Source organism: Leptolyngbya sp. Heron Island J, assembly GCF_000482245.1.
Taxonomy (GTDB): domain Bacteria; phylum Cyanobacteriota; class Cyanobacteriia; order Phormidesmidales; family Phormidesmidaceae; genus Leptothoe.
In genome coordinates, this window is sequence record NZ_AWNH01000025.1 from 1 (window position 1) to 47813 (window position 47813).

A 47813-nucleotide genomic window follows, 5' to 3' on the forward strand; every position below is an offset into this window, starting at 1 on the left:
TGGCTATTACTAGCATCCCTGATGCGCTACCCAACATACAAGGGACCCCACGCAACCGGTTTTACTCCACTCCGATCCCCTGAAATTGCAAATACTCCCAAACCTTATCAATCAAACCCACATCATTCGAATCAAACCACTTAATCGCCTTTTCCTTCCGAAACCAAGTCCGCTGCCGCTTAGCAAACTGTTGCGTATGCCGAATAATCAAAACAGCAGCCTCCGCTAAACTCACATCACCAGCTAAATACCGCTTAATCTCTGCATATCCCAGCGTGTCCAATAACGGTAAATCTGCACCGTAACGATTGATCAACGTTTGAACTTCGTCCACAAGTCCGGCATCTATCATATGATGAGTACGTTGAGAAATACGCTGACGCAGGGCCTCACCACAGTCTAGTCCTATATGTATCAGTGGATAGTCTGGTGGATTCTCGCCTTGCTGAGCTGAAATTGCTCGCCCGGTAGCATAATAGACCTCTAACGCACGCAGGGTGCGGACAGCATCATTGGGGTGAATTCGTTGAGCCGCTGCAGGATCAACTTGCTGCAGAAATATATAACATTGGGGTTGGCCAAGGCTTTCTAGCTGATGGCGCAGGTTAGGTTGAGGCGCAACGCGGGGAATGATTAGTCCTTTTGCGATCGCATTCACATACAACCCTGTCCCACCTACTAATAATGGCACCCGTTTGTTTTCTAGGTGGATCTGCTGAATTAAGATTTGAGCCTTGGCTTGATAATCAGCAACTGTTAAAGTTTCAGTCGGCTCACATATATCAATAAGATAGTGAGGTGCCTGCTGCCGCTCTTCCCAAGGCGGTTTGGCGGTGCCAATATCAAACTCACGATATATCTGCCGCGAATCGGCCCCCAAAATCAACCCGTTGAGCCGTTCAGCCAGCTGTAATGCCAGCCCAGACTTACCCGACGCCGTTGGCCCAACGACTATAATGAGAGATGGTACATAAGAACTAAATTGAGAGCTGATTGTAGTCAACGAAAATTGCCCGTTTATTTTACGTGTAAATTTTTTTGATCCATCCCCGATAAATACGCTTTCTAAAATCCATTCAGAATCGCTTTTAACACCGTTGTGCTAGAATTCGGGGGCACAATTTCATTTCTAACGCTACTGCGGCTTTACGACCGTCTTAGGAGATAGGAACGCATGACAACCGACTATGGTGCTGATCAGATTCAGGTGCTCGAAGGCCTGGAGCCTGTGCGCAAGCGACCGGGTATGTACATTGGTAGTACCGGGCCACGGGGTTTGCATCACCTAGTTTACGAGGTTGTAGACAACTCCGTAGACGAAGCCCTGGCAGGTCATTGTACAACCATTGCCATCGACCTCAATGCCGATGGCTCTGTTACCGTGACTGATGATGGACGTGGTATTCCCACCGATGTCCATGCTCGCACTGGTAAGTCCGCCCTAGAGACAGTGATGACGGTGCTCCACGCAGGGGGCAAGTTTGGTGGCGGCGGTTATAAAGTGTCCGGTGGTCTACACGGGGTGGGTGTTTCAGTCGTCAATGCTCTATCCGAATGGGTAGAAGTCACAGTCTGGCGGAATAAGAAGGAACATATCCAGCGCTACGAACGAGGTGTGGCCCAAGGTGAGCTAGCGGTTAAAAACGGTGCAGGGACCAAAACTGGGACTTCAGTAACCTTTAAACCCGATCATCAGATCTTTAGCGATGGTATTGAGTTTGATTACAGTACCTTGGCTGGACGCTTGCGTGAACTCGCCTATCTCAATGCGGGTGTTGAGATTATCTTTACGGATAACCGCTTAGAGCTGCTTAAGGCTGATGAACCCAAAGTTAACCGCTATTTCTATGAAGGTGGCATTCGTGAGTACGTTGAATACATTAATAAAGAGAAGCAGCCCATTCATCCTGACATTATCTATGTGACCGGTGAGAAAAACGGTGTGCAGGTAGAAGCGGCGCTGCAATGGTCCGTAGATGCCTATTCAGATAATCTGATGGGCTTTGCCAACAACATTCGCACCGTTGATGGCGGCACCCATTTAGAGGGGCTAAAAGCGGTCTTGACTCGGACCATGAATAACTTTGCCCGCAAACGCAACAAGCGTAAGGATAATGAATCCAACCTGGCAGGCGAGAATATTCGTGAAGGGCTAACGGCGGTTATCTCTGTCAAAGTGCCAGAGCCCGAATTTGAAGGCCAGACTAAAACCAAGCTGGGTAATACTGAGGTTCGTGGCATTGTCGACTCGCTCATTGGCGAAACCCTAAGCGAGTATTTAGACTTCAACCCCAATGTGGTGGATTCTATTTTAGAAAAAGCCATTCAATCCTTTAACGCGGCTGAAGCCGCTCGTCGTGCCCGTGACCTGGTACGACGCAAGTCAGTACTAGAATCTTCCACCCTACCTGGTAAGCTAGCCGACTGCAGCTCCCGTGACCCAGCTGAGTCTGAAATCTTCATTGTTGAGGGAGACTCTGCGGGCGGTAGTGCTAAGCAGGGGCGTGACCGTCGCTTTCAGGCAATTTTGCCGTTGCGAGGCAAGATTCTCAACATTGAGAAAACAGATGATGCAAAGATCTACAAAAATAACGAAGTCCAGTCATTGATTACGGCTCTAGGTTTGGGGATTAAAGGAGAAGAATTTGATCCGTCCCAGCTCCGCTACCATCGTATTTGTCTGATGACGGATGCAGATGTGGATGGAGCCCACATTCGAACTCTGTTGCTTACCTTCTTCTATCGCTATCAGCGAGCGTTGATTGATCAGGGGTTTGTGTACATTGCCTGTCCGCCTCTTTATAAGCTGGAGCGGGGTCGTCGCCACACCTACTGCTACAGCGAACAGGAACTTCAGCAAGGTATTAATGCATTGCCTGACAATGCAAAATACAACGTGCAGCGCTTTAAGGGTTTGGGTGAAATGATGCCTGCCCAGCTGTGGGATACCACCATGAACCCTGAAAGCCGTACCCTCAAGAAGGTTGAAATTGAAGATGCTGCCGAGGCAGAACGCATTTTTACAGTGCTAATGGGCGATCGCGTGGCACCGCGCCGTGAGTTTATCGAGACCTACGGTCCTAAGCTCAACATGGCGGATCTAGATATCTAAAGTCTGACAACTGTCGGAGGGCTCAGTCGGTGATTGCGAAAATACAATACGGCTAAAGTCATTAGCCATTCCATCAATAGATAATAGAGCTGATTAGAAGCATAGTTGATTCCTTGCTTCTAATCAGCTTTTAGATTTTTAGCTGATGAGTATTTTGATGGTAGAGGTAGTCTGAGTGAGAAAAGACTATAACAAGCTTGTACGGGATAAGGTGCCGGACCTCATTGAGGCGGCAGGTAAAAAGTTTTTGACACTGCGACTTTCTGAAGATAAGTATAAAAGAGCTTTGAAACAGAAACTTGTGGAAGAAACTAGGGAAGTTCAGGGAGCTGAGTCTATAGCTGAGTTGACAGAAGAACTTGCTGATGTGGCGGAAGTGATGGATACATTGATTGTTGTTTTGGGTATTAGTTGGCAAGAGGTGCGAGAGGCCCAAAAACAGAAGAGGCTGGAACGTGGTGGATTTGAGGAACGGTTGAAATTGATGTGGGTTGAAGAAAAGAATTAGGAATTGAGCACTGAGAAGTAAAAAAATGCTTCATCACCACAGTGATTGCACGCTGGAAAATCTTGGCCTTTCTCAAGGGAAATAGGGATTTGTGTTAAGTGCCAAATATCAACAGATATATTTTTAACTGCATAAAAAGAAGATGTGAATCATACTTATATGATATGCAAGGTGTATCTGGAGACCTTCACAGCTTTCTGCATTAAGAGACCACGGATGTGACGTTACAAGATGTAGCTATTCATGAGGATTATCGGAGCGATCGCAACGATCTAATCTGTGATTTTTATGTTCCTTGCCTGAGTCAGTCGGTGCGGTATGACCGAGCGGTGGGCTTTTTTTCGAGTACGTCGATGGCGGCGGTAGCATGTGGGCTGGCGACGTTTATTCGGGCTGAGGGGAAAATGCGGTTGATTGCATCGCCCTATCTGTTGTCGGCAAAGGATGTGGAGTATTCAAAATGTACATATGATGTTTTGGGGATAGCATGACCTGCAGAACCTTGAAAGCGTTATGAGTAATACCCTCGAAACATTAGAACTACTAGATTTTTATGGCAAAAAGTTTCAGAAAATCCGGGTAGACCGTGCCCATGGTGTTGCTCCCCATAAGCCAATTTTATTATTGTCTGTAATTGAGCATATTCAAAAACAACTGATTCAAGAGAACAAAATATTCTTACAGCCTCAACTGATTCAAACTTTTCTAAAATACTGGGTATATCTGGGGTCAGACACTCATAATCCTGATATTTCAAAGCCTTTTTTCTTTATGAAAAGTGGTAAGTTCTGGCACCTATGGCCTAATCCTAAATATAAAACTGTATTGTCTTCCAAGGTGAAGTTGAAAACCTTTGCTGAAGTAAAACGAGCAATCAAGTTCGCATATTTGGATGAAGACTTATTTGACTTACTGCAACAGCGAGTTACTAGAGACAATCTATCACGAGTCTTAGTAAGCAAATGGTTTCCTGGAAAATGGTCACGGGTAGAAGAAATAATGAGAATCAATCAGATTGATGGAGAACTAAGTTTATTAGTTCAAAAACATAGTCTTTTTTATCCTCAGAAAGAAGTTTGGTAAACAATGCTTAATTTTAAGTTAATGGGAGGGCAGGTTCTCTAAAGACCCCTCCCTCATTGCGGTTGCGATGCCAGCGCATGTATCGTCGAGAAATTTTAGGTTGACCGGGTAAGGGAGAGCGAATTGTTTGGCCATGCAGTGCTCTTAGTCTATCAATAGCTGAATCACTGCCTGTAAAATGCTCTGAGACTAAAACTTGGTGTTCATCTGAGAGAGTCCAAGCACCAGCATCAAACAGCTTGTGCATTGTAGGCTCTAGACAGAGACCATTATCTACATTGTCAGGTCCACCATATGCATGCCATTGAACGTGAGCAGCCTCACAGCCAAAATATGCACCACTCAGTGCTGCACGAAAACCTGTCAAGGCACATTGATATTCATAAGCTCGAAGAATTCTTTCTCTGAATTTAGGATCCCGTTTCTTTGTGTTGAGATATGTACCCGATTGTTCCTGAGCTTTGTTGATCGTTGGGAAAGTTATCCCAACAGCAGATAGAATATCCTCATGAAGAGATTCTGGAAAATGCTGATTCAGAATGATAGTGACCACTTGTTTCGCAAAATTTTTATCTTCCTGAAAACATTGAAGAACCCTACTTGGAAAGCGCCCTGATGATTTCCTAAGACCTGATTTCTTTGGGAAACCTCCAAGTTGCCGAGGTAAGGTTTCGGCATCACTTACTTCCCATAATTTGTCAGATTGTAAATACCAGTATGGTAATTCGGGTTGATGGCTTCCTGACACTGGTGGAGCATATGCATTAAGAAGTGGCTTTAATGCTTGTTCTATTTCTTCATACGAAAGATTAATCTGTCCTTGTTGGAACTTTGAGATCGCAATCAATATGAGAAGAGGTTTGTGAGGAGCCCTACGATTCCCTCTTCGATAAATGTTTAAATTAGAAAAATATTTCAGAATTTCTTCTTGGTTCATCGGCAGTTCCTATAATTACTGCTTATTTCTCACTGATTGCTTGATTTTCGGAATAATTTAGAGATCTTTGAAGTATAACGTTTTGAATTCGGCAGCTGCTTCTGGTTGAATCTGTTTTAGAGCCTTAATTAAGCTAATTACTGTTTCAGAACTGGGATCACGCACTTCATTAGCCCAGCGATAAACATTGGATGCACCGATACCCATCACGGCAGCCAATCGACCCTGGCTAATACCGTGAGTCTCCATCACTGTTTTAAGTACTTTGCCTGCTCTGCCCATGCCTTTGATCCTTACAAAGGCCATGACGTTTCGTATACAGTCCAATTGGACTGTGATATTCTAATTGAGTCCAATTGGACTGTGCCTGTTTTGAGAAATAGGTGTGGTTTTTATTACTGAATTCTCTTTTATGAAAACTAAAGCCTTTGTGACACTTTCTGCGCCGTTAGTGGCTCCTGAATCAGCTCTACAGCTCTACTCAGTTCCTAAGCCCGACCACGAGCCCGTCAAAATTCTCATCATCGGTTCCCAGGCAGCCATCAACACCATCATCCATAGCCTGCACCATCACCACTTCGCTGAACCGTTTGAATGGACACCATTCCTGCCAACCGATCGACCGATTCAGATTCAGGCGGGGGAGTCGATGCGATCGTTGGTGAAGTATTTGCCGCGAGGGGGAGTGGAGTGATGAAGAATGAAGAGATGGAGAGTGGCAGTAGGGGCATTGCATGCAATGCCTGGAGCCGTGGTAGGGAGTGGGGATGAAGGGTAGTGGATGAAGTATCGCTAGTGAAATACCTGCCCCGTTAGTAAACTATTGAAAGCTTTTCGCTAACTCCCTTATGGCTCGCTGGTTTAACACAACAGGCCCTTGTGTCCAAACAAAGCATTACACACTGACCACAGCTCGCTGGTCAATGCCTGGATTAAAGCGCCTAATAGACCAGGAAAACTACTTTGTCCTCCACGCCCCCCGCCAACTTGGCAAAACCACAGCCATGCTGGCTCTGGCCAAAACCCTGACCGACTCAGGACAATATGCCGCACTGGTCGTCTCCGCAGAGCTAGGGGCTCCCTTTTCAGACGATCCAGGAGCGATGGAACTGGCACTACTAGAAAGCTGGCGAATTGATGCCGAAACCTATCTGCCAGACGATTGCCTGCCGCCCCCCTGGCCAAAAACATCAGCTGGACAGCAAATTGAAGCCGCTCTAAGTGCTTGGAGTGAAGCCGCTTCACGTTTATTAGTCCTCTTTATCGACGAAATCGATACCCTGCAAGATGCTGCATTGATCTCAGTGTTGCGCCAGTTGAGGAATGGGTTTCGCCGTCGGCCTCATGGATTTCCCCAGTCCGTAGCACTAATTGGCTTACGGGATGTGCGGGACTATAAAGTTGCTTCCGGTGGTAGTCCTCGGCTAACCATATCCAGCCCGTTCAACATCAAAGCCGAATCCATCACGATGCGAAATTTTACAGCGGCTGAAGTAGCAGAGCTGTATCAACAGCATACGGATGAAACAGGTCAGGTATTTTCAACCGCTGCCACAAATTTAGTGTTTGAGCTAACCGATGGCCAACCCTGGTTAGTCAACGCCCTGGCCCGTCAGCTAGTAGAAGTGTTAGCACCAGACTCCACCATTACCATTACGCCAGACCTGGTGCAGCAAGCCAAAGAGATTCTCATCAAGCGTCAGGACACCCACCTGGATAGCCTGGCCGAGCGCTTACAAGAAAAACGGATCAAGGCCATCATCGAACCCATGCTAGCGGGTTTACCGCTACCGGTCACGTCCAATGATGATCGTCAATATTTGGTGGATCTGGGTTTGCTCAAGCGTTCTCAAGCCGGTGGATTAGTGGTCACAAACCCAATTTATCGGGAAGTACTGGTGCGCTTTTTAGTGCAAGGCTCCCAGGACAGTTTGCCCATGATCGCACCCACCTGGTTAACGGCTACGGGCGAGCTGGATACTAAAGCGCTGTTGGATGCATTTTTAGCCTTCTGGCGACAGCATGGTGAGCCATTGCTCAATAGTGCGGCCTATCACGAAATTGCTCCCCATTTAGTGCTGATGGCATTTTTGCATCGAGTGGTGAATGGGGGTGGCACGTTGGAACGAGAATATGCCATTGGTAGCGATCGCATGGATCTTTGCCTACGCTATGGCAATGTCACCTTGGGCATTGAGCTAAAAATATGGCGAGACAAAAGGGCAGATCCGCTGGAGGCAGGTCTAGAACAGTTAGACAGCTATCTAGACCGATTAGATCAGAACCATGGCTGGCTAGTTATTTTTGATCGCCGAACCCAGGCCCTTCCTATGGCAGAACGCCTAGCCACGAAGACCATACAGTCAAACGGACAGAGATTAATTACCGTCATTCGAGCATAGTTTTGTTCGTTCTCAATCGACTAGCTGGCCAATACCATGAACATTACCGTTATTTATGTTGAGGCAGATGTCCCAAACCTGATTACCCCATAAAGGTTTATGACTAAACGCTGCTATGCCGATACAGTGCCCCTATGTCATTTAGTCCACACACCACAGTTTACAAATTTGAGGTACTGTCAGCTTCATGAATCAGAACAACATGGCAGAAAACGTTAGCCCTTTGCCCTCGCAAGTTGAGGACGTGATACAGCAATGCAAAAAAGTCCTTGAGCAGCATTATCAGCAGCGTCTTACCGATGTGTTTCTGTATGGTTCATCAGCAAGGCAAGAATTAACCCCAAATAGCGATCTTGATTTACTAGTTGTATTGCCTGCTCCGTTTGACTATGGCCAAGAGCTCAGAACCATTGTGGACCTACTTTATCCCTTGCAGCTAGAGGCTAGTCACTGGATTTCAGCCAAACCTGCAGAAGCCCAGAAATTTCGTGCCGGTGCTAACCAGCTTTACCGCAATATCCATAAAGAAGGGAGACGCCTATGACCTATCCCGATGATCATGTCACCCAGGTGTCAGCTGAACAAGCAGTTGCGATCGCAACTAAATTTGTTGCCCAGGTCAAACTTTTGTTGCAAGAAGACGCGTGATATTTCAAGACCTTATCCTACAAAACTTTGGTCCCTACAAAGGCCGCCATTGCATTAACCTTTTGCCCGATGCCGATCGGCCTATTGTGCTATTTGGTGGCCTCAACGGTGGTGGCAAAACCACCCTGATGGATGCCCTGCGCCTGGTGCTCTACGGGCAGCGTGCCCAGTGCTCCACCCGCAACAACCTGGCCTATGCCGACTTTCTCAACCAGTGTCGCAACCGCCACGCCAACGGCACCCCCACCCAGCTAGAACTCAGCTTTTTACTTACCCTCAACAATGCCGCCCAACCCACAGAATTTCGCATACGCCGCACCTGGGATACCCTGGGCAAAAAGGAGCGAGATACCCTGGAAGTATTTGAAGATACTGAGCTAAAGCCAGACCTGGTCAACGGCTGGGATGGTGAGATCGAAACTCTCCTACCCCTGGGCATTTCCAACCTGTTTCTGTTTGATGGCGAACAGGTCAAAGAACTGGCTGAGCGAGATAACCTGTCCCCTTCCTGCGGACAGTAACGTAGAAATGACATGGCAAGTATTTGGTGGTCCTATTGCTGATTTGTTACTAATTGCCCTTAAGCAGCGTTGTCACGATGACGGTATAGATACCGATGATGAAACCCTTGCTCAGCAACTAAGGTTACACCTACATCGAGGAATCGGCTATCTTGCCGGTGATCCCAACATCAAAAAACTTGAAGATTTTATCGAGCTAACAACGTTGTAGAGATTGAATGAAACGCTATAGTCTTTCAGAAACCTTCTTCTGCTCATCAGTCGATGACTTTTTATCATAGAAAATAAGCCCGACTCGATTAATGTGATCAATCACATCTGGATCTTCAATATGGCTAAAAATCGACAGGTCAAACAGATACGGCAACAATAAATCATCTAACTGATGTTCAATGGATAACAACTGCTCGTGAGAAATTTGCTTACCTACGAGAGTTAAATCAATATCTGAACCGGCTCGATAGGTACCTTTAGCTCGTGAACCGTACAAAATAACCCGTTCAATTTCAGTATATTGCTGAAAAATACTTGAAATATCCTCAATAGTCCTCGATTCAAGGCCAAATTTTAGGTTTTTACTCTCCATTCTGTAGTTCCTCAGTCTGTAGAGCCTGCATCTTGACTTGCAGTTTTACAAACAAATCAAAGAATCGACCTTTTATATTGGCTGCGATCGCTTGAGCCGTTGTCTGATTGTAAGTATGGCTAGTACGATTTCGCTCTTTAATCATATCCATCCAGCTACCACCATCTTCAATTAGACCCACATTAAAGGCAAGGCGGGTGGCATCGCGAGAACCATAGATGTTTTGATTTCCTTGATACTGCAGATAATCTTTCAAGACATTCCAGGCTAGTTCATGGGTATATTCAAACGCCTGGATTAACCCTTGCTCTTCCAGTTCATTCAATTCACCCTTATCAATAAACTTCGTAAGCTGAGCCAAGGCTCGTTCGTAGTTTGCAAATCGCTGCTTCCATCGAATATCTGGATCCGTCATAGAAATGAGCCTAACTTACCTCCTGTTTTAGCTCATATCGCTTATCAGGAAGTTTAGTAAACCATGCAGATGATACCGTCCGCTTTTTCCCTTCACTATCACACCACCGCTCAATTGCCGAGCGTACAATTTGCCTCGGGCTTTTAGCATTAGATGTATAGAGATTTTTCGCTTGGATAATTTGAGTGATCTCGGCTGCGGTCATCGGAGACTCCGCCTCTTTGAGAATCTCAATTCCAATCTGGGCAATAGTTTTCTTTTTTTCCATAGCTTTAGCGATGAAAGAGCATCAAAATAATAATGGCTGAATACTGCCATCTGGCAGTATTTCTGGCAACCACATATCCCCACGATGCTCAGTGCCATCCCATTTTTCAGGCCAGGTTTCAGCATCAATTAACTCATGAATCCGTGCCAGTTCTTCATCGTTAATCAGCATGACCCCAGGTTGACCAACAGCTCGAGCTCTCTGATTCACCTCATCCTGGATTGCTAAAATTTCTGCCAATATTTCCCGCCGAGCATCTAGATGCAATGGTCCTAAACGCCCTTGTTTTTTCGCTAGGGTGCCATCTTTACGCAGTTCACCATGTTTTCTTAGCCGATACTGGGGCTGCTTAATTCGCCAATACAAAGGTCTTAGCTGCTGTAACGGAGCCAAATATGCCCACTTAGGATTTGCTACCACACGGTCTAAAGCAGAGTCCTTCTGTACCAGCGGGCATCCAATACATCCCGTTCGAGCATTCATCGGCTCCGTCTCACCTAGCTCATCTTGAGGATCGTGGCCGTATACTTCCGCGATCGCAAACGTCGGATAACCCAGATCCACATCCGCCTGCACCAGCCAGTCCCAAATATGACACACACGCCAGTGCAGCAAAGGAGCCAGTGTATCGGCCACCGCATTGGCCGATGAATGCTGAAACCACCCCTGACCGCACTCACCGCCATCCTTCGTGCAGCTCATGGCAATCCGCTGGTCTCGTGCCGCGCTCTCCCCAATGCGCACACCCGTCAGCATCAAAAACTTTTCGCCCCGTTCCTGCCGCAGCGCCTCCAGTTCCCGCTCCATGCTCATCACCTTGAGCTTAGGCGTACACCAACGGAACGTATTACTAGGTGGCGGTACACCACGCCCGAGCATGTAAACAAAGTAGCGATGGTCCAGCTCAGGCAGCACTACACGAGTATCGAACCCTTGAGAACGCAGCTTATCCAGCAGGTTCATTGCCGCATTGTGCAAAGGGGGCAACTCTTGACGAGTATCAGCGTACAAAATCGTGACGCTCTCGGGCTGTGGAATTCTACCGGTTTTTAACAAATGAGCAACTAACGTTACAGTCGCTGAAGAATCTTTGCCGCCGCTGAATGCAATGGCCCAATGCTTGTATAAAGCTCCATAGGCGGTCAGGGAGTCGGTGGTCAGCTCAATGCTGCGCTCCAATGACAGTCGTTCAGTTTCAAATAGACTGAGATTTCGCATCAGGCTCCTAGGACTAGCGCTAGTTTATCTATTAAACGCTATATCTAGAGTGCATTAAAGAATTAGTTCACACAGTAATGTTTAGTTTATCTCAGTTTTAGAACATATGTATTGAGTTTTGTAGGACCATGGCATCTTTCCCAGCGATGACGTCTGAGCAGTTGGTTTCTGCGCCACCTAATCTGGTGCAGCAATGCCAGCACAGTACTTTAGGGAAATGCTTGCCAGGGGCCTTTTATGTACACATTTCCACCTTACGTCATCTAGATAAAGCATTACAGCAATACGAGGCTAAGGCTCGCCCCTATCTGCGAGACGATATTCCCCTGACCCTAGTTAAATTTCATTTCGAGCAGCCTAAGCTGTCTTACCTTTACTACCCTGACTTTGATCAGGTAGCCCATCCTGCCCTCCATGCCAGTATTCAAGTTAGTCTTGTCACTGGGCAGTTGCACTATCGTGACTATAGTCAAACGCCCAATCCCCCTGTCCTACATCGTAAAGAAACCTTTGTTGCTCCTGATTATCCGCGCTATCAAGACTTTGTAGAACTGACGCGCCAACAGGAAGCATTTGGTCTCCTGGATAACTCGCGGGTTATTGGCACACAGCAGGGATGGCAGGCTCGGCTACAGCAGCACAAACTGATTATCCATGACCATGCCTTAGCGTGTCCGCTTACGCCTAAACAAGCGATCGCAAAACCCAAAATTGAACGCCATAAAGCCGCTATCGTCCGTAAGGCACTTTCTAAGCCGGTTCGCTTAGCCTTGGAAGCCGGTTTATTTACCTCACAGATGAGTTTCTTTGATTACGGCTGTGGCCATGGGGGAGATGTCAGTCGCATCGGTCAAAAAGGGTTTCAGGCTATGGGCTGGGACCCTTTTTATCAGCCAAATAGTCCGCAGCAACTAGCCGATATCGTTAATCTAGGCTATGTTATCAATGTGATCGAAGATTTGGCTGAACGTCGTGAAGCCTTGCTCCAAGCCTGGCAGCTTACCCAGCGGGTAATGATCGTGGCTGCTCAGGTGCTAGTAGCCGACAGCCGCCGAGGTCTGGTGGCTTACGAAGACGGGATTATTACCCGTCGCAATACGTTTCAAAAGTATTACGAACAGGAAGAGTTAAAAGCCTACATTGATCAAGTTTTGGGCGTGGACGCGATTCCTGCTGCTTTAGGTATCTACTTTGTCTTTCGTGATCCATCCCAGGCCGAGGCATTTCGAGCCTCGCGATTTCGTTCTCGGGCAACAATGCCTAGGGTTCGTCTCAGCGTTAAACGCTTTGAGGAATGCAAGGCACTGCTACAGCCGCTGATGGATTTTGTAACTGAGCGAGGCCGAGTGCCAACTGCTGATGAGCTGTTACCCGAACAGCTAGAACCGCTGACTCGCGAATTTGGTTCGGTGAAGCGGGCATTTAATGTGGTAGTCAAGGTGACGGATACGGGGGAGTGGGATGCGATCGCAACCAAACGCCGTCAGGATCTCCTGGTATACCTGGCCCTCAGTCACTTTGGTAAACGACCCAAACTACGAGATTTGAGCCCTGTCGTACAAAACGATATCAAAGCGCTCTTTAGCAGTTATCGCCAAGCTTGTACTGCTGCCGACTTAATGTTGCTAAGTCTAGGTAACTTGGAACTACTAGCCAACCACTGCCAACAAAGCACAGTTGGCAAACAGATGCCCGATTCTCTCTGGGTTCATCTGTCAGCATTGGAGAAGCTTGATCCACTGCTGAGACTATATGAAGGTTGTGTATCAAGAACTCTAGGCCGTCCGATAGAAGCCACAGTCGTCAAACTTAACTACACCAAACCTCAAATCACCTATCTGTTTTTTCCAGATTTTGATAATGTGCCACATCCCATACTGCACACCAGCATGAAAGTTGGCTTACAAGATTTACAAGTACGCTACCGAGACTTTGATCCACAGGATGATCCCCCTATCCTGCTCCAAAAGGAACTACTGTTATCACCCGACTATCCCAACTACGACAAATTTGCCAAACTCAGTCGCCAAGAACAAGATTGGGGAGTATTAGACGGCTCTAGTTACATCACCCTCAATGATTGGAATCAACGTCTTGATGAACAGTGTACTCAGCTGCAAGGATATCGCTTAGCATGGCGTAAAGATGCTGATCCCTATACCCTTAAACTGCGCAAGTCTCAGGTTCGTGCCCGGCAGAGAGTAAAGAGTGAAGAGTAGAGAGGAAAGAGTCACTCTTCATCCCCCTTCGACAAGCTCAGGGCAAGCTTCACTCTTCATCCCTGCACCTGCCTTTGCCAATGCTGTACACCCTTCTTAGTCGGTGTTCCATGCTCGGTAAACGCCCAAATCTGCCGCTTATGCTGTGGTCCATAGCTAATATGGATAGGGCGATTCGTTCCATAGTAATAAAGCGAATCAAAGGGTAAGGCCTGGCCTAAGATCCACTCCACCAGGGCATTACTGTCTAGGTCCACAATTCTAAAATCACAGGCAGCCCCTAAGCGATCGCAATAGTAACGACCATTACGATTCTTCTCATGGGCCATATGTTGATCTACGCTAGGAGTGGACTTACCATTCTTTAGGCCCGTCACTGGATCTCTTTTTGCTAAAAAACGCTTTAAGTCCAACGAGCAAAAGCCATAGGTTAGCTCAAACCGTGCCCGCCCATATTGGGCTATGACTGGGTCAATAATGTAGTGACACAGTGCCTGTAAAGCCGGAATGGTTTCTTCTAGATTGTTAGGAAATGGTTCGATGGAATCAGCCCATCGACTATATGTCTGTGTACATGTACAAAGTTCTGCTAGGGCCAGGTATTGCCCCAAACGAATTGACTTTTGAGCTTTCACAGCAATACATTGCTAGACTAGCATTACTTCAATACTAACTATCTCTTGCTTCCGTGTCTTGAGCAATGACTAAGCATTCAGGATCAACCTTTTTCAGCATATCTTGAAAAGCAGGGGTGTACTGGCCATTTTCATCGACAATACGGCGTAGAACATATTCACCTACCCTAGGTAAGCCCCCAAACCAAACATTTTTGCGGTCCCAAAGATCGCCATTGTTAGTGTTCTCATGCTGACACATTGTGGCATCAAGTATCCAACGTGGCACAGGGATACCAAAGGTGATGGGGGTAATTTGAGCCTGTTGCAAACTATCATCCTCAAATTCAATTTTGTACCGAAAGTGAGAAATTTTTGCTGCTAACAACAGAAACCATCCTAAAAGGTTGCTGTGAAAGGTCCATTGGGTGGGGCCTGTGACGGGCAAGGTGAGGCAGTTTGTCTGTTCATCCCAGTCCAGGTTATACATGGTGATGCAATCATCGGGGAGTGGATTTCCATCCATGAAAAAGACGCCTTTTAACACATCAGGTAGTTTGGTGGGGCGAGTGGAGGTCATCCAAGAGGCAATGTTTTCAAACTTTTGAGCGACTACGGAGTCTGTCATAGTTACTAGTCCTTAAAGTGAATATTTAATCAACAGATTCTTGAGCTTGGTGTTTGATTAGGCTTTAGCTATAAATCCCTGTAGCTCTAGTTCATTCGGGGTGACAGCTGTAACTTTTTCAAGGTCCCATTTCACTTCTGTAAACTGTTGCCACTGGTGCTGCTTCAACAGATACATGCAAAACACTTTAATTAACTCGATGGATAGAGACTTCCCCGGACAGACTCGCTCATGGGCATCACCATTCCATGACAGCAGATCAGAAAAATCTCTTGTGACTGAAAACTTATCTGGATTTTGATATCTGTTGGCATCACGGTTAGCCGTAAAGATGGAACCGAGTAAGCGTGTTCCCTTATGGAAAGGACATTTCTGACCGCTTACTTCTAACTCTCCTGCTTCTGTAGCGAGCTGACTGACAAAACGGACAGGAGGATATAGGCGAGCGGTTTCTAAAATAACATTGTTAAGGAGGGTTGCTTGTTGAAGACAACTGCCAGTCAATGCGTCTGTGCCTGGCCAGAGGTTTTCGATTTCTTGCCTTACGTCTGCTTGGAGAGAGTCATTTAAGCATAAGACACCGATGACAGACCCCATAAGAGCGCTAGTTCCTGCTGTGCCAGCAATATGAATCATATCAAACAGACCATTGGCAATCTGCTCGGGGGTAAGCTCATACTGTTTGCCGATGTCCACATAGGTCGCCCATTTGGGAGAGGTTTGATAGCGTTGGGCTAGCTGTTTGCGATGCTTTAGAATAGGACCTGTTTTAAAGGCCAGCAGTCCACGACTGACAAAATTGGGCAAAGAGGCCAGGGGTAAGCCTTTGATGTAGGCGCGTGAGGCAGTGACTTCCTCCTCAGTCAGGGAGATTTCGAAGACTAGATGGTGTAAGATCTTCACCATAAAGCGGGGTAGATCGTCCCCAATGTGTAATTTCCCCTGTTTTGTCGCATCGCCTAGAAAACGATCGATATAACGTCCTAAGTCATCTGGCTGTTCCAATGGGTTGGGCAGAGCCTGCTTAAAGATGGCTCGCATGCCGGTGTGCTCTTGGCCATTCATACCCAGGCTTAAGGGATGATTGAGCATATATCCCGGATCGATGATTCTAATAATACCCAGGTCGTTACTGCGGACTTGGGGCTCAACCTGCATCAGCTTTTTGACTTGGGCATGATCGGCATGCATGATGGCATGGTCAACGGCAAAAAAGGTGTCGCCGATATGTTCTTTTCGAATATAGAGAAAGTCTCGCCAGGCTTTGAGGATGGTAAATCCTTCTTTGTAATAGGACTTGAGGCGCAAGAGTTTCCCAATGGTGCTGTTGTAGCCTACTTTTGCCAGTCTCTGAGAGAGTTGAATTTGGCGGTCGTGATCCTTGAGTACTTTTTGCGTCAGTGTGGTGATGTCCATGATGGTTTTCAATGGTGTGTGCGTGTTCTAGATATTGATGCTTTGGGGAATATTTTTGGGTAGTAAATACTCGTAGGGAGACCGATCGCGATTACGCTCATGGATAATATCTGTAATCTCTTCGAGACGGTTTTGAAACTGTTCTAGCGGGATTTTGATATTGGCATCCTGGAAATGATTTTTCTCGTACTGTCCTAACTGTGTGAAGTGGACAGAGCCTAGCAGATGCAATAACTTAAGTTGCTCCTGCGCTTGGTCGATGGGGGGTAATAAGCTCAGGTAGTTTGCTTGAGTGGTGTGCTCTCCGAGATTTTCTAATGCGGCATAGCCAGCGGTTGGCATGGCTGGGGCGTAGCTCATGATTTCCTTTTGGGGGAAATTGACTGCTGCATGTTGGGCGCTAGCGGTGAATATAATCAGCGTGATGGCGTCAATCAGATATGCAAGGGTTTGGAGCTGCCCTTCGGCTTCGCCGAATTCTTGGACGCGACCGCCATTGTGGGCGCTTAGTTCCTGTGCCCATGCCTGTAGAGCGTTATCCTGCTGAACGGCCGCATCATTGGCATAGTAGAGGCTGAGATAGTTTTCGGCCCAGTCATGAATGGCGTCCCAAATTAAGATGCTGTCGTCACGGTAGGGGTAAATGGGGAGGCTATCTGTATCGTCTACTCCGCGCTGCTGAAGTTGTTTGGGTAACATGGCGGAGTTAAAGCCGTAGGTCTGGACGCCGATGACAGCAAATACTCGCGAGGTATCGATGGTGGCTGAGAGAATCTTGTTGACGCCACCGCCAGGGGCGATCAGCTTGGCTTGGGCTTCGTTATTGATGGCTAGCATGCCCTGGAAGTGGGGGCGGAGCAGGAGGCTGAGGGGATGGTCGTCGGATAGTTGGCGGTGGGTTGCGATCGCAAATGGTCCAATCAACAAATGAGTACGTGCCAGATGGGTGACTGCCTCATGGAAATTAGCATCAGCAATCTGCACCATGGTCTTTGCACAGAGCCAGGCATAGGGATTTGATTGCGGGGTATAAAGAGGAAACTCCTCGGGATTTTGCCCACATTGAATTGCTACTGGCCGCAAACGGCGATCGCCCGTTTTTGCTACAGCAAATAACGCAAGTGGCGCGTAGAGATATTTCTGCGCCTCAGGAAATGAACCGTTGATGGCTCCATCCAGAATGCCATAATCAGCTAGGTATAAACGTCCTTCAGCATAGGCATCGGCCAGGGAATCCGTTTCTCCCATGCCCCCTTTGTACAGAGTCTCTGTGATGGGCAGACGAGCATCCGGTGTTGACAGCCGCTTGATCATGACTGGATTTGGCCCGGCTACCTGCATTGATGCAAACACCTCATCGGTTTCGTAGGTGTAGGCGATGTCTGGTAAGTCAATCGTTTGAAACAGAGCCTGAAAATCTTTAATGTCCTGGCCGCGCCCTACAGGCGCATCGAGTTTTAACTTCTGTTGCACATTGGCGGCAAAATCTCGTAGAAAATCGCCATTGACACTCTGAATAATCTCTTTGATCAGGTTTTCTAGCTCTTCTGCCTTTAAGGATAACCGCGTAAATAGAATCCTGGGTATAAACTTTGCTCCCTGCCAGAGGATTTTCAGCCGAGACCTCACTGAATAGTCTGCTAAAGTCTCCTGAAAAGTCTCTATGAGAAAGGCTTTAACATCGTCTGCGGCTCCTGATTTACCTTGATCACCTCGATTGACAATAATCGTATTAACCAGTATTTCAAAACCAACTTTAGCCACCATCAAACGCCATCGCGAAGAAAATTGCTCTTCCTCTGATAGCTTATCCACCATAGCTATGGGCGGAATATGGGTATAGTTGTATTGATATTCTAAACGTTTTTTATGTTGGTCTGGGTTGGAGTAGCTTGCAGTCATGGGCGGTCCCCCCTGAACTGTTGTGATCGCAATTATTGAAAAATGAAGTAGGTCATCCTAATCAGTTATTAGATATCGATTGCCCCTTCAGTCTCCTCAGCTTGAGGAAACTTGAACTTAAAGCCTCCAGGATTGAGGGTTTGGGGCAAAAGCCAAGCCGTTTAACAGCTTGGCTTTATCTTAAAAAAGATTAAGTTCGCTTACTTGGTACAGGGATTAGACAGCTCTCTCCATAAAAGAACTGCCTGATTGTTAGATACAGGAGACCCAACCCAAATTCCGCATCATCATATTTCGGAAGAACGTACTTATGAAACAAGATGAGTCAGTATTGAGATCCGTGCTGAGATCTAACACGACATCAATGCTGTGCTCTGGTGTGTTTCATGGCTCGCGGCTGGTGGGGTGTACGTAATGGAGTGGCCCGAGCAGCGGTAATCTTTTGTCCTAGTAAAACGCTGGAAAAGATAATTGCCATCCCGCAGACTTGAATGGTCGTTAAGGTTTGGTGGAGCCAGAGGAATCCCAGTAAGGTGGCCATGACTGGACTGAGCAAGCCTAGATAAGAAGCGGCTGTAGCAGAAAGCTGCCCAATCCCTCGAAACCAGAGTAAATACGCTAACCCTGTGCCTACAGTGCCTAGATATATCAAGCCTTGCAGGTGCGTTGGCGTTAATTCGGTAAAGGGACCTTCTATGATTAGGGCAACTGGGAGCAGTAATGCTCCGCCCATTGTGAGTTGCCAGGCTGTGAATGCCAGCAGGGAAACGGGAGGTTGCCAGCGTTTAACTAAGACGGTGCCGAGTCCCATAGTAGCGGCTCCAGCTAGAGCGGCGAGAATACCCCAGGGATCTAACTGAGCAGACGGGCCGAGCACGAGCATCGCGATTCCTATAAAACCGGCGATCGCAATGGCAATAGTTCCTTTAGCGGGCTTTTCTTGCAAAATTAGCCAGGAGAATAGGACTACTAGTAAGGGCTGAATCGCGCCAGCGGTGGCGGCAACGCCACCGGGTAGGCGATAGGCGGCTACAAACAACAACGCCTGAAAAATACCGATGTTGAGTGCGCCCAGCACCAGAATTCTCCACCACCAAATGCCGTGGGGTAATTTCCGGAGGGCAATGGTTAGTAAGAGACCAATGGGGAGCGATCGCAATGCTGCAACGAGCAGCGGATGCCCAGAGGGCAAGAACTCTGTTGCGACAATGTAAGTTGTTCCCCAAGCCAGGGGGGCCAGCGCTGTCAGCGCAATATCTCGCAGTTGAATAGTTGAGTGTTTCATCATTGGATATGCAGAGAATTAACGAAGGTAGTGGACACTGAAGGGATTGCCCCCATCTATAGCCTCAACCTGAGGCTGTAGATGGGGGAGGAGTGATGGGGGAATGGAGGGATTATTTAAGTGCGGGGGCCTCAGGTAGCGGCAGTTGGGTGAATTCGAGGACATTTAGGTCTGGATCACGGATAAAAATCGATGTTTTTCCATCGCCAAATGTGACGGGTCCTTCGGTGATTTGGATGTTGCAGGACTCTAGAAAGGCTTGCGCTTTCTCAATTGAAGCGACTGCGATCGCATAGTGGGTATAGCCGGGATATCGTTTGTCCACATCCATCAGAATGTTTTGTCGGCCATTGTTGTGATCTCCAGTTGCAATCAGATTAATCTCAACTCCACTGGGATGTTTAACAACAAAAACCTGTTCTTTCTTATCTTGCCGAATGACATCAAATCCAAGGGTTTGATAAAACCCCATAGATCGATCTGCGTCCATGACCCGAAGACCGATATGGTCAAGCTTTTGAATTTGCATAACGTCCTCCGTAACACTAGGACAGTGCTGCGCGTCCTTTGTCTTGATATAAAGATACTCGATTTAAAGGTAGATATCAAGTATCTTTATATAGAGATATAATCAAGCCATGACTTACGATCAAATCGACAAAATTTTGACCCAGTGGCGGGATGAAACGCCCGACCTGGATCTTTCATCCCTGGCGGTGATTGGCCGTATCTTGCAGCTTGCTCGCCTGCTGGAAAAGCACCGAGAAACGGTGCTAGCTGATTTTGATCTAAATCTTTGGTCCTTTGATATGCTGGCAACGCTGCGGCGACAAGGACCGCCTTACCAGCTCAAGCCGACCGAGCTTTATGGTTTGCTGATGCTGTCTTCAGGGGCAATGACCAACCGCATCGATCGCCTTGAAAAAGCGGGATGGGTGACGCGGTTGCGCGACCCCGACGATCGGCGCAGCGTCATTGTGCAACTGACAAATCAAGGGATGGAATACGTTGATACAGTTATGCCTGTATTGTTTGAGCGGGAAAATCGGCTGTTAGATGATTTGAGTCAAGCTGAAACCGCAACGCTGATCACTTTGTTGCGCAAATTTCTGGATACAATGAGCCGCTAGCTTAATGCCATCATATTTACACTACGGTGTCCTACCGGCGATCCCTTGGATGGTAAGGGGTTTCGTTTAGTAAATGGCTGACGAGTAACTTCAGAAAAAACAAGGGTAAGAACCATTCCAGGCCTGGTGTGGGTGTGAAGAGATAGCGATCGCACAGCAGCGCTAGACTATACAATCCCAAGGCAACTGGGCGTTGCAGGTATAGCGGACTGGCTAAAATCAGGCCAGCTGCTAGTAACAAATAACTCGACACTCCAGCAAAAAAGAGCCCGTCTGCTCCTCGAAACAGCCAGGCTACCAGGCCAATATGCAACAAATGCACCCCAACAAAGGTCAAATGCTGTCGCCATCCTTGCCCCGGACGGTGATACCAGCGCTTGGCGGCGGCGGTGGCATTGGTCAACACGCCTCCAACTAAGTCAAACCCTAAAATTGCTATCAGGCTCAGTTGCAGAGGGCTGAGGCCCAGCGACAGGGTCAAGGCATAAAGGGGAGCTGCGATCGCAGTGGCCACCGACGGCACTAGCTGCAGCACCAACTCCGCCCGAGTTGCCCCCGGTCCAATCAATCGATCTAGCTGCCCTTGCCACCCCGAACGAGGCACGGGCTGGAGATAAGACACATCAGACTGCATGAATGCTGGCTCCATAAATGCTACCTCATAACAGTTGTTATGCAATAAGATAACAACTGTTATGATATGCTGTCAACACGGTTCCATAACTAAAGTTGTCAATGCCTATGGCTCAAAATGACCGGCGGCTTGAAGTTTCAGCGGCGGCCTGGCGAGTGATTGTTCGAGAAGGGCTTGACCGCGCCAGTATGCGAGCGATTGCCCAGGAGATGAATTGCACAACGGGGGTAGTGACCCATTACTTTCGCAATAAACAAGAATTGATCTTATTTGCTCTGCATCAGGTGACGGAGCGGCTGCGGGGCAGGATGGAAAGTGCGATCGCTAGCTGTTCTGGAGCTGATCGTCTAGTGGCGATGCTGTCCGCATTTCTGCCTGTTGATCCAGAACAGCTAGATATTTTGAAGGTATGGGTGGCGTTTCTGGGCTATGCGGTTGGGCGCGAGCAGCTGATGGCAGAGCATCAACAAAGTGCTGGGCAATTGCGACAAGTCGTGGTTCAAGAATTGGTGATGCTTCAACAACAGCAGGAAATTCGGGCTGACATCAACCCAGAAATTGAGGCGAATGTGCTGTTGGCATTGGTGAATGGTATCAGTCTGGACACTTTGATTCAATCACAGCGGCTAAGCCCAGAGCGGCAAGCGGCCATCTTACACAGCTATGTGGAGGGGCTACGCTCCAGTCCCGACTTGCGATCGCCCGTTCCTTTTTAGACACTAGCGGTTGTATTCAGCGGATGCAGACTGCCTAACGATAAGGGCGAGTCAGTTTCGCTGTAACACGGTTGTTATGGGGCGATTGCCCATCTCTACAACAGCTTAAATCGACGCACGAAGAAACGATCGGGAACTTCGGTTTCTTGTCCTGGTCTCAGACGATGGCGGATCTGGGACTCAGTAACCCAAATCTCTTGTCCAACTAGCGTCAGATTAACGGGTGACTTAAGATCAGAGGCTAATGTCTCAATTGGCGTTGGGTTCGTTCCAGGTGCAAAACTATTGATGCGTAAAAGATGACCATTACCGCTTGTAGCTGCGCCTTCGGTTAGAATCAATGAACCATCAGGGGCAAATTGCATACCATCTGGATTCTCCAGCAATCTTTCCAAAGGAATCTCTTCAACTGTTGGAGATCCACCAAGTTGAGGCATCACTTTGAATAGAGTACCGTTAGAGTAATTCCCTACAATGATGACCCCATCCACTCTCCGTGCAATTCCAGCCAGTCCAATGCGCTCGGCTCGAAACCGCTCATCAATTACCCAAGTCTGCAACTGGCTTGTTCCCGGAGCCAAGTAGTGAATCCGAGCCAGAGTGCTGTCGGTGACGTAAACACCACCATCTGGATCAATGGCCAGATCATTGCCGAAACCACCCTCCGGCATAAAAATTATCTGCAGCACATTACCAGAACGAACATCGATGGCAAAGATACGCGGTGGGCGATGAACAGTCTCCCCATTGGCGCTACGAGTTCCCAGGAAATCAGGCGAACTGCCCCAGAGAATACCGCGTGGTTGATCAAGTCGTAATGCGGTGGCGGCAAATACCTCATTATTACCAGGGAAAAATATCTCGGTCTTGCCGTCAGGCGTGATGCGCAAAATCTGTCCACTGGTAATGGAGCCAATATAGAGTGTGCCGTCACTGCCATGGGAAATACCATTGGGATACTGAAAACCAGCAGGTAGTTCGATCGGCTCTAGTTCCCTTGCAGAGGCGGCAATTGGTTGATTGGAGGACAGCACGATCGTACCCGCACATCCTAAAACTAAAAGAAATTCTCGTCGTTTCATTGCATTACTCCCTTTTAAGCGACGCGATGTCCGGGAATGGCATATCCGCCATCCACAGAGATGGTTTGTCCAGTGATGTATGAGGCGGCATCAGAGCAGAGCCACAGTACGGTTTTTGCCACTTCTTCGGAACTACCTAACCGTTTGATTGGAATGTGGTGAGTGAAGGCTTGCACAACGGCATCCTTTGGGTCGTCGGGATTGCCAAAGCGACGAAACATCTCCGTATCAATGATGCCGGGATTGATATTATTGATGCGAATGTTGCGACTTGCGTAGGCCAAGGCGGCAGGTCTGACCATGCCATCCAATCCACCTTTACTGGCTGAATAGATTGTAGAACCGGCTAACCCACCTTTTGCTAGCCAAGACGATGTATTGACAATCGCGCCTCCGCTTTCTTGTTTGAGCATTTGTTCAATTTCATACTTCATGCAGAGCCAAACTGCTTTCAGGTTGATCGTGATTGTGTGTTCCCAGTCGCGTTCTGTTAGCTCGGTGATGGGGGCAAATTTACCTTCTGTTCCGGCGTTGTTGAAGGCGAAATCCAGGCGACCGTGATAGTCGACTACTCTTTCGATCAGTGATTGAATCTCATCAGAATTTGCTACGTCTGTTTTCATAAAGTGAGCCTTCCACCCCAAATCATGGATTTGAGCAATCACATCTTGGCTTTGCTCTTCACGTCGCGCTGCAATGACTACTGTTGCCCCCTGTTTGGCAAATGCGATCGCAGCCGCTCGACCCATGCCAGAACTACCCCCAGTGATGAGGGCTACTTTGCCTTGAAACTTCATTGCTGAGTCTCCTAATCTAAATGAAGGTGAAAATTATTTGTGCAATTTGCTGTCTAGAGACTTCTCAAGATGATGTTTCCAGAAAATACAGCTGTGATCATTTTCACCAGTTGCTTCCAGTTGTTTGTAGTGTTCAATTTTCAAGTCAATCACTTGCAAATGATGAGTCAGTTCCTCTAAGTGTTGTTTGACTTGATTGCGGTGCTCCTCAAGTAACCCCCGTCGTCCACTAACTTCATTGGGCTGCTGACGAACTAAATCTGCAAAGGCAATCACTTTTTTGATTGGCATTCCGGTTTCCCGCAAACGCACCAAAAACTCTAGCCAAGCAATATCTTCGGCGGAGTACCGTCGATGTCCATTAGATGCTCGGTAAATCGGAGCTAAAAGCCCAACTTTCTCGTAATAACGCAAAGTATGGATACTTAGCCCTGTTGCCTCAGAAACTTGTCGGATGGTGAATTCAGTCGTCATGCCAACATCATAAAAGCTAGAGTACGCTCTAGGTCAATAGCCGGTTCGCATAAATTTCTACTGTGTGCTTAAAGTTTTGTGAGCGCCCCGCCATCAATCTCAAAAAGCAATCTCAAGTTAACTGAACCCTAGACCATTAATGGAAGAAATTCGGTTGCTATATCTCCACCCAGGACTTGTTCTATAACGTTAGCGAGGGATCGTCGGGTAAACGCCATACGTTTCTCACTGAGAGCCATCAACTTCCCATTTGTTGGGTACTTGGCCCCTTTCATAACAACTCTTTAAATAGGTTAAAAAGTCAGAGGTAATCCCTGCTTTGTCTGCACGATGTAACAACTCAAGATCGTCAGCGACATATGAACAAATCTCATGGTGCCCCGTGATTTCTGACAGTTTCACAAAAATATCTTCTATATTAAAAGGCTGGTCTAGTTCTGGAACAGCTTCACTCTGTATCCCCCAAGCATCGTCAAAGGTGCCCGAATCGCGTTTGTCCAAAATCTCATCAAGCTCTGAGGAACTTAAATGCACTAAATTTTCGATGAGCTTGTCCATAGATTGGAGATACAGCTAAACAACACTGTTTCAGTCCAAGGTGTTCGGTGATTCGCGTAATTAGATTGCCCGCTGCCTCATTACCCATCCCATTGGTTGAGTGCCCATTCAATTACGTAACGCCCTTGTTGTGCAGATACAGTTTGCTCAAGTTCAAAGTAATTCTGGATGCTCTGAGCCATTTTCTCACAGTGCTCAGAAGTAAAGGTCCTGAAAGCCTGGCCATCCACATTGCTGCCAAAGGTGTCTGTAAGCAATTCATAGCCATCTTGCCCATTGCATTCAGTTTCTGGAAATAACTCATAGACAGCATTGGCTATGCCATTAGGAACTGATTCATTAAAGTAATCTTCACTCATGAGTCAATTCAACGTGTATTAGGTCTGTTTTTTTCTCTATATTCTGGCTAACGTTGTCCATCACTCGCCGCAAATCGCCTCTGTAGCATAATCTATAACTTCTATAGGGTCGGTGTGCATGGGCAACGTTAGTATGGTGGTAACTTCTTCACCATCTGTAAACATGGGTTTCCTTCCCAAAGATTCAAAAATTCTTCAAGCGGCTTAAACCCTACTGACTCATAAAATTTTCTAGTCTTGGCATAGTTAGGATCTTGACTAGAGGAGCCTAGCGTTTTGACTTGAAAATACTCAACTCCCAATTTTCGTAACTCCGCTTCAGCAACTTTTACAAGCTGTCGCCCAATACCTTGGCGGTGGGATTTGGGATGTACTGCCATCACATAAATCTCAGCTGCGAATTCATTGTGCTGTTTGAGCGCCAAGAATCCTACGACTTGTTTCTGACTCCATGCGAGCAGTGTTGGCAGACGATCAATTTCTTGAACATAATGAACAATTGCCGATTCGATTCCAAACCATCCAGGTAGAAGCAGCAGAATGGGCTCACACAAGGACGCCTGATCTAACTGAGGCTCCACAATCTCAATCATTGATTTGTCTCACACATTATCTATCTTGAAGCCTAAATGTCAACAAATGTCCCAACAACTGCATCTTTGCCAATCATTACACGATCCAATGTTGGATATTTACCAGGAACCTTCAAGGCACTACCCCAGCCCAAAAACGAAGCAGGCTAACGGTTTTGGTCAGCAGTTGCCAGTACCTTTACATTCAACCCAATTAGCTTCAAGCAAGCCGTTGTACCAGAGCGTGATACAGCACTGAATGCTGACTGAAGATCAATACACTGGATATACCTCAAACAACTACAATTCAAGCTTTGAGTCTTGCCAGCACGAATTTCCCCCGTTCCACAACTGATGGATATGAATCCTTCGACAATATCTCAGCAATTGGTAAAGCCTCCGTGCCAATACTGTCTAGCTTAGTAAGGAGCACATTCCCGGCCACCCTTCGAACTACTGGAGAACTGTCTCTAGCTGCTTTTTTAAGGGTTTCCAAGAACGATCGATTGACCTTTATTGCCCTCTCACCAAGAACTGGCTCATAACGTCCTTCACACCAACGAATATCTGTCCATACCCATTTTCGACCCTCGAACCATACCATACGCTCCTCTAACTGGCTAAGATACGCCTTCGCGCGAACCGCTGGTTGAACTGCTTCCTCAGAGATAGTCGATAAAAATTTATCGAGCACGGGCTTGCGACCTGCTTGTCCAAGAATTGAAGCAGCCGGACCGGCGGTGACCTCAACAAGCTTCGATGCCAGTCGCGACGGTATACCATCTATAGAAAGAAGACTTATCAATACCTCTAGATCCTCGTCCTGTAAGCGTCCCCAGGTATGCAAGTACGGCAAAATTGCCCAGAGTGTTTCTAGTATGAACTCAGGTTTGGTGTTAGCTGCTATCTGCGGGACATGCTCACGAGCTGCAGCTCGTACTTGCGGAACCCAATCGTTTAACCGTCGAAGAATCATAGCAAAAAGGAACCCATTCGGTGCACCTTCACGTAAAGAGCGCAATGCCTTTTCTCGTAGATACCCGTTTCCGTTGCAATGATCTAACCAAGGAATTAGCAAACGATGTTCACGGAGCGAGAATGACTTGGATCTTGAGTGCGGTTCTACATAAATCTCATAACGGAAGGTTCTTTCCCAATACTCTAGCTTGGAAATAGATAATAACGAGGTTGCATTTATATATTCAGATACTGCTGAAACTAAGTTGAGATGGCCATTGGCAGCATGTGCAAGATTTCGCACTGCATCCAAAACCCGATCTTTGTCTTCGTGTTGATTGGTCATTCTCAAGGCATAAGTTATAGTTTTCTCTATGTCAGATGCAAGGATTCCCTTAAATGAGTCCAGTTTGAAAGACGGGGTGATTATGCTGAATAACTATGTATTCGATGTGGAGCGATCGCACATCTCCAGATGCTTGACTGAAAGGTTCCGACAAGGGAGTTGCCGCCACGCTGACGCGGTGCAAACCCTTGGGCATAGGAACAGCCCGTGGCCGAGCAGTTGGACCACCAACCAGCGCGGTGCAGCTTAAGTTTTGGGTTTGTCCTTCTTTCCCAGCACCTTGATCGCCAAGATTCCTGCGCAGACGCCGGGAAACAGCAACAACAATCCCTGATAGAGCTCGCGCCCGCCGTGAAGAGGGAACAGGCTTGTCGATCCGGCGATACAGAGGAGGACGACTGACGACGTATAGGTGATTGCGATCGCGTCATACACGTTGTGGCGAATGTACCGACCGAGCCCAGCTCGCAGGTCCCGAAAGAACTCTTTGGTTGATGAGATGGTGTACGAAAAATCGAAAACAACCCAGATCCCTGTGATGATTCCCAGCCGCATCAGGAGATGAACGTAAGCAAACTGTCCTTCTTTCGGTGTATCGAGACCGTTCACCATCATGAAGCTGTTGATAACGGTGACGACCGAAAATGCGTCGGACACTCCTGCGACGGCGTTCTTTTCGGTGAAGAAGTGTTTGATCGCACTTATCACTTTTCGAGCAGAAAACGGCATGTTTATTCACCTTATGATCGACTCAGATGCTTGAATAGTGTGCATTTCTTTTAGTTTTTCTGTAACCTCTTCCAGCTTTTCAGCCTGAGAGAAGCTCAAGCTAGCCTGAGGCCAGGATCAAGTGAAACGCATACAGTTATGATCACATATTTGGGATGATGTGGGGCGATCGCACGGCTCCAGCTTCCTGATTGAGAACAAGGTTCTGAAAGTCAGCCTATGCGCATAACACAGCGGCGGTAGGTTAACATTGAACTTAGCATCAGCAACCTTGTCTGTCCACGGCAGTGGAGTGCTGGGCTACTGTAGAAGCCAACAACACTAATGCTCTTGTGTGGTGTAAATTGGTAAATCCTAATCGTAATGCTTATATTATCTGAATAGCCTTTGATAAGTAGACGCTGTGAAACAAACCCCTTCTGGAACTAAGAAACGGTCCTCAGGTAGCGCGGTAGCGATTGACTTCACCAAAGACAGCGAGATTTTGCAGGTTTTTCCCTCTGGCTCACTCCTTTCAAGCAAACCGGGGCAATGGAATGGGGTTCACCTGGGCTACTATCGGCACCGTCCCCATGAGCTTTCTGAAACTGTCTCCAATCAGCATTTGGTTTTAGTTCACCTAGAGACTCCAACCTGGGCTGAACAAGGATTAGATGCCCAGTTTCGGGAAAATCAGTTTCAGGTTGGCGACATTCTCATTGTTCCAGCCCAAATGCCCCACTACGCCCGCTGGGATACAGAGCATCGCTATCTGATTCTTAGTCTTGACCCAACCGCATTTCTCAATGCGGTGCAATCAACCGGAAGCTGGGATAGAGCTGAACTAGTGCCCCATTTTGCAACAGCTGACCCGTTAATTCATGGAATAGGATTAGCCCTAAAAGCCGAGCTTGAGTCAAGTGGCTTAGGCGGGCAGCTTTATGCAGACTCCCTCTGTACCGCGCTGCTCAATCACTTAATTCGCCATTACACTGCACAAAAACCAATACTCTCAGCTCAATCATGTGGACTGCCAAGCTATCGATTGCGGCAGGTGCTCGAATACATTGATGCCTATCTGGATTGCAAACTGTCTTTAGCTGATCTTGCGACTGTTGCTCAAATGAGTCCAAGCCACTTTACTCAGCTCTTCAAAAAATCGACTGGATTCACACCGCATCAATATGTGATTCAGCATCGCGTTGAGCGGGCGAGGCAACTTCTCGTTGAAGGGAAGCTAACAATCGCAGAAGTTGCCCTTCAGGTTGGCTTCGCCCATCAAAGTCATCTCAACCGCCACTTTAAGCGATGGTTTGGAGTCACGCCAAAGACGTTTCTTAAACATCTTCTGTAAGAACGTGCTAAAAATCGGAGAAATTGGCAAGAAATCAAGAGTTAATCATCTGCATACTGTAGATGCTCATTCAATGGTGGGCTTGACAGATTAGGGATATGCATGAAAATAAGAGACCGTTTTGAAGCTTGGCGATATCTGGTTCTCCTTACTAAGGCTACCGTGTACACACAAGTCGAGTAATGACTCAAGATATCGAGCCCTCATCCCCCAACCCCTTCTCCCCCAGGGAGAAGGGGAGCTAGTCTCAAAGTCCTTCTCCCCCAGGGAGAAGGATTTAGGATGAGGGCTAATGCAGAGCATGGAGCTGATTTCCAGTAGATCTCCTAGATGTGTGTACACGGTAACTTACTAAGGGGAACCGTTAGGGAAAGGTCTCGACATCTAGCGCTAGCAACCGCAGACCCCTCCGCCTTCGGCACCTTACTAAGGGGAGGATTTTGCTCAACTGTTTCTTGTCTGGGGTTTTATTTATGTGCAACCACCTGACGCTTAAATATTTGGTTCAGAAATGAATGGTTTACAGTTTGGAGGCTCACTTTCAGAAGTGATGAAGTATTGGCTTTATGCCATTCATCCAGCCTGGATGTGGGTTGTGCTTGTCTTGACAATTTACGCGCTTTACTTAGGATTACAGTCTCGTCGCACTCGAAAAGCGACTGGAGAAAAAAAGAAAACCTTAGTTAAACAAAAGTTTCCTCAAAGACACTATCGAATCGCAGCATTACTTTTAGCTCTTATGACAACAGGAAGTATCGGTGTTTTAGGGATTGAATATCTTAATAGTGGCAAATTATATATCGTCCCTCATACTATCGTCGGGCTTGTCATGACAGTCTTGATGGCTAATGCCGCAGCCCTAGCCCCCTTCATGCAAAAAGGAGAAGAGTGGGCACGTCAAATTCATATGGCTTTTGCATTCTCAATTACAAGTCTGTTTGGCTGGCAGCTTATTACGGGATTTGAAGTCATTTTAGAAATTATTGGTGAGTATAAGCCATAGAGGTTGGATGGTTTCTCCGTCTCAAAGGAACCAAGTGGATTAATGATTTTCAAGGGTGAAAGAACTCAATTAACACTATATTCATCAGCCTTGACAGAAACCTATCTGTGCGATCGCTAACCCTTTCACCAATAGCGACTCCTCTCTCATTTTGACTTGGAAAGCAACTTTGGATCACTACAAATGAATCAAGATAGTCGAACTTTTTTTAACGTCAACTCTTTATCCCCAATCAGTCGTCGTTGGCTTTTGCGAGGTGTTGCTGCTTTAGGTAGTGCAGCTTTCACATCTCGTTTTATTCACACAAGAGAGATATTGCATGCAAAGGCCTCTACAACAGCAATCAAGTCTACGAGTTTGCTGAAGGAACTAGATGCGACTCCTAATCCTAGTCAATCTTTGAAAGTGATAATTTTGGGGGCAGGAATGGCAGGACTTTGTGCAGCTTACGAGCTAGAAAAGCGGGGACATTCATGTGTCATTCTAGAGGCGGAGCGCAGTCATATTGGAGGACGAGTTCGTACCCTGCGCTTTGGGGATGGCCTGCATGGTGAAGTTGGTGCATCGCAAATCGCTAAGAGTCATGAGATAGCCCATCATTACATTAATGAGTGTGAGTTACAACTCCGTCCATCGGTAACAGTCAATCCTGAGGCATATTACTATCTACTCAACCAGCGGATACGGGCGAAGAATCCTGAACAGTTGAGCAGTCTTTATAATCTGACTGGTTCGGAGAGAGGATTGACGCCGGATGATGTTTTAGGAACTGTCATTGGAAGTCGTCTTTCTCAATTGAGCGAACAGGAGAAAGCTGAGATCTTTGCTCAGCAGATTCAAAATCCAGCCGTTCGCGAGATGGATAAGCAGTCTATGCTGCAGTGGTGTAAAGCATCTAATTTTTCAGACGATGCCATTGAAATGATGGCGGCGGCAAACGGTTTTTTAGGCGGTTTGATGTATTGTTCAGCGCTTAGTTTTGTTCGGGTAGGCGCAAATTATGGCGAAATGGAGGAAATCGTGGGTGGTAGCGATCGCTTCCCAACTGCTTTGGCAGACAAACTCAAATCGAAACCGAGAATGGGTTGTGAAGTCATTCGCCTAGAGCGAGATGATGCAGCATCCAAGGCGGCAGCTGTTTATGTAGAAGGAAATAGCATCAAGCGAGAAGTCGGAGACTTTGTTCTTTGTACGATTCCTTTCCCTGTTTTATCTAGGCTGGATAATCCCTTTTCTGCTGCTAAGCATCGAGCTATTCGGGAGTTTTCCTATGTCTCGGCTACGAAGGTACTCGCTGTAACGAATCGCCGTTTTTGGGAAATAGAGGATGGGATATACGGAGGGAGTACGTCGAGCGATTTACCCATCTCTACAGTCCATTATCCTTCAGATAATGCACAGGCCAAAACTCCTGCCATCTCGGCTGCTCCATCTGTTTTGCTAGCATCCTACACAACAGGTAATCTAGCCCGTTATTTAGCACACTTACCTGAGCAAGAGCGCCATCAAATCGTTCAGCAGAATCTCGCAAAGATTCATCCTCAGGTTAATCAAAATCAAACAATCCAGAGTATGAAAAGTTGGAGTTGGGACAATCACCGTTGGAGCTTAGGAGCTTGGTCTTTGATCAGGCCCTATCAGCAATTGAGTCTGTACGAACATGGGATTGTTCCAGAAGGGCGCATTCATTTTGCTGGGGAACATACATCAACCAATCAAGGTTGGATGCAAAGTGCGCTGGAATCATCGCTAAGGGCTGTTCAGGAAATATTGGTAGAAGCTAACAAAGCGTAATAACATTCCACCCATTAGGCACTTTTGTTGCCCAACGGGAAGTTGTGCGGCTGTGCAGCACTTTTCAAGTATAGCCAATATCTTTCGCTCAGCAGCACCAACGCAGTGTGTACGCTCAGCATGGGCGTGAACTAATTTGGCGCACGGATATGTAGCCAGCCTTAGATATGACGTGATGCTGAACCGCCCGGTGCGGACCCGCATACCGGGTGGTGTGAGAGGGGATTCGTGAGGATTCTCCCTATCCCGACTAGATCTTGCGTAATGTTGTTAAAAACTTTTCAATATCTTCCTTTGATGCCACCCCTTGGTTGACGGCTAGGAAAGACACTAACGTAAGCTTCTTGCCAGCATTTGCAGCTGCGTATACCTTATGGTGTCCATCAATAAGGTAGTGAGCCAAACACAAATGTTCCCAAATTTCTGGTTCACCTTCCCAAGTAGCTGGCCCCTTGATATCCAGAATCGACAGTGCCACCGCAGTTGGTTGTTTATTTTGCTGAAATTTACTTGCATACTCTTCAACCTGCTTATAGTCCAGCCAATTATGAGGAAATGTAGGAATCAGAAATTCAAATATACCCTGTCCATCTGAAAGTATTCGTTTTTCTAGGCGATAGTACTCGGTTTTAGGAAAATGAGGCATACCCCAAAAACCATCTACTCCCCAAAGAGAGACTTGTTCATGCGTAAAGTAGTCATTTTTATCACCAGGAGTTACCAGAATTGGGGCTATTCGCAATAGCAATACACGATACTCACCCATTGGAATAATCTTCTCTAGACTCGACAGAAAACCTGGATGAAGCGCATTAATACCGGAGTTCAGCTCATCTGCGACGTCCCGAGGGTTAATACTTTTGATAGCACCTTCCATTCGTTCAAAGAAAAACTCGCAGGTTCCGCAGACATTCCCAATGTGAAACGCTTTCTTACCATCAATCGCTAGATAGCGATCCCAATTATTGCCCTCCGTCATGAACGTCAATGGACTTTGAGATTGCTTTATTGTCTTTTCTACAATATCTAAAAGCATTCAGTGACAATCTATGGCGTGGGGAATTAGACTTAGAATTAACGATGCTGGACCCACTATGGGAGCACCTGGCAACTATTGAACGGAAATTAGAAATACTCGCAAAGCAGGAGATCCGTATCCAATTAGCCAACAACAAGATGATAAATTTGTGGGAACAAAAATAAGAGCCTCCATAGAAGAAAAATGCCGAAACCCACTTGACACGTTCACGGCTTCATAGCGGTCTAGCCTCACCGAACAGAGTTATCTCAACGTATCCACTCATAAACGTTATGTTCTGTTCCGTGTGCAGGCGTTTGTTAGGAGTCTGTTGACGACAAATCATCCTAGCTTTCCTTCGTTGATTACATTGGCGAGACCTACCGGGAAAAGCATCCCGGAGATCAATATCTCAGACATTGGCTGCCAATCAATTTCATACTGAGAACCTCCTTCCATAAGCGCAGTAACGGAAGCCAGTTCCGGTGTTATCTGGAGTCGGTATGCGATGACGATTTCATGACCAGCATGTCCTTCGTGCTCGTAAATATTTTCAAGAAACTGGGGATCGCCGTTGGTGCTAACTACTAGCCCAAACTCTTCATAGAATTCACGGACTAACGCCTCATTTGCTGTTTCGCCAAACTCAATACCTCCACCAGGAGGCCGCCAACCTTTCAGCATGTTTTGATCATCGTAAACAGGCATAACCAAAAGCTTGTCTTCGGCAACCGCGATGCCGATGGCAACAGCTCTGATACTTTGTTGGGGACGCCATTTCGGATAGGGCTGTATTTCTTCTGAAAACACTCTAAATCCAGATACGTTTTTGTAGATGCCCAACGTCGAGTTGAGCGGCGGTCAATATTTTAGCATTAATGTCTGGACCATAAATTCCGTCTGCTCCTGCGTAGGGTGTACGCCCAGCATGGGCGTGAACTAATGGGGTGCAAGTCCTCTATGGGGGGTGTTGTGTGAGGGGGGAATCGTAAGGTTTCTCCCTATCCCGATTAGGCGTCAAGGCCAGAAGCTTTGTCCGTGTCCGCCTCAGAATTAAACTGGAATCTCCTGCGTCAAGGAATTTATGAGCAGGACGCGGTCCCCCAAAATTATTGGTAAGGCATTGAAGCTGCAGCAAGGACCGACCCTTACGCTTGCCGGCTTTTAGGTCAATTTGAATATTTTTCATCCAAATCAAACCCTCATTCGTATTGATAGTCAAGTGGGTAAATATTGATTGATATAAGGAGGTTCACGTTGAACATCAAGGGTTGGTTTATGGAGCGCTTGCTTTGTGGTGGTTTGTCTAATCTAAATAGAAAACATTCGACAAGTGCTAAAAATTAAAGTCATCTAAGTTTAACTGTTATTCGTATCCATAACTGACAACCAATTGTGTTCTTATCCAGCTTTATGCATACGTGAGATTTTCACGTATGGGATTGCCATTGAAAAGCAATTGTTCGTCTATTTGTTGTGCCCTACCTGAAAAAGAATATTTAAAAACACACTTAAACTCCTCTGATAAAGGCGTTTAAGTGTGTTAATGTTCTCTTTTTTTAGCCTGCTCAGAAAGACAGATCTGCCGATTGAACCCTTCTCATTCTAGATTTCAAAAACAATTTTTTTCATGGTTTCTGGAATCTAAACAACATAAGTGGAAGTAATCTTCTGCGTGGCTCTTTAAGAACCTAAACACATCTAAAGAGTGCACCAATTTATTTAAACCAAATCAATTTCAAACCTGAGAGTTTTCTTTGGAGAAGACGCTGGTTTTGATGTGGTCAAGGTTCAAACATTTATAGTTCACAACAATTCAAAACAGGAAAATCCCATGACAGTCAATGGTGTCGCCATTATCCCCACACAGGATGTTAAAAATTTATCTCGTCTCTCGAAACGTTTTCAAAAGCTACGGATTACTGGCAATAGAGGCGTTAAGCGATGCCTGAGTTACTGCTTATCTTTAGCGAGTATATTGGCCATTTCAGCTGAAGCAATCGCCACACCGGTTTCCATCGATGAGATCGCTCAAACTCAGACTGATCAAGCTCAGACTGCCCAGTCCCCTACCCCAGAAACAATCCCAACAGAGACAGGAGCTGCTGCGCTCCGTCTGCAACCCTTCTTCAATCTCAACTATAATGAAGGTGCTGGCTTCACAGGCTTTAGCAGCTTTGGTGGTTTTCTCCCGCTGTTTCAAACACCGGGAGAAAATGTCACCTTTATTGATGGCCGTGTGAGTGTAGATAACAACGGTAATTTTGGCGGTGGCTTGCAAACTGGCTACCGAGCCCTGCTAAATGACAGCACAATATGGGGTGCTTATGCTGGACTCGATGCTCGCAGTACAAGCGATCGCACCTTTACCCAGGTGGGCATTGGCACTGAGCTACTAGGAGATAACTGGGACTTAACATTCAATGCCAACCTGCCTTTGGATAATGCCCGTCAGGTCGTTGACACCGAGACCCAGGTCATCAACCCTCAGTTTGTAGTTAATCAATTGGCGTTTGATGAGCAGCAAGTTGACCAGGTAGAAGCTGCTGTGACCACTGTGTCACTCGACGGTGGCCTTGAGCTGTTTGACTTTGGTGAGGAGAGCAGCTTGTGGGGGCGAGGCGGTGTGTATTATTTGGGGGGAGAAGCCTCTCAAAATAGTTTAGGTATTCGGGCCTCACTGGACTACCGCGTTCAAAACAACTTACGTGTTGGTCTAGGTGTTCAAAATGACGGCGTATTTGGCACGAATGCGGTCTTTTCAGTCAGTGCGTTGTTAGGAGCCTCGGCACGACGTCCATCTGATACGGAAGAAAATTCACAAGCGCGGCTGTGGGCCAGAGCAGGAGAACCCATTGCGCGGACCAACACTGTTTTGGTAGAGGAACGAACGGATGTTTCGATTCTCGAAGCCAGCATTGTTGCTATTAACCCAGAGACGAACCAAGCGTTTGTTTTCCATCATGTCGACCCGACTACAGGGGTTGCCACCGCAACGGGTACTTTTGAAGCACCGCTCGATACCATTGCCAATGCCACTAATATTGCCACAGCCAACGCCGATAACATTATCTATGTGCAGGCAGGTGATGCAGGCGGTGCCTTTACACTGCCAGATGGGGTAGAAGTGCGCTCCGTAGGGCCTACCCAACTGTTAAATACTCAGTTTGGGGAAGTGATATTGCCAGGATCTGGCAGCGGCAACTTACCGACAGTCAGCGGCACTGCAACAATCGGCAACACCACATTGGTCTCGGGCTTAGCGATTGATCCGGCTGGGGCAGATGGCATTGTGGCTAATGGTGAGGGTATTGCAATTGAAGATAATACAATTACCAATGCTAATATCGGTATTAACCTGCCCGACATTGATGGCCCGGTGGCGATTGTTCGCAATCAAATCTCGAATACAACTGACGATGGCATCTTCTTTGAAGACATTAACGGAACAGATAATGCAACAGTTACCGTCGCCAATAATACCTTGAACACAATTGGTGCAGCGGGCATTGAATTTGGCCTCATTGAGGGAGACGCTATCACCAATATCACAGTGGCAAACAATCAAATTACGGATGCTCAACTCGACAATATTTTCTTTGATGACATTGAGGCCAATGCTGTTGCCACGATTACAGTCTCAGAAAATGTGATTGATGCAGGAAATGTAGATCCGCTTGTCGCAGGGGGGGATGGCATAGAAATTGACACTATTGAAAATAATGCTAATGCCACCATTACCGTCGCCAATAATCAAATTAGCAATGTAGCTTTTGAAGGTATCGAGTTTGGTGACATTGAAAATGATGCGATCGCAACGATTACCATTGAAAACAATCAAATTATCAGTAATGAGACAGGGGTTGAGTTTGACAGTATTGAAAACCGTGCTAACGCGACCATTACTGTGACCGGCAATACGATTACTGTTGCTAATGAAGAAGGTATTCTCTTTGATGACATTGAAAACGATACCGTGTCCAACATTACCATTGCAGAGAACAACATTCTCAATGCAGGAACAGACGGCATCGAATTTGACGTTATCGAAGATAATGCTAATGCCACTATTAGCATCCTCAACAATCAAATCTCGAACGTAGGGGAAGAGGGTATTTTCTTTAATGATATTCAAGAAAATGCCACGGCAGCTATTACAGTGACTGGTAATGTCATCACCAATGCCGGTGATGACGGGATTGAACTCACCTTAATCGAAGACAATGCCAACGTCACTGCGACTGTGACCGACAATACGATTACCAATCCTGGCGCTAATGGCGTACGAATCGAGCACACGGCTGATACAGACTTCTGCCTGGCACTCGATAACAACAGTGTTACCACTCCTGGCGATGATGGCTTTGCATTCGTGAGCAATGGGGCAGGTCAGTTTCAAGTGCTTGACCGGGCAAATGTTACCGCAAGGAATGTTGGCACCTTTAACCCCGCTGATATTGACACCAATGCGGACTTTGTAGAGGGTACGGCGGGAGTCGCTCCTTGCCCCTGATGACTACCTTTGTGAGGCTTAATCACATAAGCTAAACCGCATCCAGATCCACAGTTTTTCTTCAAGTTAAAAACCTGGGTGTCAAATTGGACGTGGTTTAGCCACAACTCAGCTTTTTCTACTCTTCTTGAATGTCGCCTTTTGCTCTATTTAATGGAAAAATGCAGCTTCTCGAAGTGCTTCAGTAGTATTTTTCTGTTGTATTTGCTTTAGATACTCAATAGCCTTTATTACAATCTGAGGATCGTCGTATCTTAATCCGAAGTGTTCGTATGTCTCGGTAAGAGCCTTTTCGCGTGTGTAAATTGGTATTCCGTCAATGTATTCCATAACTTCATACTTTACGAAAGAGGGCTTTAGATTGCCATGATTTTGTCTGTCTAACGGTCCAAATCAGGAGCAGCAAATGACCTCTAACTCAGCAGCGGTAGCTACAAGCGTCTGCTGCATTTGACTTGTTATAGTGCTTTTTCAACTTGTCGCTTATCTTCTTGGACATTTCCCAGAGGCTACATACTCACAAAAACTCCTAGTTAATTCTTTTGAACCATAATTTTCCCACCATTTAATTACTCCTGGGCGAGATAGAAGGGTACGCATATCACGGCACCAACTTGCCCACAGTTCTTCTTCCACCAGGTTATTTCTATATTGATAGAATAGATTTTCGTATAAATTAAAAAAGCTGAACATTAACAAACTAAATCTTAAGCGTTCATCACTGTCCAAAGTCTCTAAAGATTTCTGCCCAGACCTAAAGATTCGTGTGACTTCTGCATCAGAACTAATACGTTCTTCAAGATTTCCAATCGAGTCAACAATTGCTTGATATGTAGCCCCCTTTGTTGCTTTTGTACTATCTCGAACTTGCCTTGCAAGATATACGAGAGATGCAATCACTGCAACAGTTTCTACTATTCCAGCAATCTCGCTAATAACTTGAAGAATTTCATTAGAAGGCATTTTACTTTACCTGAGTGTTAAAAAAATAAGCTTCTTCATGGCTTTCAAGACTTACATAGGTCACGAAGGAATAATCAGTCTAACCGGTGAAGTTGTTCTGCAGCAGATAAACTCAAAGGTTTTCAGTCACTTCTCTTGTGTCCGCACCAATGTAGTGTTAGGTGCGAACACTAATCGATCATGTGAGTGTGCTTCAACTCTGTCATCAGCGCTTGGATGAATTCGACAAACACTCTGACCTTCGCTGAGAGATATCGTTTCTGCGCATAGATCACAGCAATAGGAACGCCAGGGAGAGCGTACTTTTCTAAAAGTGGAACTAACTGACCGGCTGCGATCGCATCCCCAACAACAAAATTATAAAGCTGAATAATTCCAGCTCCAGCAATCGCAGCAGCCGTGGCGGTTTCAGCATGGTCAATGGTCAACGGTCCAGCAACATCCACAGTCGTGACCTGGCCATCCTGCTGAAACCGCCAGTCGCGCACCCGCCCCGTTTGCGGAATCACATGATTTATACATTGATGCTGCTGTAATGCTTCAGGCGTTTGAGGTTTGCCATATTTCGCTACATACGCGGGCGAGGCACAAACCACTTCTTTAGCCGTACCGAGTATGTGCATGATTAGGTTGCTATCAGGGCTGCTGCCAACCCGAACCACTGCATCAATACCATCCTCAATCAGATCAACGCGGCGATCGCTCAAGGAAATTTCCAATTTGAGCTCGGGATACTGCTCTACAAATTTGGGGAGGGCCGGCATAATATGCAGACGTGCCATAGACGGGATGAGATTAATCCGGAACACACCACTGGGGGTGGACTGCGATCGCCGCAGCGACAATTCTGCCTCTTCCAAATCACTTAAAATCTGCCGCCCAGACTCGTAAAAGCGAGCTCCGTCATCAGTGAGGGACAAACTGCGAGTTGTGCGATTTAGTAGTCGACTTCCCAGGCGATCTTCCAGTCGCTGCACAGCTCGGCTGACTGCCGAAGGTGACATACCGAGCTGCCTAGCAGCAGCTGAAAAACTGCGATGTTTGGCTGCCTGAACAAAAATCATAAGGCTATCAAGCCGTTCTCGCTCTGCCATTCCTAACCCTCAGTTTGCAAGTCTTTATTTATGCGTTTAGTGCACAAGTCTTTTGAAGATTAGCCTATTTTTTAATCTGGGCGCAAGGACTATTCTGAATTCATCGAGTTTGAAAGCAATACATGAACAACCAACTCAGAATTCTTGTCCTTGGTGCAACTGGCAAAGTCGGCGGCGAAACCTTACGACAACTCCAGCTGGCAGGAGATAATCAACCCATTGCCGCTGTTCGTTCTGCAGAAAAAGCCCAGGCATTACAAGCCCAGGGGTTTGAAACCGTAATCCTCGATTTGGATCAGCCGGATACCCTGGAACCTGCATTACAAGGTATTGATCGCGCCCTGCTGTTGACTGGCTACAGCGTGGATATGCTGCGTCAAAGTAAGCGTTTTCTGGATGTCGCCAAAGCAACAGGCGTGAACCACATCGTCCATATTGGTGCATCCACAGCCCCCACCAATGAAGTCGCCCACTGGGGCTGGCATCAAATGGTGGAAGCTTATATCGAGCAACAAGGCTTTAGTTTCGTTCACCTACGTCCAGAAGCCTTCATGCAAAACATCACGGGGCCTGGCTATCGCTGGCTCGATGGCAATGTCATTCGTCATTATGTGGGCAATGCACGCTGGAGTTGGATTGACTGCAATGATCTGGCGTTGGTCGCGGCCCATGCGCTGCGTGAACCTGAAAAATATGCAGGGCAAGTCATTCCGCTGGGGTACGATACCAAAACCTTTGCTGAAGTCGCCGCAATTTTAAGCCAGGTGACAGGCCAAACTATTCAAGCTGAAGCTCGTCCACCAGAAGAGTTTCTAGAAAATTCCTTGGCTGCGGGAGCTGATCCGGCTTATATAAGCTGCGTCTACACACAATTTAAGCTCAACGGCGAAGGCGCAATTCCTGATGCCGATGCAACCTTTGATAATTTTGAAACGATCACAGGGCGACCTCCGACAACCTGGCAGACGTTCGCAGAACATCAGCGAGAACAGCTCTTGGCAAATGCGTAAACCGGGACGTAGCGATCTCACAGTTTCAGCAGGGGCTTCTAGGGAGTGAGCCCATAATCATCTTCATTACAGGAATACTGACCATGAAACGAGTACTAGTTATCGGCGCAACTGGCGCAATGGGCTCATCGGTGGTTCGAGAGCTTTGCCGTAACGAGCAGGTATAGCCCGAAAAGATTCGTTGCTTTACCCGCAATCCCAATAGCGATGCCGCGTCATCAAGCGATCTATTACTCATCTGCTGGGTAGGCTATCCTAGGTATGTACAAATATAGGGAGTAACCGCTATGGATGCTCTTGAGCCTCTAAAGCTTGCCATTGCACAACTTTCTTTGGAAGAACTGGCAGAATTCCGATGCTGGTTTGCTGAGTTCGAGACTCAAGCTAATGCCGCAGCTAAGCTCGATCAACATGCTGCTGAAGCCTTGAGGATAAAGGGAAAGTTAGTCCGCCTTTCTTATCCTCAGGAGCTATTAGGATATCAACGGTGGTTTGGAGGGCTAGGCACCGAAGTCTCTGAAGAGAATCTCGATCAATATGCTGCTGAAGCCCTAAAGATAAAAGGAAAGTAGTATGTGACGTCTAACGATCGAGCTGAGCCACGAACGCCGTCGAGTTGCTATGTCGCGCTGCACTAGGGTTTCCATGCGCTAACAGGGATATGTTGCATGTCGATATAAGCTCATCATTAGAGAGAAACTTTCTGCTAATCGGGGTAGCTAAGTTTTGAGCTGTGGTTTCTTCCTAAACATCTGGAGACCAAAGCTTATGCTTCTCGATATCACCCAGGGCGCAGCTGCGTCCGTTTTTGGGAATACTCCTTTACCTGAGCATCAATACGAAACTGTCCGACACCTGGTTTTTGGCAGTCTCACCGGGGTACGCCTCACTTCCAAGACTTGCACAAAAGACACTATGCTGAGCCCAACGACTGGAGTAAACCCATCTCCACCGGACGCCCCAATGAAGTGATGGTGATCTTGACCAAACGAGTAGCTATCAAAGAATAACAAGTTTGCTAATACGACCAGTCAGATTGATTGACTGAATCAGCATACAGAAAACAATCTTGCAGGAATGTCGTGGAATACCATTCCTGCATTTTCAATTAGCCTGTCAGGCCTGCATCCGCGTGTGAGATTGGCAATCTCGCTGAGGGTGCAACTGGCAACAAGATTGTTGTTGTCAAAAAGGTCGAAGTTCTGAAAGTCTGAACTGGTTTGAATGTGAAATCAGATCTGCCGGATGGTGTCTTGCTATGGTAATTCGGACTTCGACTTCGCTCAGTTCTCGGGTGTCGGCGCGATGGACGAACTGCGACTCCGCTCAGTTCTCGGATACAGAAGTTGGCTGTATGGTAGCCGGGCTTCGGCTGCGCTCAGTTCTCGGATACAGAAGTTTGCTGAGCGCAGCCGTTCGCGAAGCGTCTCCAACGAAGTTAGCCAACTCTCCTATGCCGCTTTTTCAAAAAACAATAGGTGCTGTTGAGGTAAACGCTCATCTGTCTTTACCCAGGTTAGGCCCACTGCTGCCATTTCCTTTTTGACCTGCTTTTCACTCATCTTGTGCAAGCGCTTGATCATAATCAACGGATTCTCGGCCCGATACTCCGCCAATACCACACGACCACCTGGCCTCAGCGCATCTACTATCCCTGTCATCACCTCCCGAGGAGCCTCAAACTCGTGATAAGCATCCACCATCAGCACCAGGTCTACCTGCGCTGATGGCAAATGAGGGTTATCCTCTTCAGCCTGGACGGTTTGCACATTGGTGATGCCCTGCTCATCGCGAGCTGCTGCCAACAGCTCAACCATCTCTGGCTGCAGGTCTACCGCTAGGACCTGTCCATCGGATACCTTTCTCGCCATCCGAAAACTCATGTAGCCTGTCCCTGCACCGATATCGGCCACCGTATCAGTCGGGCTTAACCCTAGTGCATCGACAGCCATGTCAGGGCGTTCTTCTGCTTCTCGGCTAGGGCGCTCTAACCAGTAGGCTCCTTGATGACCCATCACCTGAGAAATTTCGCGACCCATGTAGACTTTGCCGATGCCGTCACTGCTGGGTTGTTTGTAGCTATAGAGGCCGTCAGCAGTGCCGATGGGCTGGGTACACCCAAGGCAGATAACGGCCAGCAATATAGGAAAAAAGAGGCGTAATGATGTCAGCACCATAATGATTGGTTCAAAATGATTGGCTCAAAAATGTGGGGGATAAAAACAGCCGTAGGGGCATTGCATGCAATGCCCCTACGGGGAATACAATATTTTTACCAGATAAGTATGTTCTACCGATTAACGTTTATTCTCTAACGTCTGGCCGCTGCTTTTTTTTCTTCTAGATTGAAGAGGACCTGTAACGTTTCCATGGCTTGTTTCCGGGACTCAGCATCTTCCTGCGCCCGCAGTTGGGTCATGGGATCGTGCAGAATCTTGTTGACAATGCCACGAGACAGGGCTTCGACGACGCTGCGATGTTTGTCAGAGAAGTCAGCACCAAGACGAGAGAGGGCTTTTTCCAGTTCCTGTTCGCGGATGGCTTCTACCTTAGTGCGCAGACTGCTGATGGTGGCAACGGTGTCGAGGGAATTCCACCATTTAATAAACTGGTTCAGTTCCTGCTCTAAAATACCTTCGGCTTCCTGGGCCATCTGACGACGGCTTTCCTGATTTTTGGCGACAACTTCTTTGAGGTCATCAACGGTATAGGCTTTTACACCGTCTAACTCCTCAACATTCTTATGCACGTTCCGGGGCACAGAAATGTCGAACAGGCTAAGGGGACGATCGGCTAAACAAGGCTGCACGTTGTCACGGTGTAGAACGGGCTCATCGGAGGAGGTGCAGGTAAAGACGATATCAGCCTTGGTGACGGCAGCTTCCATGATGTCCATGGTGCCGGTTTTGATTTTGACATGGCTGTAGTCGGCGGCTAGATCATCAGCTCGCTTGATGCTGCGGTTGAGCAAGGTGATGTTGACTGCTCGCTTGGAGACTAGATGCTTGACCAGCAGGCGACCCATTTTGCCAGCACCGATAATGGTGATATGGCAATCGGTGAAGTCAGGGATCTTCATCTGGGCTAGCTCAGCGGCAGCGGAACTGACGGATACTGCGCCGGTACCAATGCTGGTTTCGGTACGAACTCGCTTACCAGTTTTAATGGCGTCTTTAAACAGACGGCTGAGAATACGACCTACACCTTTATATTTCTGGCTTTCGGCTAGAGAGTGCTTGACCTGGGCCAAAATCTGACCTTCGCCTAGGACTAGGCTGTCTAGACCGGAGGAAACGCGCAGCAGATGCATGATGGCGTCTTGCTGGATCAAGATGAACAGATGAGGGCGCAGTTCATCAATGGGGACATCGCCATACTCGGCCAAAAACTGGGTGACTTCGCGAATGCCGTTTTCGGTATCACCTAAGACGACGTGTAGTTCTAGACGATTGCAGGTGCTGAGAATAGAAACTTCTTTAACGTAGAGGTAGCTGGTGAGTTTTGCGATCGCACCCTCGATCTTAGGTGTAGGAATACTGAGTTTTTCTCGAACCTCGACCGGTGCAGTCTTATGGCTAAGGCCAATAACGGCAATATTCATTCTTCCTCCCAAAAAGATGTTTTTATTAAATGCCCGACGTCCCGGACGATCGCAGTAATTAATTGTCTTTAACAGTGATGAGATCAGCATTCTAGCGATATTTCGCTAGGTTTTGCTCCCTATTGAAATTAGAGAAAAACTGACCCCCAACTCAAGGTTTCTCAACAAAAGTCCATCAAACAGTGCTAACTGTTACTAAATGACATACAGACACAAGAACACTCCAGCCATTTGTCAACGGCTAGAGTGTCTTCTAAAGAAAATATTTCTGGCCTATCCCCTCCTGGGGGGTGCCGTAGGCGGGGTGAGTTAACCGCTTAAGCCTAAGTGTTGAGACCCACCCCACTGCCCCTCCAAGGAGGGGAGACCCTAAAGACTACTTAAGGGAAACGTAGCTGGGGTTGTCCGCCATGTGGATGGTGTCCACAAAGCGAGCAGTCTTGGACTGGTTGGAAATTACCAGAGTCTGAGTACGAGCACCGCCCTTGAAGAAGCGGACGCCGTTCATCAATAGACCAGGAGTAATACCGCAGCCAGCAAACAGTACAGTCTCACCACAAGCAAGCTCTTCAGCGCTGTAGATCTTATCGGGGTCAGAAATCCCCATCTCTGCTAGACGAGCGAGGTTAGCTTCCTTGCTCTCACCGATGAGGCCAGTTTTTACAATGGCAGGATCGTAAATTAGCTGACCCTGGAAGTGACCACCTAAGCAGCGCATAGCGGCAGCAGAAATTACACCCTCAGGTGCAGCACCGATACCCATCAGAGCGTGGGTGTTAGTACCGGAGAATCCGCAGGAGATAGCTGCAGATACGTCACCATCGCTGATTAGACGAACGCGAGCACCGGCATCACGGATTTCCTTAATTAGGTCGTCGTGGCGTGAACGCTTCATCACCACAACTACCAGCTCATCAATCGCGCGGTCTAGACACTCACCCAAAATCTTCAGATTCTCAGTGGCAGACTTGGTGATGTCTACCTTGCCTTTAGCTGCCGGGGGAGCGGCTAGCTTGTTCATGTAGAAGTCGGGGGCTGCAAATAGACCACCCTTCTCGGAAATGGCCAGTACAGCCATGGAACCAGGCTGACCGTAAGCGCAAAGGTTAGTACCTTCACAGGGGTCAACGGCGATGTCAATTTCGATTAGCTCATCGGGATTACATACTTCAGAGGCATTGGGCTGGGTGCAAACGCCCACTTCTTCACCGATGTAAAGCATAGGAGCATCGTCACGCTCACCTTCACCAATAACGATTTTGCCGCGCATGTGAATTTTGTTCATGCGCTCACGCATGGCTTCTACAGCCACCTCGTCAGCAATATCCTTTTCCCCTTTACCCATCCACCGAGCAGATGCGATCGCAGCCTGCTCGACGACTTCAATAATTTCTAAACCGAGGGTACTTTCCACTGCGTATTTCCTCCAAACTGCCTGCTGTTTTTCAACTTTGACCACGCCCAAAACTGGCATTCTCCGATAGAGGCCCGATAGGGGAACCTACAGGGTTCAACTTGGACGTGGCTGAAGACGGCACTGCTGATTGTCGGGACATCTATGAGGAGGCACTACTTGCCACCTACCCAGAATCGTTCCTAGAACCAACAGTGGCATTAAGACTAATGTGAGCGCCTTTGATAGCTTCAGAATATCAGACCAAGGGGGCACCTTTCTTACTGGGTAGATCACCTCAAACGGTTGATTCAAGGTCTCTTAACACCAGCGGGTCGATCTAAAAACAGGTTGATTTGACTCTGGTCAATGGCTCTAAAGCCTTAGGGCATCAGAGGTTTGGAATAAGCATTTTTACTTATGCTAAGTGTTTTAATTTGTTGGTGTGTCTCTGGACTGCCCATCAAAAAAATATCGACACTACGGATTCACTTGCCCGAATACCAGAAAAACAGCTGACGATGCTAGTCTATTGAGAATTAGCGGCAACCGCAGGCAGCACTTATGGAATGGCACGTTACTGATGCACGGAGCTTACGCATCATTGATCAAGAAATAGGTGAGCATACATTTGCTCCAGCCGAGTATGAAATCGTGCGACGGGTCATTTATGCCACTGCAGACTATGAGTATAAGCATCTCATTCAGTTTTCGGATCAGGCACTGCCATCAGGGGCGGCGGCTTTAGCGGCGCGGACTACTGTTGTTGTGGATGGGCCGATGGCCCAGGCGGGTATTACCCCCAGGCTACAAGAAACGTTTGCGAATCCGGTGTACAGCGCAATGGATGCGATTACACGACCGCAAAAGGATCAGTCTAAAGCGGCCTGGGGGATTGAAACGCTGGCTAAGCGTTACCCAGAAGCGATCTTTGTTATCGGTCATTCGCAACCGGCGTTAGATAGTTTGGTGCAGCTGATTGAAACTGACGTGATTCGACCGGCGTTAGTCATCGCCACACCGGCTGGTTTTTTGGAAGCAGAGGTGACCAAGTCTCGCCTTAAAGATAGCCTGATGCCCAGTATCTGTATTGGGGGGCGCAAGGGTAGCACTGTGGTGGCGGTGGCGATTGTAAACGGGCTGATTGATCTGGCCTGGAAAGCCTATGGTGGCAAGCAGCGGGGGGCGGTGGGATAAGGCATACCCTCCCCCCTGGACGCAGGGCTGATCTATTGAAAAAAGGAAAATAGTTTTTCGATATCGTGTGCGACCATTCGAATACCGTGTGTAATGGAGTCGAATCCGTTTCTTCGGAAGAGGTTGATAGCTACGGTGCGGAGAATCCCAAAGTTGGTTAGGGCATGCCCATCACACACCGGCACCCAGTCTTCTCTGAAGACTGCATCTTTGGGCCAATGTAATCGGTTTTCAATATGCCAATGGTGGCGGACCCGGTGGGCTAAGGTTGGGGCATCCTCCATCCGAGAACTCATGTAAAAGAGAGTTTCTGAAAACGGTGTCTGTCCACGATACCCGACTCGCTCCACTTTGATAATTGCCTGGAGACCCACCCACGCTGGGTCAATGTCGGACGGCGGTGGCAGGACGCTGATCGTTCGAGTGATGTCCCGCCCATGGGAACGGTCGCGCTCACAAACGGTCCGGGTCGGAATGGAGTGCTCAAATGCGGATGCGATGGCTTGCTGGAGCTTTGGCTGATTGCCCTTGACCGTAATTAAGTAGTCGTTACCACTGGCCAAGATGGCCTCAACGGTTTTTTTTCGTGTGTAAGGCGTCAAGACTGATACACACATCCGTTAACTCAAGCTGTTTGAGCAGCTCCTCAACCACCGCGACTTCACTCGTTTGACCATTGCGCATCGGGGATAAGGCGACGACCTCTCCACGCTCTATGCTGAAGGCTGAGACGACGCAGATAAAGTCTTGGTAGCTTTGGTCATAGTCGCTCAAACTC

General features: G+C 47.3%; 52 protein-coding genes and 1 pseudogene. 21 read left to right on the plus strand and 32 right to left on the minus strand.

Features of this window, described 5'->3' with window-relative positions:
• Positions 1–61: 61 nt before the first annotated feature.
• A complete protein-coding gene (gene miaA, locus N836_RS47800; protein WP_023071804.1) occupies positions 62–1003 on the minus strand; it encodes a tRNA (adenosine(37)-N6)-dimethylallyltransferase MiaA in 942 nt (313 codons plus the stop codon).
• A 171-nt stretch (positions 1004–1174) separates the two neighbouring features.
• Here miaA and gyrB point away from each other — a divergent pair, with 171 nt between their 5' ends.
• The 4 genes from gyrB (at position 1175) to N836_RS47820 (ending at position 4703) form a co-directional block, all read left to right on the plus strand.
• On the plus strand, positions 1175–3112 hold the full coding sequence (gyrB, locus tag N836_RS47805) for a DNA topoisomerase (ATP-hydrolyzing) subunit B (RefSeq protein ID WP_023071805.1): 1938 nt from the start codon (positions 1175–1177) through the stop codon (positions 3110–3112).
• A 175-nt stretch (positions 3113–3287) separates the two neighbouring features.
• Entirely contained in the window at positions 3288–3620 is a 333-nt protein-coding gene (locus N836_RS47810) for a nucleoside triphosphate pyrophosphohydrolase (protein WP_023071806.1), read from the plus strand.
• A 218-nt stretch (positions 3621–3838) separates the two neighbouring features.
• On the plus strand, positions 3839–4111 hold the full coding sequence (locus N836_RS47815; protein ID WP_023071807.1) for a dna phosphorothioation system restriction enzyme: 273 nt from the start codon (positions 3839–3841) through the stop codon (positions 4109–4111).
• A gap of 22 nt (positions 4112–4133) precedes the next feature.
• The gene (locus N836_RS47820; protein WP_023071808.1) at positions 4134–4703 is read left to right on the plus strand and encodes a hypothetical protein; all 570 of its coding nucleotides are present in this window, start codon (positions 4134–4136) and stop codon (positions 4701–4703) included.
• Between the two features lie 13 nt (positions 4704–4716).
• Here the strand turns inward: N836_RS47820 and N836_RS74125 are convergent, their stop codons facing one another.
• Together N836_RS74125 and N836_RS47830 are read right to left on the minus strand one after the other, a co-directional pair.
• Positions 4717–5640 (minus strand): phosphorothioated DNA-binding restriction endonuclease, encoded by a 924-nt coding sequence (locus N836_RS74125; protein ID WP_023071809.1) that lies wholly within the window; start codon positions 5638–5640, stop codon positions 4717–4719.
• A 57-nt stretch (positions 5641–5697) separates the two neighbouring features.
• A complete protein-coding gene (locus N836_RS47830) occupies positions 5698–5946 on the minus strand; it encodes a helix-turn-helix domain-containing protein (RefSeq protein ID WP_235071060.1) in 249 nt (82 codons plus the stop codon).
• Between the two features lie 106 nt (positions 5947–6052).
• On the opposite strand from N836_RS47830, the gene N836_RS47835 reads away from it, so the two are divergent.
• The 5 genes from N836_RS47835 (at position 6053) to N836_RS0137500 (ending at position 9422) form a co-directional block, all read left to right on the plus strand.
• Positions 6053–6334: a hypothetical protein gene (locus N836_RS47835; protein ID WP_023071811.1), complete on the plus strand. Its 282-nt coding sequence runs from the start codon at positions 6053–6055 to the stop codon at positions 6332–6334.
• A 154-nt stretch (positions 6335–6488) separates the two neighbouring features.
• Positions 6489–8042: an ATPase AAA gene (locus N836_RS47840; RefSeq protein ID WP_023071812.1), complete on the plus strand. Its 1554-nt coding sequence runs from the start codon at positions 6489–6491 to the stop codon at positions 8040–8042.
• Positions 8043–8229: 187 nt separating this feature from the next.
• Positions 8230–8586: a nucleotidyltransferase domain-containing protein gene (locus tag N836_RS73050; RefSeq protein ID WP_023071813.1), complete on the plus strand. Its 357-nt coding sequence runs from the start codon at positions 8230–8232 to the stop codon at positions 8584–8586.
• 100 nt (positions 8587–8686) lie between these two features.
• Positions 8687–9211: an AAA family ATPase gene (locus N836_RS47845; protein WP_023071815.1), complete on the plus strand. Its 525-nt coding sequence runs from the start codon at positions 8687–8689 to the stop codon at positions 9209–9211.
• 7 nt (positions 9212–9218) lie between these two features.
• Positions 9219–9422, plus strand: a complete 204-nt coding sequence (locus tag N836_RS0137500) for a DndE family protein (RefSeq protein ID WP_023071816.1) — start codon at positions 9219–9221, stop codon at positions 9420–9422.
• Positions 9423–9437: 15 nt separating this feature from the next.
• Here N836_RS0137500 and N836_RS47850 read toward each other — a convergent pair whose 3' ends face one another.
• The 4 genes from N836_RS47850 to N836_RS47865 are packed head-to-tail and all read right to left on the minus strand — an operon-like array spanning position 9438 to position 11698.
• Positions 9438–9797, minus strand: coding sequence for a nucleotidyltransferase domain-containing protein (locus N836_RS47850; RefSeq protein WP_023071817.1), 360 nt, complete (start codon positions 9795–9797; stop codon positions 9438–9440).
• Positions 9787–10212, minus strand: a complete 426-nt coding sequence (locus N836_RS47855) for a nucleotidyltransferase substrate binding protein (RefSeq protein WP_023071818.1) — start codon at positions 10210–10212, stop codon at positions 9787–9789. The genes N836_RS47850 and N836_RS47855 overlap by 11 nt, the downstream gene beginning before the upstream one ends.
• Before the next feature lie 10 nt (positions 10213–10222).
• Complete coding sequence (locus tag N836_RS47860) at positions 10223–10480, minus strand: HTH domain-containing protein (RefSeq protein WP_023071819.1); 258 nt, start codon at positions 10478–10480, stop codon at positions 10223–10225.
• A gap of 21 nt (positions 10481–10501) precedes the next feature.
• A complete protein-coding gene (locus tag N836_RS47865; RefSeq protein ID WP_023071820.1) occupies positions 10502–11698 on the minus strand; it encodes a phosphoadenosine phosphosulfate reductase domain-containing protein in 1197 nt (398 codons plus the stop codon).
• A 128-nt stretch (positions 11699–11826) separates the two neighbouring features.
• On the opposite strand from N836_RS47865, the gene N836_RS47870 reads away from it, so the two are divergent.
• Positions 11827–13917 (plus strand): DNA phosphorothioation-associated putative methyltransferase, encoded by a 2091-nt coding sequence (locus N836_RS47870; RefSeq protein ID WP_031292147.1) that lies wholly within the window; start codon positions 11827–11829, stop codon positions 13915–13917.
• Between the two features lie 56 nt (positions 13918–13973).
• On the opposite strand, the gene N836_RS47875 is transcribed toward N836_RS47870, so the two are convergent.
• The 6 genes from N836_RS47875 to N836_RS47900 all read right to left on the minus strand — a co-directional run bounded on the left by N836_RS47875 (position 13974) and on the right by N836_RS47900 (position 20291).
• The gene (locus N836_RS47875; RefSeq protein ID WP_023071822.1) at positions 13974–14552 is read right to left on the minus strand and encodes a hypothetical protein; all 579 of its coding nucleotides are present in this window, start codon (positions 14550–14552) and stop codon (positions 13974–13976) included.
• Between the two features lie 34 nt (positions 14553–14586).
• Complete coding sequence (locus N836_RS47880; RefSeq protein ID WP_023071823.1) at positions 14587–15159, minus strand: hypothetical protein; 573 nt, start codon at positions 15157–15159, stop codon at positions 14587–14589.
• Between the two features lie 57 nt (positions 15160–15216).
• On the minus strand, positions 15217–16575 hold the full coding sequence (locus tag N836_RS47885; RefSeq protein WP_023071824.1) for a cytochrome P450: 1359 nt from the start codon (positions 16573–16575) through the stop codon (positions 15217–15219).
• A 27-nt stretch (positions 16576–16602) separates the two neighbouring features.
• On the minus strand, positions 16603–18477 hold the full coding sequence (locus tag N836_RS47890; protein WP_023071825.1) for a lipoxygenase family protein: 1875 nt from the start codon (positions 18475–18477) through the stop codon (positions 16603–16605).
• A 361-nt stretch (positions 18478–18838) separates the two neighbouring features.
• Positions 18839–19765, minus strand: coding sequence for an EamA family transporter (locus tag N836_RS47895; protein WP_023071826.1), 927 nt, complete (start codon positions 19763–19765; stop codon positions 18839–18841).
• Positions 19766–19874: 109 nt separating this feature from the next.
• Complete coding sequence (locus N836_RS47900; RefSeq protein WP_023071827.1) at positions 19875–20291, minus strand: VOC family protein; 417 nt, start codon at positions 20289–20291, stop codon at positions 19875–19877.
• Positions 20292–20400: 109 nt separating this feature from the next.
• Between N836_RS47900 and N836_RS47905 the strand changes: the two genes are divergently transcribed.
• The gene (locus tag N836_RS47905; protein WP_023071828.1) at positions 20401–20892 is read left to right on the plus strand and encodes a MarR family winged helix-turn-helix transcriptional regulator; all 492 of its coding nucleotides are present in this window, start codon (positions 20401–20403) and stop codon (positions 20890–20892) included.
• A gap of 31 nt (positions 20893–20923) precedes the next feature.
• Here the strand turns inward: N836_RS47905 and N836_RS47910 are convergent, their stop codons facing one another.
• Positions 20924–21541, minus strand: coding sequence for a hypothetical protein (locus N836_RS47910; RefSeq protein ID WP_023071829.1), 618 nt, complete (start codon positions 21539–21541; stop codon positions 20924–20926).
• 92 nt (positions 21542–21633) lie between these two features.
• Here N836_RS47910 and N836_RS47915 point away from each other — a divergent pair, with 92 nt between their 5' ends.
• The gene (locus N836_RS47915; protein WP_031292155.1) at positions 21634–22242 is read left to right on the plus strand and encodes a TetR/AcrR family transcriptional regulator; all 609 of its coding nucleotides are present in this window, start codon (positions 21634–21636) and stop codon (positions 22240–22242) included.
• Positions 22243–22337: 95 nt separating this feature from the next.
• Here N836_RS47915 and N836_RS47920 read toward each other — a convergent pair whose 3' ends face one another.
• The 9 genes from N836_RS47920 to N836_RS47955 all read right to left on the minus strand — a co-directional run bounded on the left by N836_RS47920 (position 22338) and on the right by N836_RS47955 (position 28116).
• Complete coding sequence (locus tag N836_RS47920; RefSeq protein WP_023071831.1) at positions 22338–23324, minus strand: Vgb family protein; 987 nt, start codon at positions 23322–23324, stop codon at positions 22338–22340.
• A gap of 14 nt (positions 23325–23338) precedes the next feature.
• The gene (locus tag N836_RS47925) at positions 23339–24121 is read right to left on the minus strand and encodes a glucose 1-dehydrogenase (protein WP_023071832.1); all 783 of its coding nucleotides are present in this window, start codon (positions 24119–24121) and stop codon (positions 23339–23341) included.
• Positions 24122–24154: 33 nt separating this feature from the next.
• Entirely contained in the window at positions 24155–24595 is a 441-nt protein-coding gene (locus N836_RS47930; protein WP_023071833.1) for a MerR family transcriptional regulator, read from the minus strand.
• A 225-nt stretch (positions 24596–24820) separates the two neighbouring features.
• Positions 24821–25153, minus strand: a complete 333-nt coding sequence (locus tag N836_RS47935) for a hypothetical protein (RefSeq protein ID WP_023071834.1) — start codon at positions 25151–25153, stop codon at positions 24821–24823.
• Positions 25154–25233: 80 nt separating this feature from the next.
• Positions 25234–25512 carry a hypothetical protein gene (locus N836_RS47940; protein ID WP_023071835.1) on the minus strand — a complete coding sequence of 93 codons (279 nt, stop codon included), beginning with the start codon at positions 25510–25512 and terminating at the stop codon, positions 25234–25236.
• 128 nt (positions 25513–25640) lie between these two features.
• Positions 25641–26105: a GNAT family N-acetyltransferase gene (locus N836_RS47945; RefSeq protein ID WP_023071836.1), complete on the minus strand. Its 465-nt coding sequence runs from the start codon at positions 26103–26105 to the stop codon at positions 25641–25643.
• A gap of 286 nt (positions 26106–26391) precedes the next feature.
• Entirely contained in the window at positions 26392–27387 is a 996-nt protein-coding gene (locus N836_RS47950; RefSeq protein ID WP_023071837.1) for a hypothetical protein, read from the minus strand.
• A 49-nt stretch (positions 27388–27436) separates the two neighbouring features.
• Positions 27437–27583 carry a hypothetical protein gene (locus N836_RS76415; RefSeq protein WP_161634947.1) on the minus strand — a complete coding sequence of 49 codons (147 nt, stop codon included), beginning with the start codon at positions 27581–27583 and terminating at the stop codon, positions 27437–27439.
• A 50-nt stretch (positions 27584–27633) separates the two neighbouring features.
• A complete protein-coding gene (locus N836_RS47955) occupies positions 27634–28116 on the minus strand; it encodes a hypothetical protein (RefSeq protein ID WP_023071838.1) in 483 nt (160 codons plus the stop codon).
• 403 nt (positions 28117–28519) lie between these two features.
• On the opposite strand from N836_RS47955, the gene N836_RS47960 reads away from it, so the two are divergent.
• From N836_RS47960 to N836_RS47970, 3 genes are all read left to right on the plus strand, one after another.
• The gene (locus N836_RS47960) at positions 28520–29449 is read left to right on the plus strand and encodes an AraC family transcriptional regulator (protein WP_023071839.1); all 930 of its coding nucleotides are present in this window, start codon (positions 28520–28522) and stop codon (positions 29447–29449) included.
• Positions 29450–29960: 511 nt separating this feature from the next.
• A complete protein-coding gene (locus tag N836_RS47965) occupies positions 29961–30452 on the plus strand; it encodes a DUF4079 domain-containing protein (RefSeq protein ID WP_023071840.1) in 492 nt (163 codons plus the stop codon).
• Positions 30453–30635: 183 nt separating this feature from the next.
• Positions 30636–32246, plus strand: coding sequence for a flavin monoamine oxidase family protein (locus tag N836_RS47970; protein WP_023071841.1), 1611 nt, complete (start codon positions 30636–30638; stop codon positions 32244–32246).
• Between the two features lie 250 nt (positions 32247–32496).
• Here N836_RS47970 and N836_RS47975 read toward each other — a convergent pair whose 3' ends face one another.
• The gene (locus N836_RS47975; protein ID WP_161634949.1) at positions 32497–33282 is read right to left on the minus strand and encodes a hypothetical protein; all 786 of its coding nucleotides are present in this window, start codon (positions 33280–33282) and stop codon (positions 32497–32499) included.
• Positions 33283–33290: 8 nt separating this feature from the next.
• Here N836_RS47975 and N836_RS78165 point away from each other — a divergent pair.
• Positions 33291–33410, plus strand: a pseudogene (locus tag N836_RS78165) (IS110 family transposase); the annotation flags it as partial.
• 196 nt (positions 33411–33606) lie between these two features.
• Here the strand turns inward: N836_RS78165 and N836_RS47985 are convergent.
• Positions 33607–34107 (minus strand): NUDIX domain-containing protein, encoded by a 501-nt coding sequence (locus tag N836_RS47985; RefSeq protein ID WP_152532099.1) that lies wholly within the window; start codon positions 34105–34107, stop codon positions 33607–33609.
• A 991-nt stretch (positions 34108–35098) separates the two neighbouring features.
• On the opposite strand from N836_RS47985, the gene N836_RS47990 reads away from it, so the two are divergent.
• Positions 35099–37777 (plus strand): inverse autotransporter beta-barrel domain-containing protein, encoded by a 2679-nt coding sequence (locus N836_RS47990; protein ID WP_023071845.1) that lies wholly within the window; start codon positions 35099–35101, stop codon positions 37775–37777.
• A 483-nt stretch (positions 37778–38260) separates the two neighbouring features.
• Here N836_RS47990 and N836_RS48000 read toward each other — a convergent pair whose 3' ends face one another.
• Together N836_RS48000 and N836_RS48005 are read right to left on the minus strand one after the other, a co-directional pair.
• Positions 38261–38740 (minus strand): hypothetical protein, encoded by a 480-nt coding sequence (locus N836_RS48000; protein WP_023071847.1) that lies wholly within the window; start codon positions 38738–38740, stop codon positions 38261–38263.
• Positions 38741–38910: 170 nt separating this feature from the next.
• The gene (locus tag N836_RS48005) at positions 38911–39834 is read right to left on the minus strand and encodes a LysR family transcriptional regulator (RefSeq protein ID WP_023071848.1); all 924 of its coding nucleotides are present in this window, start codon (positions 39832–39834) and stop codon (positions 38911–38913) included.
• Between the two features lie 122 nt (positions 39835–39956).
• On the opposite strand from N836_RS48005, the gene N836_RS48010 reads away from it, so the two are divergent.
• The 3 genes from N836_RS48010 (at position 39957) to N836_RS74500 (ending at position 41816) form a co-directional block, all read left to right on the plus strand.
• Positions 39957–40844, plus strand: coding sequence for an SDR family oxidoreductase (locus tag N836_RS48010; RefSeq protein WP_023071849.1), 888 nt, complete (start codon positions 39957–39959; stop codon positions 40842–40844).
• A 287-nt stretch (positions 40845–41131) separates the two neighbouring features.
• Positions 41132–41416, plus strand: coding sequence for a hypothetical protein (locus tag N836_RS76985; protein WP_023071850.1), 285 nt, complete (start codon positions 41132–41134; stop codon positions 41414–41416).
• Between the two features lie 196 nt (positions 41417–41612).
• Positions 41613–41816, plus strand: a complete 204-nt coding sequence (locus tag N836_RS74500) for a hypothetical protein (protein WP_235071061.1) — start codon at positions 41613–41615, stop codon at positions 41814–41816.
• 479 nt (positions 41817–42295) lie between these two features.
• Here the strand turns inward: N836_RS74500 and N836_RS48020 are convergent, their stop codons facing one another.
• The 3 genes from N836_RS48020 to glpX form a co-directional block, all read right to left on the minus strand.
• Positions 42296–43021, minus strand: coding sequence for a class I SAM-dependent methyltransferase (locus tag N836_RS48020; RefSeq protein WP_023071851.1), 726 nt, complete (start codon positions 43019–43021; stop codon positions 42296–42298).
• A 134-nt stretch (positions 43022–43155) separates the two neighbouring features.
• Positions 43156–44535 carry a glutamyl-tRNA reductase gene (locus tag N836_RS48025; RefSeq protein WP_327058685.1) on the minus strand — a complete coding sequence of 460 codons (1380 nt, stop codon included), beginning with the start codon at positions 44533–44535 and terminating at the stop codon, positions 43156–43158.
• A 286-nt stretch (positions 44536–44821) separates the two neighbouring features.
• Complete coding sequence (gene glpX, locus N836_RS48030; RefSeq protein ID WP_031292166.1) at positions 44822–45859, minus strand: class II fructose-bisphosphatase; 1038 nt, start codon at positions 45857–45859, stop codon at positions 44822–44824.
• Positions 45860–46402: 543 nt separating this feature from the next.
• Between glpX and N836_RS48035 the strand changes: the two genes are divergently transcribed.
• Positions 46403–47035, plus strand: a complete 633-nt coding sequence (locus N836_RS48035; RefSeq protein ID WP_023071854.1) for a precorrin-8X methylmutase — start codon at positions 46403–46405, stop codon at positions 47033–47035.
• 32 nt (positions 47036–47067) lie between these two features.
• On the opposite strand, the gene N836_RS48040 is transcribed toward N836_RS48035, so the two are convergent.
• Together N836_RS48040 and N836_RS77455 are read right to left on the minus strand one after the other, a co-directional pair.
• Positions 47068–47652 (minus strand): ISAs1 family transposase, encoded by a 585-nt coding sequence (locus tag N836_RS48040; protein WP_051394543.1) that lies wholly within the window; start codon positions 47650–47652, stop codon positions 47068–47070.
• Positions 47606–47813 (minus strand): hypothetical protein (locus N836_RS77455; RefSeq protein ID WP_023071856.1); only part of this gene is annotated, 208 nt, incomplete at its 5' end. The genes N836_RS77455 and N836_RS48040, both read right to left, overlap by 47 nt.

Coding starts and splice junctions, on each gene's coding strand:
- gyrB (WP_023071805.1), top strand. CDS start 1,175: ATGACAACCGACTATGGTGCTGATCAGATTCAGGTGCTCGAAGGCCTG.
- N836_RS47820 (WP_023071808.1), top strand. CDS start 4,134: ATGAGTAATACCCTCGAAACATTAGAACTACTAGATTTTTATGGCAAA.
- N836_RS74125 (WP_023071809.1), bottom strand. CDS start 5,640: ATGAACCAAGAAGAAATTCTGAAATATTTTTCTAATTTAAACATTTAT.
- N836_RS47830 (WP_235071060.1), bottom strand. CDS start 5,946: ATGGCCTTTGTAAGGATCAAAGGCATGGGCAGAGCAGGCAAAGTACTT.
- N836_RS47835 (WP_023071811.1), top strand. CDS start 6,053: ATGAAAACTAAAGCCTTTGTGACACTTTCTGCGCCGTTAGTGGCTCCT.
- N836_RS47840 (WP_023071812.1), top strand. CDS start 6,489: ATGGCTCGCTGGTTTAACACAACAGGCCCTTGTGTCCAAACAAAGCAT.
- N836_RS73050 (WP_023071813.1), top strand. CDS start 8,230: ATGAATCAGAACAACATGGCAGAAAACGTTAGCCCTTTGCCCTCGCAA.
- N836_RS0137500 (WP_023071816.1), top strand. CDS start 9,219: ATGACATGGCAAGTATTTGGTGGTCCTATTGCTGATTTGTTACTAATT.
- N836_RS47850 (WP_023071817.1), bottom strand. CDS start 9,797: ATGGAGAGTAAAAACCTAAAATTTGGCCTTGAATCGAGGACTATTGAG.
- N836_RS47855 (WP_023071818.1), bottom strand. CDS start 10,212: ATGACGGATCCAGATATTCGATGGAAGCAGCGATTTGCAAACTACGAA.
- N836_RS47860 (WP_023071819.1), bottom strand. CDS start 10,480: ATGGAAAAAAAGAAAACTATTGCCCAGATTGGAATTGAGATTCTCAAA.
- N836_RS47865 (WP_023071820.1), bottom strand. CDS start 11,698: ATGCGAAATCTCAGTCTATTTGAAACTGAACGACTGTCATTGGAGCGC.
- N836_RS47870 (WP_031292147.1), top strand. CDS start 11,827: ATGGCATCTTTCCCAGCGATGACGTCTGAGCAGTTGGTTTCTGCGCCA.
- N836_RS47880 (WP_023071823.1), bottom strand. CDS start 15,159: ATGACAGACTCCGTAGTCGCTCAAAAGTTTGAAAACATTGCCTCTTGG.
- N836_RS47885 (WP_023071824.1), bottom strand. CDS start 16,575: ATGGACATCACCACACTGACGCAAAAAGTACTCAAGGATCACGACCGC.
- N836_RS47890 (WP_023071825.1), bottom strand. CDS start 18,477: ATGACTGCAAGCTACTCCAACCCAGACCAACATAAAAAACGTTTAGAA.
- N836_RS47895 (WP_023071826.1), bottom strand. CDS start 19,765: ATGATGAAACACTCAACTATTCAACTGCGAGATATTGCGCTGACAGCG.
- N836_RS47900 (WP_023071827.1), bottom strand. CDS start 20,291: ATGCAAATTCAAAAGCTTGACCATATCGGTCTTCGGGTCATGGACGCA.
- N836_RS47905 (WP_023071828.1), top strand. CDS start 20,401: ATGACTTACGATCAAATCGACAAAATTTTGACCCAGTGGCGGGATGAA.
- N836_RS47910 (WP_023071829.1), bottom strand. CDS start 21,541: ATGGAGCCAGCATTCATGCAGTCTGATGTGTCTTATCTCCAGCCCGTG.
- N836_RS47915 (WP_031292155.1), top strand. CDS start 21,634: ATGGCTCAAAATGACCGGCGGCTTGAAGTTTCAGCGGCGGCCTGGCGA.
- N836_RS47920 (WP_023071831.1), bottom strand. CDS start 23,324: ATGAAACGACGAGAATTTCTTTTAGTTTTAGGATGTGCGGGTACGATC.
- N836_RS47925 (WP_023071832.1), bottom strand. CDS start 24,121: ATGAAGTTTCAAGGCAAAGTAGCCCTCATCACTGGGGGTAGTTCTGGC.
- N836_RS47930 (WP_023071833.1), bottom strand. CDS start 24,595: ATGACGACTGAATTCACCATCCGACAAGTTTCTGAGGCAACAGGGCTA.
- N836_RS47935 (WP_023071834.1), bottom strand. CDS start 25,153: ATGGACAAGCTCATCGAAAATTTAGTGCATTTAAGTTCCTCAGAGCTT.
- N836_RS47940 (WP_023071835.1), bottom strand. CDS start 25,512: ATGAGTGAAGATTACTTTAATGAATCAGTTCCTAATGGCATAGCCAAT.
- N836_RS47945 (WP_023071836.1), bottom strand. CDS start 26,105: ATGATTGAGATTGTGGAGCCTCAGTTAGATCAGGCGTCCTTGTGTGAG.
- N836_RS47950 (WP_023071837.1), bottom strand. CDS start 27,387: ATGACCAATCAACACGAAGACAAAGATCGGGTTTTGGATGCAGTGCGA.
- N836_RS76415 (WP_161634947.1), bottom strand. CDS start 27,583: ATGCCCAAGGGTTTGCACCGCGTCAGCGTGGCGGCAACTCCCTTGTCG.
- N836_RS47955 (WP_023071838.1), bottom strand. CDS start 28,116: ATGCCGTTTTCTGCTCGAAAAGTGATAAGTGCGATCAAACACTTCTTC.
- N836_RS47965 (WP_023071840.1), top strand. CDS start 29,961: ATGAATGGTTTACAGTTTGGAGGCTCACTTTCAGAAGTGATGAAGTAT.
- N836_RS47970 (WP_023071841.1), top strand. CDS start 30,636: ATGAATCAAGATAGTCGAACTTTTTTTAACGTCAACTCTTTATCCCCA.
- N836_RS47975 (WP_161634949.1), bottom strand. CDS start 33,282: ATGCTTTTAGATATTGTAGAAAAGACAATAAAGCAATCTCAAAGTCCA.
- N836_RS47990 (WP_023071845.1), top strand. CDS start 35,099: ATGACAGTCAATGGTGTCGCCATTATCCCCACACAGGATGTTAAAAAT.
- N836_RS48000 (WP_023071847.1), bottom strand. CDS start 38,740: ATGCCTTCTAATGAAATTCTTCAAGTTATTAGCGAGATTGCTGGAATA.
- N836_RS48005 (WP_023071848.1), bottom strand. CDS start 39,834: ATGGCAGAGCGAGAACGGCTTGATAGCCTTATGATTTTTGTTCAGGCA.
- N836_RS48010 (WP_023071849.1), top strand. CDS start 39,957: ATGAACAACCAACTCAGAATTCTTGTCCTTGGTGCAACTGGCAAAGTC.
- N836_RS76985 (WP_023071850.1), top strand. CDS start 41,132: ATGGATGCTCTTGAGCCTCTAAAGCTTGCCATTGCACAACTTTCTTTG.
- N836_RS74500 (WP_235071061.1), top strand. CDS start 41,613: ATGCTTCTCGATATCACCCAGGGCGCAGCTGCGTCCGTTTTTGGGAAT.
- N836_RS48020 (WP_023071851.1), bottom strand. CDS start 43,021: ATGGTGCTGACATCATTACGCCTCTTTTTTCCTATATTGCTGGCCGTT.
- N836_RS48025 (WP_327058685.1), bottom strand. CDS start 44,535: ATGCTGATCTCATCACTGTTAAAGACAATTAATTACTGCGATCGTCCG.
- N836_RS48035 (WP_023071854.1), top strand. CDS start 46,403: ATGGAATGGCACGTTACTGATGCACGGAGCTTACGCATCATTGATCAA.
- N836_RS48040 (WP_051394543.1), bottom strand. CDS start 47,652: ATGTGTGTATCAGTCTTGACGCCTTACACACGAAAAAAAACCGTTGAG.